Raw genomic sequence first — 57,671 nt, 5'->3', positions numbered from 1 at the left:
TACCTGGCATGATGTCGATCGTGTTTGTGCCGATCTTTCTGATACCAGCTAAAATTTGCTCCTGCGAGCCTTTTCCAAGGGCAACGACGCTAATAACCGCGGTGATGCCGATAATAATGCCAAGCATCGTTAAAAGCGATCTTAGTTTGTGCGCTAGCATCGCATTTACCGACATTTTAAAGCTCTCAATTAGCTGGTCTTTATAGTAGGTAAATTTGCTCTTTTCTGGCTGAGTTTGCTTTGTGGCTTCATAAATTTTGCTATTTTTGACATTGTCACTTACGATGTTGCCATCTTTTATCTCGATCACCCTACTCGCATACTCTGCGATCTTTGGGTCGTGCGTGACGATGATGATGGTGTGGCCTTTTTTGTAAAGATCAACTAAAATTTCCATCACCCTAAGCCCACTTTTGCTATCAAGCGCGCCAGTTGGCTCGTCTGCTAAAATGATCTCGCCGCCATTCATCAGCGCCCTTGCTATGGAGACCCTTTGCTGTTGTCCGCCTGAAAGTTTATTTGGTAAATTTTTCGCTTTTTCGCTAAGTCCAAGTGAGCCAAGAAGCTCATTAGCTCTTTTCTCTCGCTCGCTCTTGTTGGCACCTGCGTAGATGCTTGGTAGCGCTACGTTTTCAAGGGCGTTCATCGTGCTAAGCAGGTTATATCTTTGAAAGATAAAGCCAAATTTATCTCGCCTAAGTTTAGCAAGCGAGTCGCTATCAAATTTTGATATATCTTTGCCATCTAGCAGATACTGCCCACCACTTGGGCTATCTAAGCAGCCAAGGATGTTCATCAGGGTTGATTTGCCAGAGCCAGACTGACCGATGATGGCTATAAACTCGCCCTTTTTTATCTCTAAATTTATGCCATGCAAGATCTCTATCTCATTGTCACCTAGCTTAAAGCTTTTAGTGATGTTTTTTAGGCTTATCACTTAAAACTTCTTATGTTCTTTTGCGATCATCTTAGCGATCTCGCTTGATGAGCCTTGAGATGTGATGATCTCATCGCCCTCGTTTATACCGCTGATGATCTGCGTATCGAGATTGTCTTTTATGCCAGTTTTGACCGCTGTTTTTACTGGCTTGCCATCTTTTAGCACATAGACAAAAGTGCCGTTTTCATCTTTTTTGATGCCGATGCTTGGCACGATGATGGCGTCCTCAACATTTGCTATTAAAAGCTCATTTTGCGTGGTCATGCCTATCCTTAAAATTCCATCTTTGTTATCAACGATGCTTTGCGCGTAGTAATAGACCGCCGAGCTGCTGCTAGAGCTACTTGAGTATGAAGACTTACTGCTACTACTTGAGCCGTAGCTGCCATCACTTAGTGTGGTGAGCCCTGGGTCGATCGAGCTAACAGTCGTTTGAAATTTCTTTGTTGGCTCAGAGAGGATCGAGTATTCAACTGGCGTGCCGACTTTTATCTTGGTGATGTCGCCTTCTGCTATTTGCATCTTCATCTTTACATGACTAAGATCAGCGATATTTACGATAGTTGGCGTAGTTTGGTTGGCATTTACAGTCTGACCCTCCTCAACTTGCACGCTTACTACGGTGCCGTCCCTTGGTGCGGTGATCTTTGTATAGCCTAAATTTATCTTAGCAGTGCTTAGCTCGATATTTGTCTGCTTGATCTGCGCTTCAAGCTCCTTTATCTTGGCGCTGTTTGCGCTAAAAGTGTTTTTTGCGCTTTCAAATTCTTGCTTTGAAGTGGCGTTTTTGGCAAAAAGTGCATTTTCTCTATCAAACTGCGTTTTAGCGATATTTAGAGCTACTTTTGCGCTTTCAAGCTGGGCTTTGTAGATGGCAAGCTGTGCTTCTTTATTGTCTATGCTATTTTGCTGGGTCGAGCTATCGATACTTGCGATCATATCGCCTTTTTTTACCTGATCTCCAAGCTTAACATAGAGCTTTTTTATCTGGCCGCTCACCTGAGCTCCCACGTCGATTAGCTCGGTGGCGAAAATTTCTCCAGTCGCATCGACCTTTTTGCTAAATGAGCCCTTCTTTGCCTTTTTGGTGATAAACTCCACCTTTTCGTCTTTTACCTTAAAAAAATTATCGTAGATAAAATATCCACCGACGCCTAAAATAAGCAGGATTATTAAAATTTTAGTTTTTTTCATCGCTTCTCTTTGTAAAAAATTGGTAAATTCTACTTCACAAGAGTAAATACTCTTTAAGCTTCCTCTTTTGCCATGCCAGCCTCTATCAAAAACCTGCTTGGCTGATAGGTCACCTTCTTTATCTTGTCGTATTTTGCGTAGCTTAGATAAAGCTCGTCTTTTGCCCTTGTGACCGCGACGTAAAAGAGCCGTCTCTCCTCTTCTAGGCTGCCGCCCATGCTCATTAGCTTTAAATTTGGAAAGCGGTTTTGCGCGAGATCTACTATGAAAACTTGGTCAAACTCAAGCCCCTTGCTCGCATGCACGCTAAGCAAGCTAACGCCCTGCCCTTCGCTCATCTCGTTGCTTCCAAGGGCTAAGAAGTTGTAAAATTTACTGATATCTTGATACTTTTTAGCTAGCTCGCTTAGCACCACACTCTTTGCCATTATGCGCTCTTTGACCTCTTCTTTTAGCGCGAGATCGACGTTGCCATTTTTTAAAGTTGCCCTTTTTGTGCTGATGTTTTCGACGATTAACGAGTAAATTTTGCTAGTTTTTATCTCATTTATCATCGTGGCTGGCTTTGAGATATTTCTCATGCCTCTTAAAAAGTTGTAAATTTCATATAAAAACTGCGCCCCACTCTCGCTTAGCTTTTGTAGTTTTAGCACAGGGTGGCCTAGAAATTTATCGCTAAAGCCAAGCTTAGAAAACCTTGAAACCTCGGCAAATTCGTCAAGGTCGTCAAAAAGGCCTAGCTGGTAGTTTCGCCTTTTGTTTGATGAGATATTTACGCTCTCGTCTGGCTCAACTATCCCTTTTATCAAATTTCCATGCCCAAGCTTAAGAAGTGCATCAAAAATTTCCTTGCTAACTGCGCTGCCAACGCCCTTTGCGTATTCGCAGATGTGGATAAATGCCATTATATCTTTTGGATTGACATAAATTCCCATGATATCGATGAGTGCCTTGATCTCACGGCTCTCAAAAAAGCTCACCCCGCCCTTTCGCTTTGAGCCGATGCCTCGCTCTTTTAGCGCGACTTCGATGCCATCAGCTGAGGAGTTATTTCTAAAAATTATGGCGATATTTTCTCTATTAAATGGCGAGAGCGAGATGATATCGGCGATATTTTGATACTGATCAAAAAGCTCGTTATAGACGAGCAGCCTTGGAGGCTTGAAATTTCCCTCGCGGCTAACTGTGAGGTGCTTTTCATAAAGCCTTGGATTGTTGTTTATGACCTTATTTGCAAGGGCAAGTATGCTCGAGCTTGAGCGGTAATTTACATTTAAAGCGTAGATATTTGCGTTTGGGAAGCGATCTTTAAATGAGCCAATGATCTCGATATTTGCGCCGTTAAATGCGTAGATGCTCTGGTCAAAATCGCCCACGCAAAAGAGGCTCTTTGTCTTAAATGCGTCTATGAGACTGCCTTGAAGAGTGTTTGTATCTTGATACTCATCGATCAAAATTTCATCATAAGCTAAATTTGCTCCTTTTTTTAGCTCATCGCGCATTTTGATAAGAAGGTCGTTAAAATCAGCGTAAGAAAATTTAGCCTTTTCAGCCTCAAACTCCTCTAAAACATCTTCATAAATTTCAGCATAAACGCCCTGCTCTTCACTCTTATCACTTATCCATTTGCCAAAAGTTGTGCCTTGTTCGCTGTTTTGAAATAGTGAGTAAAGGTCGTATAGATATGCCCCGCCGTAAGGCTTGACGTCGCTTAAATGGTAAAATTTACGCCTCTCAACAAGACTTTTTAAAAGCGTCTTTAGCTCGCTTGGCTGCTTTAGCGTGACGCCTTTATCAAGGCTTTTTAAAAGCGAAAATGAGACCGAGTGAAAGGTGCCTGCGGTGATTTTGGAGGTGATTTGTTTGTCAAAATACCTATTTAAGCGCTCTATCATCTCGCTGGCTGCTTTGTTGGTGAAAGTTAGAAGCAAAATTTTCTCTGGCTTTACGCCTAAATTTAAAAGATGTGCGATGCGAGCGACAATCGTGCTAGTCTTGCCAGTGCCAGCTGAAGCGATGATGAGATTGTGTCCAAATGGCGCAGTTGCGGCGGTATATTGTTCTTTGTTTAACCTAGATAAGGGCATTGTTTCCTCTTTTTTAAAAAGGGCTAATTATAGCTACTTAAACTTTAACAGCTATAATCACGCCGATGAAAAAGTTTAAATTTTTAAAATTCCCTGCCCTATTTTTGGCTTTAGTGGTCGCTATTTTTTTGATACTTGATCAAATTTATCCACTAAATTTAGATGCGCTTAAAAAAGACGAAGCCAAAATTTTGCTTGATAAAAATGGCGAGATCATAAATATGAAGCTTAGTAGCGACGGAATTTGGAGATTTCACGAGCAAAGTTTTCCAAACTCGCTAAAACAATGCGTCATTCTCTTTGAAGATAGGTACTTTTACTACCATTTTGGCGTAAATTTTGCCTCCATTTTTAGAGCATTTTTTCACAACCTAAGAAGCGACAACCGCATAGGAGCTAGCACTATTACGATGCAAGTAGCAAGAATGCTTGAGCCAAGTGATAGAAGCTATAAAAATAAGATAAAAGAAATTTTTAGAGCATTTCAGCTCGAGCTTCACTTTAGCAAGGATGAAATTTTAAATTTATACCTAAATTTAGCTCCATATGGCGGCAATATCGAGGGTGCAAAGGCGGCAAGTTTCTTTTACTTTGGCAAGGAGCTAAACGAGCTTAGCTACGCTCAGGCTGCACTTTTAAGCACGATCCCTAAAAATCCAAATAAAAATAGACTTGACCGCGTCTCAAACATAAATGCCCTAAAAAACAGGGTCATAAAGATGCTTTATAAGGCAAATTTAATCGATCTTAGCGCCTTTAAAAGAGCACAAGCTGAGCCATTTAAAAATGTAAGGATAAGAGCCGTCGTAAATGCTAGCGACTACGCAAATGTCGCTTTTAAAAACCAAATTTCAAAGGCGAACTTGGATCTAAATTTACAAAAAGATATGCTTAAAATTTTAAAAGATGCGATGTTTTCGCTAAAGGCTAAAAACGCAAACAACGCAGCAGCCGTGGTTATCGATAATAAAAAAATGAGCGTTGTTGCATTTATAGGCTCTCACGATGAGCGCGCACGCGACGGCAAAAACTCAGCCCTAAATATGAAGCGAAACACCGGCAGCACGCTAAAGCCTTTTATCTACTCGCTAGCCCTTGATAGCGGGCTTATCACGCCAAATTCACAACTAATAGATACGCAAATTTATCTGAATGAATATGTGCCAAAGAACTTTAGTAACGACTTTTTGGGGCTTGTAAGCGCAAAGGACGCTCTAAATTTTAGCCTCAATATCCCAGTTATAAATTTAGACTTAAAGCTAAAAGACAACTCGCTTTATGAGCTGCTTGAAAAGGTAAATTTAGTTGATGAAAACAAGGAATTTTACGGCTCTTCGATAGTTTTAGGCAGCGCTGAGATGAGCCTGATTGATCTTGCGCATCTTTATACGATATACGCAAATGGCGGGGTTTATAGGCCGCTTGAGTTTGCGGGTAAAAGCTACAAAAATGAAGATAAAAACATAACCCTCATCTCGCCTCAAAGCGCCTATCTAACTGCTAAAATGATGAGCGAGGCCTCAAGGTCATATCTAAAAAATGCTTGGCAATATGCGCAAAATACGCCAAAGATCGCCTTTAAAACAGGCACAAGTGCAAACTCACGCGATCTTTACGCCATAGGAGTTGATGAGGACTACACAATAGCCGTCTGGGTGGGCAACTTTAACGCCGAAAAAACCGACAAACTAACTGGGCTAAATGATGTCTCAAAGATCGTTTTTGATATGTTTAAGCTTATCGCTCAAAAAAGAAATTTAAGCTTTATGAGCGAGCCAGAGGGCATTGAGAAAGTGCCAACCTGCCTTGATGCTTTTAGCTATGAAACGTGCAAAAAAACGGCGCTTGATGATAGGATAGTTGGAGTTAAGCTGCAAGATAAGTGCGAGAGTTTAAGAGGCGAGGAGCTTGAGTTTTTGATAAAAAATGGCTTTTTAGACAAAGACGAGGTCAAAAATAGCCCTTGCGCTGAAGTCTTTAAAGACAAAAAGCCGGTTTTTGCCTATCCATATAACGGCGAAGAGATCGTGACAGATGAAAATGTAACACAAATTGTGCTAAAATGCTACGCGTTTTTAGGTGATGAAATTTACCTGAAAGTGGATGATTTGAACTTTTCTAAGATAGAAAACGCGAGCGAAAAAAGGCTAGATCTAGCTCTTGGCGAGCACACTTTAAAATGCCTTGATCAAAACTCAAATCAAAGTGAAATAACAATAAAACTAAGGAGATAAAATGCAGCAAAAAGCGCTACTTCTAGCACTTTTAGGAGCAGTAAATTTATATGCTTTAAGCCTAGATGGCACCGCCGAGGTAAAGTCGCCTTTAAGCGTGGAATTTGGACTAGAAGATGATGTTAGCAAAAATCTCATAGGCACGCTAAGCGAGAAAAAGCTCATCTCATGCCAGCCAGCGCTAAGTGGCACGGTAAAATTTAATGCTCAAAGCCTTACGCTCTTTACAAAAGATATGCACGCAGGTGCTGAATACAGCTGTAAGTTAGAAAATGGCAGCAGCGCTAGCTTTGAGACGAAAGAATTTGCGCTTGAGAAGATAGAAAAGCTCTCTGATAGCAAATTTATCCTTAAATTTAATGACGAAGTTAGTGACGAGCTTGTGAAAAAAATAGCTGTAAAAGGTGCTAGTTTTAACGCCCTTCAGCTCTCTCAAAACAGCTTTGAGCTTGATCTTGATAAAAATATAAGTGAGCCTACTTTTGAGTTTGGAGAAAATTTTGAAAGTAAATTTGGCGCTAAGCTAGCAGGTGATGGCGTGGTGAAATTTAGTGAGCAAGCAAGCGATGAGAGCGCAAGCATAAACGCTGAGGCAAAGAGCTTTGAGATAGCTAAAATTTATCCGACAAGCCTTGATAACGGCATCTTAGCTTTTAGAATTTATCTAAAAGAGTGGCTAAGCGATGATAATAATCTAAAGAAATTTATAAAGATAAAAGGCGTAAAAAGCTTTGGTATAAGCGACGTGGCATATAAAAATGACGATGAAAATAGCGCGCCAAATTCTGAGCTTGAGGGGTATGATTATTACATCGATATCACAAGCGATGAGTTTAAGCCACAAAATAGCTATGAGATCACGATAAAACCGGGCTTTGGAGATGACAGAAATGTCGTAAGAGAGGCCAAAACCTACGAGGTGGTCGCTAGCAACTTCACTCCATTTGCAAATTTCACAAACGAAGAGCCTTACATCTCAAGCGTGGGCGAGATCGGCATTAGAAGTGCAAATTTACCTGAGCTAAATGTAAGCGTTGAAAAGTTAAGCGATCAAAATTTTAGATACTTTTTAAATTTCAACGACAATAGCGAAGATCTAAGCAATTTTAGCTCAAAAGTAGCAAGCAAAAGCTACAAGCTAGAGGGTGCATTAAACGAAATTTCACTAAACAAGATCAAGCTTGACTTTGCAGGAGCAGGAGATGGCGTTTATAAGATAAGCTTAAACTACGGCAAAGATAAGAGCGTCTCAAAGGTCGTCTATCTAAGCGATATCGCCATAAATGCAAAGCTTGGCAAGGATGAAATTTTCGTCTTTGCAAACCGCCTTGGCGAAAACACAATGCTACCAAACGCAAATGTAAAAATTTATGGCAAAAGAAACGAAGAGATCGCAGTTGGCGCTACAAATGACGTCGGCGTCTTTAAATTTAACAAAAAAGATATCTACAAAGAGATCTCATCGATCGTCGTCTCACTTGGCAAGGAGCAAAATTTTCTTATCATAAAAGATGGCGAAGCGCTAAATGAGGCAAAGCTCATCAGCCAAAATCCAAGCGAGAGCATCGATGCTTACACGCATTTTGCCTCAAATATTATAAGACCAAACGAGAGCTTAAAGGGAGCAATTTATCTAAGAGATAGGGACTTTAACCCGCTTAAAAATATGCCAGTTAAGATCAAATTTATCGATCCACAAGGCAAAAGTAGCGCCCAGATCACGCAAAATACAAATGATGTCGGCATGATAAATTTCGAAAAAGAAATTTTAAGCGATCTAAGCGGTAGATTTAACATGCAAATAATCTACGCTAGCAAGGTGATAGCAAGCGTGCCATTTTATGTCGAGAGCTTCGTGCCAAACAAGATAAAAAATGACATAGCCATAGACGCAGATAAATTCTTTTCAAATGAACTAGTAAAGGTAAATTTGACAAGCAGCTATCTCTTTGGCGGAGCAGCTAGCGACCTAGCTGGCAGTATGCAGGTTAGCTTCTTTGATGATGAGTATAAAAATAGCGAATTTAAAGAGTATAAATTTAAAAATGACACCCTAAAAGCGGCTGCTTATCCAAGCATAGAAAATGATCTAACTCTTTCAAAAGATGGCAAATCAAGCCAGATGATAGATCTTAGCTTTAACACCAAAAACGCACCATCAATAATAAAAGGTGTCATAAATTTCAATGTAAATGACGATGGCAAAAATGTAAGTGACGCAAAAAGCTTTACGCTCTATCCTTACAAGGATATGGTCGGTATCGCTGCTAGCACGACATTTGCTGAGCCAAACGAAGATGTAAAGATAAGAACAGTCGTTGTTGATATGCCAAGCCAAAAGGCAGTGAAATCAAATTTGAAATTTGATGTAAAACGTGTCTCATGGCAGTATCAAAGGGATGCAAACGGCTATATAAAATGGATCCAAACACTTGAAGATGTGGATAGTTTTTATAAAAATAGTGGCGAGTTTAGCTATAAATTTACGCAAAGTGGCTCATACGTCATCACTGCTACAAATTTAGTAAGTGGCGCGAGCACGAGCCTAGACATCGATGTAAGCGGCTACAACTACTCAACTCTAGCGCCTACAAAAGAGTTTAGCAAGTCTCAGATAAAGCTAAACAAAAGTGTCTATAAAAAAGGCGACGAACTAAGCGCAGACATAAGCTCAGCCATAAAAGAAGGCATCGCACTTGTCACGCTTGAAGACGCTGGCGTCAAAGCCTATAAAGTAGTCAAGATCAAAAACAACTCAGCAAACGTTAAATTTAAACTTGACTTTGACTTTAATGGCCTTTACGTGAGTGCAAATATCTACCGCATGACTGACGCTGGACTAACTCCGTTTAGAACCTACGGCAAGGTCTATGCAAATGGCGATAAATCTTCAAGAAAGATAGAGCTTAGCTTAGAAGCGCCAAAAAGCGCAAAAAGCGATGAAAATATCAAAATTTCACTAAAAACAAAGCCAAAAGCTTATCTGAATTTGTTTATCACAGATGTTGGCGTGCTTGATATCACTTCGCAAAAACCAGCCGATCCGCTTAAGTTTTTTGACAAAATTTTACCTGATGGCGTCTTTGACTACGACATTTATAATATGCTCACAAACTACAAGGTGGAGGGCAAAACGCTAAGCTTTGGCGGTGATGCTGCAGCGATGGCTGTGGCGGCAAAAATGGCAAAGCATGCAAGCCCAGTTGATAGCAAAAATGTAAAAACTTATGCAAATTTAGTGAGCCTTCAAGCAGACGACAAAGGCGAAATTTCATACGATTTTAAAACGCCAAATGGCTTTAACGGCGCCATTAGAGTAGATGCTGTGGCAAATGACGCAACTGCGATGAACGCCGTAAATAGCGAGATAAAAGTAAAAGATGATGTGATCATTAAGCCAAGCGCCTTGATCTATCTTTTAAAAGGCGATGAATTAAGCGCGAACTTAAGGCTTATAAATACGACAAATACGGACAAAAACCTTACTATAAACATCGCAACAAGTAAAAATTTAAACATCAAAACGCAAGAAAATGCCAACCTAAAGCCGTTTGAAAACAAGGCATTTGTGCTTAAAATTTCAGCCCTTGAAACAGGTGCTGGCGAATACAATGTCACAATAAGCGACAAAAATGGCTCAAAAACGCTTCAAAATTTACTTGACGTCGTTAGCCCTTATACGATCAGCACCTACGCAAAGAGCAGCGTCTTTGACAAAGAGAGCAAAATTTCACTACCAAAAGGCTATCACGATGTGAGCGTTGATGCCTCAAGCTCGGTCTCAAGCGTGCTTTTAGCAGCTTCTAAAAATTTAGTAGAGTATCCTTACGGATGTGCGGAGCAAAGAAGCTCAAGACTGCTTGCACTTTTAAATTTAAAACCAAAAGATGAGCTTGAAAAAAGCGATCAAAAGAGATTTATCGCAAGCGGCATAGATGAGCTAACTAAGATGCAAAAGCCAGACGGCAGTTTTGGCTACTGGAGCGATCTAGGCGAGACAAATGCATTTGCAAGCATCTTTGCAACAGACGTGCTTCTTGACCTTGAAGAGGCTGGATATGATGTAAGTAAAGGTGTCAAACAAAATGCTCTAAATTCGCTCTTAAAATACGCAAACAACGACCTTGAGGCGCTTTACGCACTTTATGTAAGCTCACGTGCAAATATGGCTGATAGATCGGTTTTAAATAAAATTTATGACGACAAAGCCTACAATAAAACAGCACTAAGTAAATACCTAATGGCAGCGGCTTTAAAGCTAAACGGCCTAAATGACGAGGCAAAGGTCGCACTAAAAGATATCAAAAATGCTAAATCAAGCGAAGAAAATGCATCTGATTTTAGCTCAAAAGTAAGAGATAACGCCTTTATCTTATACTTGCACGCAAAATACTTTGAGAAAAACGACTACTCAGACGACCTTGCAAATTTCTTGATAGTAAATTTAAATGAGCTAAGCTCAACGCAAGAGCGTGCTTTTGCGCTTAGAGCGCTAAACGCCTACTTTGGCAAAGATAGTGGCGAGAAAAATAATAAATTTAAGCTTAGCTACAACGGCGAAAGTAAAGAATTTGACGGCCTTTTAAGCACCTCATTTACGACAAAAAATGGCGAATTTAGCATCACTCCATTAGGCTCAAATAAGCTTTATGCGACTATCTTAAGCTACGCTTACGTGCCACTTGATATTAGGCATAAGATAGAGCCAAAAGAGCTTGACATCTACCGCACATTTGTCGATGAAAAAGGCAAAGAGCTAGGTCTTGACAGCCTAAAAGTAAATGACGTCATCTACTCAAAAGTAGTGATAAACTCAAAAACAATGGTTAGAAACGGCGTTATAAACGAGATAGTAAGCAGCTGCTTTGAGCCGATAAATGAAAATTTAAGCAACTTTACAAAGAGCTTAAAAAACAGCTTGCAAGTTGAGTATAAAAGCATAAAAGATGACCGCGTGCTAAGCTTTTACACGCTAAGTGGTGATGAAAAAGATGCCGTGCTTTACACACCTTATAGAGTAAGACTTGATGGCAAATGCTCGCTTGGTGCAGTCACAACTGAAAATATGTACAACGAAAGACAAAACGACTACGACCTAGCTCAGCGAAGCTTTACTGTCAAATAAGCCATATAAACTTTGGGGCGTTTAACCGCCCCAAGCCCATATTTCCCACTTTTGCAAAGATTTTTTTAAACAAATTTTAGATAACATTAAGCATTTTTTAAACGAAACTGAGGAGAGAAAAGTGGCAGAATTTTACAATGCAAAAGAGATAGAAGACAAATTTTATAAAATTTGGGAAGAACGCGGATATTTCGAGATAGACGCAAACAAAGATATCCAAAAAGATGGACGTAAATTTTCTATTATGATGCCACCTCCAAACGTGACTGGCTCGCTTCACATCGGACACGCCCTAACCTTCACACTTCAAGATATTATGACTCGCTACAAGAGGATGGACGGCTACAAGACACTTTGGCAACCAGGACTTGACCATGCTGGTATCGCTACTCAAAACGTCGTTGAAAAGCAGCTTTTAGCTCAAGGGATCAAAAAAGAAGAGCTTGGACGTGAGAAATTTGTAGAAAAAGTGTGGGAGTGGAAAGAAAAAAGTGGCGGTATGATCGTTCATCAGATGCGAAAGCTTGGCATCACTCCAGCTTGGTCACGCCAGAGATTTACTATGGATGAGGGCTTAAGAAAAGCTGTGAAAAAAGCCTTTGTAAATTTATACGACAAAGGGCTAATAGTCCAGAAAAACTACATGATAAACTGGTGTACGCACGATGGCGCACTCTCTGACATCGAGGTCGAGCACAAAGAAAATAAAGGCAAGCTTTATCATTTGAGATACTACTTTGCAGATAAGCCAAGCGAATTTGTTGTTGTTGCGACCACCAGACCTGAAACATATTTCGGTGATACGGCCGTAATGGTAAATCCAAACGACGAGCGCTATAAAAATTTAATCGGCAAAAAGGTAGTGCTGCCTATCATAAATAGAGAGATCGAGATCATCGCAGACGAACACGTTGATATGGAGTTTGGAACAGGCCTTGTTAAGGTCACGCCTGCGCACGATCAAAACGACTACGAAGTTGGCAAAAAACACAACCTTGAGTTTATCACTGTCTTTGACGAAAAGGGCATCTTAAACGACAAGTGCGATAAATTTGCAGGACTTGAGAGGCTTGAGGCTAGAGATATCGTAGTAGCAGAGCTTGAAAAACTTGGCAATATTGAAAAGATAGAGGACTACGAAAATCAAGTAGGTTACTGCTACCGCTGCAAAAACGTCGTCGAGCCATACATCTCAAAGCAATGGTTTGTCAAAAAAGAGATCGCAGACGAAGCTATACAAAAAGTCTCAGAGAGCCTTGCTAAATTTTACCCGCCGCACTGGATAAACAGCTTTAACGCGTGGATGAGAGAGCTAAGAGACTGGTGTATCTCACGCCAGCTTTGGTGGGGACACCAAATTCCAGTATTTTACTGCGATGATTGCGGTCACATGTGGGCTGACGAGGGAGAGCCGTGCGAGTGCAAAAAGTGCAAAAGTAAAAACATCCACCAAGACCCAGACGTGCTAGATACGTGGTTTAGCTCTGGTCTTTGGCCATTTAGCACGCTTGGCTGGGGCAATGAAAGTGAGCTAAAAAATGAAAAATGGTTTGAAGGCGATTTGGCTGAATTTTATCCAAACAACCTACTCATCACTGGCTTTGATATATTATTTTTCTGGGTTGCTAGGATGATGTTTCAGGGTGAAAATGCCCTTGGCAAGCTGCCATTTGACGACATCTACCTACACGCGCTTGTAAAAGATGAGTTTGGTAGAAAGATGAGTAAAAGCCTTGGCAACGTCATCGACCCGCTTGATAGCATAAATGAGTATAGCGCTGATATCTTGCGCTTTACGCTAACTCTTCTAGCCGTTCAAGGACGCGATATCAAGCTAAGCGACGCTAAGATGAAGCAGGTAAGAAATTTCACCAACAAACTTTATAACGCAAGCAAATATCTCATGCTAAATGAAAGCAAGTTTGAAAATTTAGAAGACATCAAGCTTCAAACAAAGCTTGGCATTTATATGAATAGTCGCTTTAACGAGTGCGTGAGAGAGGTGCGCGAAAACATCGACGCTTACCGCTTCAATGACGCAGCAAACACACTTTATAAATTCCTTTGGGATGAGTTTTGCGACTGGGGCATCGAGCTAAGCAAGGCTGATAAAGCGAGCGTAAAAGAGCTTGGAAGTATATTTAAAGAGGCGATGAAGCTGCTAAATCCTTTCATGCCATTTCTTTCAGAGTATCTATTTCAAGAGCTTAGCGGCACACAGCTTGAAAATGCAAAATCAATAATGGTGATGAGCTATCCAGAGGTAAAAGAGCGAAATTTAGAGGTTGAGAAGAAATTTGAGCTAGTTATCGAAGCGATCGTGGCTATTCGCCGTGCAAAAGCGACCATCGATCTTGGCAACTCAAAGATAACAAAAGCCTTTGTTAAATTTAATGACAAAATAGATCTTGACGAGGTAAAAGAGTATATCAAGCTGCTTGCAAAATGCGAAGAGATCGGCTTTGTAGATGAAAAGATCGAAAATTCAATAAGAGATGTGAGCGAAAATTTAGAGGCATTTGTCCCACTTGAAGGGCTTGATATGAGTGGTATCATTACAAGACTAAGATCTCAAAAGACAAAGCTTGAAAAAGAGATCGCCAAACTCTCAGGCATGCTAAATAACCAAAATTTCGTAGAAAACGCACCAAAAGAGGTCATAGAGACAAACAAAGAGGCTTTGCAAAGCGCTGAGGCTAAATTTAAAAAAGTATGCGAAGAGCTAGAAGCTCTTGGCGAGTAGGTTTTGCGGCAAAAGTTGAAGGGTGGCGTTTTTATCTTTGGCAGCTTGTAGTTGCCACGCTACCCTTGGCGCTAATACATTGTCTTGCTAAAGTGAAATTTATCGCCCTGCACTATCTTGCATGTAAATTTAAAGGATAAAAAATGAGTGAAAAAATAAAAATAGCAGTTTTAGGATATGGAAATTTAGGTCGCGGCGTCGAGCTTGCGGTGCGAAATAGCAAGGATTTAGAGCTAACAGCAGTCTTTAGCCGCAGAGATCCAAGCGAGGTAAAAACGTGCGGCACGCCAGTATTTAGCGTGAATGAAATTTTATCGCACAAGGGCAAATTTGATGTTTTGGTGCTTTGCGGTGGCAGCGCAACCGACCTTCCAACGCAGACGCCAGAGTTTGCAAAAGAGTTTAATGTCGTCGATAGCTTTGACACGCACGCTAAAATCCCAGAGCACTTTGCCGCAGTGGATGCTGCTGCTAAAAAAGGTGGCAATGTAGGCGTCATCGCTGTTGGCTGGGACCCGGGGCTATTTTCACTAAATAGACTATTTGGCGAGAGCGTGCTAGAAAACGGCAGCAGTTATACGTTTTGGGGTAAAGGCGTGAGCCAAGGTCACTCAGACGCCATCCGCAGGATCGAGGGCGTCGTGGACGCCCGCCAATACACCGTACCGATAGAAAGCGCCTTGGAGCGAGTCCGCGCAGGCGAAAATCCGAAACTTAACACGCGCGAAAAACACCTGCGCGAGTGCTACGTCGTAGCCGAAGAAGGTGCCGATAAGGCACGCATCGAGCATGAGATAAAAACGATGCCAAACTACTTTGCCGACTACGACACGAGCGTGCATTTTATAGATCTTGCGACGCTTAAAAAGGAGCACGGCGGTATACCTCACGGTGGTTTTGTTTTGCGAAGCGGAGCTACGGGCGAGCGCGGCGAAAATAAACACCTGATCGAGTTTTCGCTAAAGCTTGATTCAAATCCCGAATTTACCGCAAGCGTGCTCGTTGCCTACGCCCGCGCGGCATATCGCTTAGCAAAAAGAGGCGAAAGCGGCGCATTTAGCGTGTTTGACATCGCTCCGGCGCTTCTTTCGCCAAAGAGCGTTGAGGAGCTAAGGCGAGAAATTTTATAAGATGGCACAGTTTTAAAAATAAGGAAAATTTAGTGATAAAAATAGAAAATTTAACCAAATTCTATGGCGGTACGCAGATCCTTTATGATGTAAATCTAGAGGTTGCAAAGGGTGAAATTTTTGCTATTGTAGGACACAGCGGCGCTGGCAAGTCAACACTTTTAAGGTGCATAAACGGCCTAGAGAGCTATCAAGGCGGGAGCTTAAAAGTCTTTGATCAAGAGATAAAAAAATTAGATGAGATGCAGCAAAGAATTTTAAGGCGAGATGTCGGAATGATATTTCAGCATTTTGCCCTGATGGCTAGGAAAAATGTCTTTGAAAACGTGGCTACTCCGCTTAAATTTTGGGGATATAAAAGCGACAAGACCGAAAAAAGAGTAAGAGAACTTTTAAATTTAGTCGGTCTTGAAAACAAGGCAAATAGCTATCCAAGCGAGCTAAGTGGCGGACAAAAACAGCGCGTCGCTATCGCTAGAGCGCTTGCTTTAAATCCTAAAATTTTACTAAGCGACGAGGCGACTTCGGCTCTTGATCCAAACACGACAAATCAAATTTTAGAATTGCTTGAAAAGATAAACAAAGAGCTAGACATTAGCGTCGTCATCGTTACGCACGAGATGGAGGTAGTAAAATCGATCGCAAAATGCGCGATTTTGCTTGAAGGCGGTAAGATAATAGGCTCTGGAAGCATTGAAGAGCTATTTTTAAAGCCAGACGAGAAGATGAAAGAGTTTTTGGGTGAAGTCGAAATTTTGCCGAGTACTGGCACAAATATCAGGCTATTCTTTCCAAAAGAAGTGGCTCAAAACAGCGTGATAACACACATGGCTAGAAGCCTAAACATCGACTTTAACATAGTCTGGGGCAAGCTTGAAAAGCTAAATGACAATGTCCTTGGCTCGCTTGTCATAAACATAGATGAAAAAGATAAAGAAAACGTGCTTAACTATATCAAGCAAAGTGGCGTTTTGTGGGAGGTTGCTTGATGTTTGGTATTGACTTTTCTAAATTTCCAGATGTTTTTTCTAGGATACTTTTGCCAGCTATCGGCGAGACGCTATATATGAGCATAGTCTCCACACTGCTCGCCTTTGCTATAGGCCTCATACCTGCGGTTTTGCTCATACTTTCAGACAAAGACGGACTAAAGCCAAACAAGCAGCTTTATTTTGTGCTTGATATCGTTATAAACGTGCTTAGAAGCTTTCCGTTTATCATTTTGATCATTGTGCTCTTTCCGGTCACAAAAATGATCGTAGGCACAAGTATCGGCACCACAGCTGCGATCGTTCCACTAACTATCGGAGCTGCTCCGTTTGTGGCAAGGCTCATTGAAAATGCGCTAAAAGAGGTTGATAAGGGCATCATAGAAGCTGCTCAAAGCTTTGGTAGCTCGAAATTTCAGATCATATTTCGCGTGATGTTTGTAGAGGCACTCCCTGGCATCATCTCGGCATTTACACTAACGCTTATCGTAAATATCGGCTTTTCAGCGATGGCTGGTGCAGTTGGCGGTGGCGGACTAGGATCTGTTGCTATAAACTACGGATATCAGAGATTTCGCCCAGATATCATGCTCTACACCGTGGTTATTCTTATCATAATGGTTCAAATTTTTCAAGTTTTTGGCAACTATCTCTATAAAATTTCAAAAAAATAAGGCCACATTTTTTATCTGATTTTAAGCTTTTTTTCTTAAAATTGCAAAATTAATTTTAGCTGAAAGGACAAAAGATGAAATCAGATATGTGCCAGATGTGCCGCCTACTAAAAAATGCGTCGTCGAAAGACTAATCTCTAAGCACAGAATTTCTTTTTAAGTGCTTAGAACTAGCTTAAGCGCTTAAAAAGAAATTTAACCTTCTAGCTTAAATTTATCCTTTTTTGGTGCTTGGCAAATTTTAAAAAAGGATAACAAATGAAAAAACTACTTCTTACCTCTTTAGTTGCCCTAGGCCTTAGCGTTAGCGCAAATGCTGCTGACAAGTCAAAAACAATAATCGTCGGTGCTACACCTATCCCACATGCTGAAATTTTAGAGGTTGTAAAGCCTATTTTGGCAAAAGATGGCTACACACTCGAGATCAAAGAATTTAACGACTATACCACGCCAAACCTTGCGACAGAGGACGGCGACCTTGATGCAAACTTCTTTCAACACATCCCATATCTTGAAGAATTTAACAAAAACAAAGGCACTCACCTTGTAAAAACAGTTGGCGTACACCTCGAGCCAATGGGCGTTTATTCTAAAAAGATCAAAGACATAAAAGAGCTAAAAGATGGCGCAGTGGTCTCTATACCAAATGACCCAACAAACGAGAGCCGCGCACTTGACATCATAGCAAGTACTGGACTTATCAAGCTAAATGACAACCCACTAAAAACTCCACTTGATATAGTTGATAACCCTAAGAAGCTTAAATTTGAAGAGATCGAGACTGCTCAAGTACCAAGAACGCTTGATGACGTTACTATCGCAGTTATCAACACAAACTATGCGCTAAATGCAAATCTCAATCCAACAAAAGATGCGCTTGTGATCGAGAGCAAAGATAGCCCATACGTAAACTACGTAGTTGTTAAAGCTGGCAACGAGAATAGTCCTAAAACTAAGGCTCTTGATAAAGCGATCAACTCACCAGAAGTTAAGAAATTTATCGAGACAAAATATAACGGCGCTATCATCCCAGCGTTTTAATTAAATTTATAAAAAGCGACGTAAAAGCTTTTACCTTTTTAGCGTCGCTTCAAGTCAAATCAAAAAAGGAAAAACAATGAAATTTATCAAACTTTTAACCGCATCTTTAGTTGCTCTAAGCCTTCACGCAGCCGATAAGGACCACACTATCATTGTTGGCGTCTCACCAGTGCCACACGCTGAAATTTTAGAATTTGTAAAACCAAAGCTAAAAGATAAGGGCTACGACCTTGTCATCTCTGAAATTTCAGACTATTCGATCCCAAATGTCGCTACAGAAGATGGCAGCTTAGACGCAAATTTCTTTCAGCATTTACCATATCTTGAGGAGCAAAACAAGGCTAGAGGCTTGCATCTTGTAAGCGTTGCAAACGTCCATGTCGAGCCACTTGGCTTTTACTCTAAAAAGATAAAAAACATAAAAGATCTAAAAGATGGCTCAAAAGTGGCGATCGCTTACGATCCGTCAAATGGCAACAGAGCGCTTAGAATTTTAGAAAAAGCTGGTCTTATAGAGATCGATAAAAATGTAAAAGTTGCAACTGTAAATGACATAACTAAAAATCCTAAGAATTTACAATTTGTCGAGCTAGAAGGCGCTCAGATCCCAAGAACGCTTGACGATGTCGATATCGCTGCTATTAGCACAAATTTCGTCCTTGACCTTGGCATGAGCGTGGCAAAAGACGCACTTTTACTTGAAGATGCCAACAGCCCTTACGCCAATATCATCGTCACAAGAGCTGGCAACGAGAACAATCCTAAGATCAAAGCTTTAGTCGATGCGGTGCTTAGCCCTGATACTAAAAATTTCATCATCACTCGCTACAAAGGCGAGGTCATACCTGCATTTTAAAAACGGGGCGAGCTTTCGCCCTGCTTTTGCCTTTAAATTTAAACCTTATAGCTTTTCGTTTTAACTATCTTTTTTAAAATTTATCGCTTTTATTAGTTACTATTAGTAAATAAAGCTTTGCTACAATGCCTCACTTAAGATAAATTTCGGAGTAAAAATGCTACATGACATTATTGATTTTATCGTTTCAAGCGTGAGTAGCTGGGGCTATGCTGGCATATTTGTGATGATGTTTTTGGAGAGCTCGTTTTTTCCATTTCCAAGCGAAGTGGCAATGATACCAGCTGGATATCTAGCTCACAAAGGCGAGATGAGCCTAGTTCTTGCTTTTATCTCAGGCACGCTTGGCAGCTTGCTTGGTGCCATTTTTAACTACTATCTTTGCTACTTTTTTGGACGCGAGATCGTCTTAAAATACGGCAAATTTGTTGGCATCACTCACGAAAAGATGGATAAATTTGAAGCATTTTTCAATAAACACGGCGAAATTTCAACATTTAACTCACGCCTCATCCCAGGAATTCGTCAATATATCAGCCTGCCTGCTGGGCTTGCTAAGATGAACATTTTTAGATTTTGCCTATTTACCACACTTGGTGCTGGGATTTGGTGCGCGGTTTTGCTTGGAGTTGGCTACTTTCTAGGCTCAAATCCAGACAAACAGACGCTTCTAACGATCACGATTACTCTTTTGGCAGTGGTTGCGATAATAAGTGCGGTCTATATAATGAAGCAAAGAAAAGGCTAAATACATATAAAAATACATAAAATTTAATGTATTTTGCAAATTTGGCTCAAATTTTTAGCTAAATTTAGCCTAGCAGATCGCTCTCATTTTTTCTAGGCGAGCTAAATTTCTTGAAATTTTCACTAGCTCGTTTTGCTCGCAAACCTCCTCACCAGAGTAGAAAAATTTCACATTTGGAGTTAAATTTGAATTTGAAATTTTAAGCCCAAGCTCGCTTATAAGGCGGTTTACCGTCCCTTCGTTGCCGTCTATTATGCTTATATTTGGGGGCAAAATTTCTCTTAAGCTATCTTTAAAATAGTTAAAATGTGTGCAGCCAAGCACCAAAAAGTCAAATTTACTTAGATCAAATTTAGCTAGTTCTTCTTTTAGATATGACTTAACGTTTTCGCTCTCAAACTCAGCTTTTTCAGCAAAATTTACAAGGCGAGGCAAAGCAAGTAGTTCGGTTTTATCTTTTGCGTTTAAATTTGTGATTAGCTCTTTTAGTTTTGCGCCATTTACGGTGACTGGAGTGGCGATGACAAGCGTTTTTAGGGCATCATTATGGCTTAGATCGTGAGCTTTTTTTACAGCTGGCTCCATGCCGATGATCGGCACGCTTAAATTTGCTCTAAGCTCTTTTATCGCCACGCTTGTTGCAGTGTTACACGCCACCACGACAGCGTTTGCGCCATTTTCTATAAGAAATTTAACCGCGTCAAAGCTAAATTTTAAGATCTCATCCCTGCTCTTTTGTCCGTATGGGACATTTTTCACATCTGCGTAATATAAAAATTCATGCTCACTAAGCTTGCTTAAAGCTTCGTTTAAAACGCTAAGTCCGCCAAGCCCCGAGTCAAATATACCTATCCTCATGCCCATCCTTAAAGCCTGCAATTATAGCAAATAATATCTTTGTAAGCCGTTTTTTATTATACTTTGGCTCATTTTAAAGTTGGAGCTAAATTTGGCAGTTGATAAGGTTATTTTCTATCTTTGCGCGACTTTGATCGCCATAAGTATCATTTTTTCACTATCTTTGCCAGTTTTTACAGTTTTATTTTTTAACTACGACGAATTTCACTTTTTCATACGCCAGTTTGTAGTCGGCTGCATCGGCATCTTCATCATGTGGTGGCTCTCAAGGCTAAATCCAGACAAAGCGCTTAACTGGATAGGGTTTAGCCTTTTTGGCTTTTGCATCATCGCTATGATACTTATGCATGCCCTGCCAGCTTCTATGGTGACTGATGCTGGCGGTGCTAGACGCTGGATTAGATTGCCTGGCTTTTCGCTTGCGCCTGTTGAGTTTTTCAAAGTTGGTTTTGTCTTTTTTTTGGCATGGAGTTTTACTAGAAAATTTAGCGATGGCAAGAGAACTTTAATGGATGAGATCAAGATACTTTTTCCATATTTAATTCTTTTTTGTGTAGCCATTGTTTTGATCGCTATTTTACAAAATGACCTTGGACAGGTTGTGGTTTTGGCACTTACCTTTGTGACGATGGCTCTTTTTGCAGGGGCTAGCGTTAGGCTCTTTGGCATAGGCATTGTTGGCGCTGCCTTTGTTATGACGGTGGCGATAGTTAGCTCTGAGCACAGAATTTTACGTATAAAGTCATGGTGGGGCACGATACAAAACATGGTTCTCTCTTTCTTGCCAGATAGCGTGGCAAATGTGCTTAGAGTGGCAGACGCACCAGAGCCATATCAAATTTCTCACTCACTAAATGCGATCAAACACGGCGAGTTTTTTGGCGAGGGGCTTGGAGCTGGGATATTTAAGCTTGGCTTTTTAAGCGAGGTGCATACAGACTTCGTGCTAGCTGGCATAGCTGAAGAGGTCGGCGTTTTTGGCATTTTGTGCATCACAGCGATCTTTATCACGCTACTTTATAGGATATTTAGAATTTCAGCTAGGAGCGAAAACAAGGTCTATCACCTATTCTCGCTTGGTATCGGTCTTATCTTGTCATTTTCATTTTTGATGAATAGCTACGGCATCACATCGATCACGCCGATCAAGGGCATCGCGGTGCCATTTCTTAGCTACGGTGGCAGCTCCGTGCTTGCTATATGCATCGGCATCGGCATGGTCTTGATGGTTAGTAAAAAGGCAAAACTATGATAGTTATTTGTGGTGGCGGCACTGGCGGGCATTTGGCGATCGCTAGAAGCTTTTGCGAAGAGCTAAATAGACGAGGCATAAAGCCAATTTTTATCGGCTCAACTAGCGGTCAGGATAAATTTTGGTTTGAAAATGATGATAAATTTGCAAAGAAATTCTTCTTACCAAGCAGTGGCGTCGTAAATAAAAGAGGCCTTGCAAAGCTAAAATCACTAACAAACATCATAAGCCTAGCTCTAAAATGCAGGCAAATTTTTAAAGAAAATGGCATTAAAGCAGTCATCAGCGTGGGAGGCTACTCAGCAGCACCAGCAGCCATAGCGGCCATCATCTCAAAAACGCCACTTTTCATCCACGAGCAAAATGCCGTAACTGGCAAGCTAAATAAAATTTTAAAGCCATACGCAAAGGGCTTTTTTAGCTCTTATGATGAGCTCTCGCCCTGCCCTTATCCTGTGGCAAATAAATTTTTTCAAAGCCAAAGAACAAGAGATGAGCTAAAAACGATACTATTTTTAGGTGGCTCACAAGGTGCAAAAGCGATAAATGAGCTAGCTATAAATTTAGCCCCATATCTTAAAGAAAAAGGGATAAAAATCATTCATCAATGCGGCAAAAACGCCCTTGATGAGCTTAAAAAGAGATATGATGAGCTTGGCTTTAGCGAGGTAAATTTAGAAATTTTTGACTTTAGCAAAGAGATAGAAAAGAAGATGAGTGAGGCTGATCTTGCCATATCAAGAGCTGGGGCTAGCTCGCTTTGGGAGCTTTGCGCAAATGCCCTGCCATCTATCTTTGTGCCATTTCCTTATGCCGCTGGCAATCACCAGTTTTATAACGCTAAATTTCTAAAAGATAAAGGCATAGCCGAAATTTGCCTGCAAAATGGCGAAAATTTAGACAAAGACGAAGTCATAAAAATGATAGAGAGCTTTGATCTAAGCAAAAGCAGCAAAGCTCTAAAAGATATCCTTTTGCCAAATGGAGCAAAAGAGATAGTGGATAAAATTTTAAGCTAGATCTTCGCCTATAGCGTAAGCTTTTAGCTCTCGTAGCTCGTAAATAAGGTAGTGATAGATAAGCTCATTTGTCTTTAGGCTTTTGCCTGAAAGCACTGGTCTTATCATCTCGATGATCCTATCTGTGATACCTGCGATCTCAACCAAAAGTAGCTCATCGCCCCTTTGTTTGGCAACCCTTATGCAGTTATAAAAAAATGTGTAGATAGTTTTAAAATTTTCCAAAACTACGTTTGAGACGATTTGAGAGTCGAGATGTAAAATTTTATTCATCCTATTTTGTAGCTCCATTAGCTCTGCAAGTAGCCCTCTTATCATCGCTGTGTCGCCACTTCTTGAGAAGATGCTCTTTTTCTTTTTTTTATTTTGTATCTGATATTCAGCGACTAAAATTTGCATGATATTTGAGATGCTTGTCAGGCTCTCCTGCAAATTTTGATTAGTCTTTAGGCTCACGCCAGCCTTTTCTATCTTGTAGTATAGGCTTTTGTTTGTCTGCTCGAGGTATGAGCTAATGTTTTCGTAGTAATCTTCAGTGTTAAAGACATTTTTAAAAAAACTGCCCTCGTCTGTTGTGCTATAAAGTCTTTTTTTGATCTCTTCGACATTTTTATTAAAAGTGAGCGCATCGATCTTTGTTTCAGGCTCGACAACGCCGTTGTTTTCGATAACTTCCAAGTTTTTCTTAAGCGTGCTTGTCAGCTTTTCAATCTCATTAAAATCCATTTTGCCTCTTTGAAATTTTTGGCTATTTTACTATAAAAAGCTGAAGTTTTCGCTTGCAACCCTTAAAGAGATAAATTTATACTTCTTTTAATAAAATATCTCAAAAAAGGAGCAAAAATGAATGGTGAAGTTTTTAATGCTTGCATTATCGTAGCCTCCATAAAGCAAGCTCTAAAGTCAAATTTAGAGCTAGACTACAAAGGTGAAAAATATATAAAAAGCCTAGTTTTTGACTATATTTTGGAGGATGAGCAAGAAAAAAGAGAGCAAGCTAGTATAAATGAGTGGTTTAAGCATGCCAAAAAGCTTGGACTAAGCGACGTGAGATTTGCTACAAATTTAGCCGTCTCATCAGAGGAGCGCTCGCTACAAGGCTTTTCAAATGTAAGCTACAAGTCAATTCTTTGCATTTATAAAGATAAGATGAGCTACTTCGTGCCGCACTGGAGCTTTGAAGAAGATAAAAAGGGCTGGGATATAGTCTATAAAGAATTTATCCTAGATGGCACGCCAGAAATTCAAAAATTTAGCGATAACACTTTGGAGTTTAAAGATATCCTAACAAGGATCTCTAAATTTGCAGATGAGATAGAGTGTGAGAATTTTGGCGACTGCTTTAGAAAGGGGCTAAAAGCGCTAAATGAGCCAGAAAATATAGAGCAAAATATCCTAAATGCGCCACTTATGCCAAAGCTAAATTTAGCCCTTTTTACTGCGGCAAGTGTGGCAGATGTCTTTGGCGGCATGGGCTCATGGAATGACGACGCGGCAGGCTTGGCGCAGCATAAAAAACGCGGAAAAGAGTATGACGAGCTTAGCGGTGAGCTTTTTACGCAGATGCGCAAAGCCACGCTTTTTGCCATAAATGAGTGGTAGCTAGCCGTTTATCTGATAGATTTTTTTTCGCTGGCTTGAGCTGCCGATGTTTAGGATTTTGCGGTATTTGGTGATGGTTCGGCGAACGATTTGGATGTTAAATTTAGCTTGGATTAGCTCTTGGATTTTTAGATCAGAAAGTGGCTTTTTGCGGTCTTCGTTTTTTATAAGCTCTAGCAAAAATTCCTTTATCGCGGCGTTTGAAGTCTCCTCGTCAAAGCCAGTTGCGAAGAAATTTTTAAGTGCGACCGTGCCTCTTGGCGAGCTTAGATATTTGTTCGCGATCGCTCTTGAGATGGTTGAAGGGTTGCGTCCAAGCTCGTCAGCTAGGTCTTTTAGCTTCATAGGCTTTATCTCGCCACCCAAAAAGTAGTCATACTGATACTCAACTATCATGAGCCCTATCTTATAAAGTGTCGCCTTTCTCATCTCAAGGGCGTCTATGAGCTCGCTAGCCTCTTTTATGCGTGAGCTCACAAAGGCCTCTTTCTCGTCTAGTCCCTCGGTGTCGATAGAAATTTCAGGATAATAGTCGTCATTTATCTGCACGCTTATGCCACTACTTGTGCTTAGCACTAAGATGTCAGGCACCGCCTCTTTTTCATCTTCAAGATACTCAATGGCTGGGGGGTTTTTAAATTTCTTTATGATCTTTAGCGCGTCGTCATAAAATTTAAGCTTTCTAAGCTTCTCTATATTTTCAAAATTTAAGATGATCTTTTTCGCGCACTCTATGATCTCATCACTTGCCTCTGCCTCGCCAAGCTGAAACAAAAAGCTCTCTTTAACATCCTTTGCACCCACTCCACAGGGCTCAAGGTAGGCAAATCTCGCTCTAACTCGCTCTACTTCGCCCTCATTAAAGCCCGCAAAAATTTCATCATCATAAGAAAAATAGCCCTCATCATCTAAGCACTCAATGATCTTATATGCGATATCTTGGGACTTTTGTGTGGGGAAAAGTGGTGGATTTATCTGGCTAACGAGCTTTTCATAGAGGCTTTCTTTATAGATGCTTAAAGCCTCGATGCTCTCGCTAACCGAGTTTTTGCTAACCTGCTCGAAAAAATTTCGCTTTTTTTCGCTTTTTTCTAAATTTTTGTGTTCGATCGTGGCAAATGGATTATCTTTTATAAAAGGCTCAAGCGTCTCTTTTAGCTCATCAAGCCCGCTTTGAAGGATAGGAAGCCAGCTTCTTAGCGTTTGGTTTAGTTTGATCTTTGGTGCTAAAGTTTGCTTTTGCCTTAGCATCATCTACTCAAGCAGCTTAAATTCTTCGCCAAGATAGTGCGTTCTAACAAGCTTGTTGTTTGCCACTTCGCTAGCACTGCCACTTGCTAGCAGCGAGCCATCTTTGATGACGTAGGCTCTGTCGCAAATGGCTAGCGTCTCACGGACATTGTGGTCAGTTATCAAAACGCCGATGCCTAGCTTTTTAAGGTCTCTAACGATGCTTTGGATGTCGCTAACTGCGATAGGATCGACGCCTGCAAATGGCTCATCAAGTAGCAAAAATTTTGGCTTTATGATGAGGCTTCTAGCGATCTCACAGCGTCTGCGCTCGCCGCCACTTAGACTAACGCCCTTTCTTAGGCGGATAGGCTCGATGTTTAGCATATTTAGCATCTCATTTACTCTTTTAGAGATCTCTTCTTTGCTTTGATTTAAAATTTCAGCCCCAAGGAGCAAATTTTCTTCTACGCTTAGCTCTTTAAATATGCTTGATTCTTGCGGCAAATAGCCAATACCAAGGTGCGCTCTTTTGTGAAGCGGGACATTTGTGATCTTTTCGTCGTTTAAAAAGACATCTCCGCTAGTTGGCGAGATGAGCCCGCAGATCATATAAAAAGTGGTCGTCTTTCCAGCGCCATTTGGCCCAAGAAGCCCCACGACTTCGCCGCTATTTACCTCTAAAGATATACCTTTTATGATCTCACTTTTCTTAATCGTCTTTTTTAGATCTTTTACTTCTAGTTTATGCACTTATAACCTCGTATTTTCTGCCATTTTTGCTAGGAGAAATTTTTACTAATGTATAGCTCTCGCCGTTTTTCTTTAGAGCTTTTTCTAAATTTTCATCGCCCCACTCTACTAGATGAAGCCCCTCTTCAAATAAATTTTCAAAAAGGCCGTTTTTTGCCATCCCGTCAAATCCGATCTGGTAAATGTCGTAGTGGTAGATATCTTTACCATAAATTTGCATCAAAGAAAATGTCGGCGACGTCACGCTCTCGTCTATCCCGTGAGCCTTGATGATCGCCTTTACAAGCGTCGTTTTGCCACTTGCTAGATCGCCGCTTAGTAGCACCACGCCACTTTTTGGCAGCACCCGCACAAGCTGGTCTAGCTCATTTTCTAAAAGCTCAAAAACCATCAAAGCTCTTTTACATATTCGCTTTGAGCGCTTTTTGGTATGCTTTTTGTAGTCGGGATCGCTAGCACCTCGTATCTCGCCTCATGTGTTAGAAATTTGATAGTGATAACATCGCCGATCTTTACATCTTTTGCCGCTTTTGCCTGCACGCCGTTGATGCTCACAACGCCGCTTTTGCACATATCTTCGCTAACGGCACGTCTTTTGGTGATATTTACTACGTTTAAAAATTTATCTACTCTCATGCGGCGGATTTTAACAAAAATAGCCTTAAATTTTTAATCCTTCAGATATTTTAAAAGCTCTTTTAAATTTAGAGGTATGACGCTGCCATGGGTTTCATTTTTAAAAAGCTCAAAGTGAGAATTTACGCCGCTTTGCTTTAAAATTTGGGCTAGATCGCTCGCCTTTAAAATGCCAGCTTTGTCTGTTTTGCCCTTTCTCTTTTCAAGTTCGCCAACGCTGAGAAAGACAAATTTAGCTCTTATTTTCTCTTTAAATTTACCCTCGCTCACATTTTGCTTTAAAATTTCAGACTCACCCCACCAAAGAGATGGCGAAGCGATAAAGAAATTTGAAAATACGCCCTCATTTTTAAGCAAGGCATAGAGCGTAAAAAGCCCGCCAAAAGAGTGTCCATAAAGGCTTTTTTGGCTGCTTTGCACGTTAAATTTCTCATCAATTAGTGGCACTAAATTTTTAGTCAAAAAGTGGTAAAACGCATCTGCGCCCCCACCCTTGCTAAACTCCTCGCCCTCTGCCTTTGGCGTGAGATCTCTTGTGCGTTTTTTTACTTCGTAGCTTTTGTTGCTGTCATATCCTACGCCTATTATTAGTGGGGCAGCCTTGCTATCAAATTCATTTAAAAGCATGTTAAACTGGGCATTTGCGTCAAGCAAGAAAAGCACATTTTTAAACTCATTTTGCCCCTTTAGCTTGGCTGTGAAAATTTTATAAATTTCATCATTTGCGCTCATTTTAAAGGTTGAAATTTCAAATTTACTAGCAGCTTTTTGGCTAAGTGGCTCAGGCGTTTGGCTAGGTCCTGCGTGCAAAGTCTGCATCACACCAAGTGTAAAAAGCAAAAATTTAAAGGTTCTTACCATTTTGCAGCGACCTTAAACCAAAATCTCCTGCCCTCTTGCGGATACCAGTAGTAGTTGCCGTCGTCTGCTAGCGCCTCATCGTATCTTACTTTATCAAAGATGTTGTAGGCATTTAGGCTAAGAGTTAGGTGCTTGTTTGCGTCCCAGCTGATGCCTGTATCGAAGGTGAGTAGGTCTTTTGTGTTCTCTCTTACTCTGTTGCCAGCACCAAAATTTACGCTTGTTAGCTTGCTCTCATAGTTTGCGCCAAAAAATGTCTTGACGCTTTTTACAGGCTTATATGTAAGCGTGGCGTGAAGTGTGTGCTCTGGCGTTGCTGTTAGGCTTTTGCCATCAAGTCTAGCTAGATTTGTCTCGCTAAATTTCATAGGGCCATTTGGCGTATTTATCGTTGGGTTGCCAGTTTTTATCTTTGACTTATTATAGGTGTAGTTTGAGCTTAAATTTAGGTTTGAAAGGATGTCATAGTCGCCACTTAGCTCCACGCCCCAAACGGTCGCACTTTCTATGTTAAAGTAAGTTCCCCAACCAGGGCAATCCACTGTTCTTACCCTTGTGCCTGCTGGGCAAGTGCCAAAGGCTGGAATTTTATTTACATTACTGCCGTCAGTGTCTAGGATCTTATCTTTAAACTCATTTCTAAAAAGCGTCACCGAGCCCCTAAAGTCAGCCTGATTGTCATAATACGCCCCAACCTCATAAGTCGTGCTCTTTTCTGGTTTTAGGTCCTTGTTGCCAAAATCAACTATACTCCAAGCCTTTTGAATAGTGCCTACTTCTGGGGAGATTTGATTGACATCAGGGGTTTTATAGCCAGTTGCTACGCCACCTTTTAGGCTTAGCGTATCTGTGGCATTATAGACTAGGTAAGCTCTTGGCGAGAGGTGGTTGCCAAAAAATTCATTGTGCGTGAGCCTTGAGCCAAGCGTTAAAAAGAGCTTCTCATCTAAAATTTGCCACTCATCTTCGATAAATCCCGCATGCTCGCTCATCGAGTAGGTCTTTGGATCTTTTAAGCCGTTTCTTGAAGCGTTTGAGACAATGAAGGTCGTGCCGACATTTTGCTTGCTAAAGTCATAGCCAAAAGTTAGAGTGTGTGCGCCATTGTAAATTTAGAGTTGAAGTTGTGATTTTTGGCTTTTGCTGGTATAAATTTATCAAAAAGGCTCGTTCTTTGTGTCTGGTCATAAATGTAGCTGATATCGGCATTTAGACTATCAAATTCGCCAAGGTAGCCAACGCCATAGCTCTTTTTCTCGTAGTCATAGGCGTTTAAAACCTTATTTGTCTTTGTGGTGGCTGTTTTGCCGACGGTGCGCGAGTAGTCGTGTTTTTCACTTGAGCCAAGGATAAAAAATTTATTGTGTTCATCTGGAGTGATCCAAAGCTTTGCGCTTAAATTTCTCTTATCGCTCTTTTGATAGCCACCTTTGTAGTTATCCTCATCTCTTAGCTTTTTATATCCCCAAAGCTGAAGCGCAAAAAGCTCTTTATAAAGAGGTAAATTTAGATAAAAGTCGCCCTGTCTGCCGTCTCCTATGCCTTTGTGAGTGTTTATCGTGGTTGAGATGCCGACGTTACCACTAAATTTTGAAAAGTCCTTTTTGGTAATGATATTTATAACTCCTCCAACCGCGTCGCTACCATAAAGCGAACTCATAGGGCCACGGATGACCTCTATACGCTCGATCGCCTCAGCTGGTGGGATGAAATTTGAGTTCATATCCCCTGCTCCGCCCTTTGGATTTGCGCTGCTTGAATTTACTCTTTTGCCATCAATCAAAACTAGCGTTTGAGGCTTCTCCATGCCGCGTATCGAGATGCCACTAGCTGCCCCGTCCTCGCCGCCGACGACATTTACGCCTGGCACTTTTTGGGCGATTGAGTGAAGTGAGGTAAAGCTATCTTTTGTAAGCTCATCGCCACTTATCACACTGATGCTTGCAGGGGCTTCTTTTATCTGCTGCGAAAAGCCACTCGCACTTACTACGACGCCATCTAGCTTAGTTTCATTGTTCTCTTTCTCTACTGCATAGAGAGAATTTGCTACACAAGCGCTAAGGCAAATGGCGATAAATTTTGATCTATTCACGGATATCCTTTTGTTAAATTTAATCTTTGATAATGAAAGAGAAACGCAAATTTAACAAAGCAAGCATAAAAACAATATTAATTATCATAATTGTAAATGATAAATTTTTATAAAAATAGCTATGGAGTTTTTTTAAAATAATGCTTACATTATAATTTAGATTAATTTATTAAAGATTAATCAATTTAGGCTAAAATACGACCATTTCAACAAAAGGACAGCTATGAAAAAAGATGTAAAAAAAGTTGTTTTAGCATACTCAGGCGGACTTGACACAAGTATTATTTTAAAGTGGCTTCAAGACGAATACAAATGCGAAGTAGTCACATTTACAGCTGACATCGGACAAGGCGAAGAGCTAGAGCCTGCACGCAAAAAAGCCCTAGCACTTGGTGTAAAACCTGAAAATATTTTTATAGAAGACTTAAGAGAAGAATTTGTACGTGATTATGTATTTCCAATGTTTAGAGCAAACGCAGTCTATGATGGTGAATATCTACTTGGCACATCAATCGCGCGCCCACTAATCGCAAAACGCCAAAGCGAGATCGCAAGACTTGTTGGCGCTGATGGCGTGAGCCACGGAGCAACAGGCAAAGGCAACGACCAAGTTCGCTTTGAGCTTGGCTACTACGCACTTGGCGACAACCTAACTATCATCGCTCCATGGCGCGAGTGGGATCTAAACAGCCGTGAAAAGCTATTAGCATACGCTGAGAAAAACGGCATAGATATCACCAAAAAACCAGGCAAAAGCCCATACTCAATGGACGCAAATTTACTTCACATAAGCTACGAGGGCTTAGTACTTGAAGACCCAAGTCACGCACCAGAAGATGATATGTGGAGATGGACAGTAAGCCCAAAAGATGCTCCAGATAAGAGCGAGATCATCGAGATAGGCTATGAAAAAGGCGATCCAGTGAGTATAAACGGTAAAAAAATGAGCCCAGCTGAAATTTTAACCGAGCTAAACCGCCTTGGTGCAAAACACGGCATCGGCAGACTTGACATCGTAGAAAACCGCTCAGTTGGTATGAAGAGCCGCGGCTGCTACGAAACTCCTGGCGGCACGATAATGCTAAAAGCTCACAGAGCGATAGAGAGCATCACGCTTGACCGCGGTGCGGCTCACTTAAAAGATGAGATCATGCCAAAATACGCCGAGCTAATCTACAACGGCTACTGGTGGTCACCTGAGCGAAATATGCTTCAAGCTCTCATCGACAAGAGCCAAGAGCACGTAAATGGCTCTGTAAAAGTTGAGCTTTATAAAGGCAATGTGACTATCCTTGGTAGAAACAGCAAAGATGATAATCTATTTAGCGAGGCGTACTGCACGTTTGAAGAAGACAGCGTTTATGACCAAAAAGATGCAGCTGGATTTATCAAACTAAATGCGCTTCGTTTCATCATCGCACGCAAAAATGGGCGAAAATTTGACTAAAAATAAAATTTAAAAGGATAAAAATGAAAGTACTACTAATAAAAGATGTAAAGGCTCTTGGCAAAGCTGGCGAGATAAAAGAGGTAAAAGATGGCTATGGCAACAACTTTTTAATCGGCAAAGGCTTTGCAAAAGCAGCCACTCCAGATGTCCTTCGTCAATATGAAGCGGCTCAAAAAAGAAAGGCTGAAGAGCTAAAATATGAGATCGCAAATTTAGAAAAGCTTAAAGAAGAGCTTGCAAAAGTGACAGTCGTCGTCAAGAAAACTCTTGGTGCAAATGGCTCGCTTTTTGGCTCAGTTTCAAAAGAGGAGATCGCAGCAGAGCTTGAAAAGACACATCATTTGGTAGTTGAGAAAAAGGCTATCGACCTGGACACTCACCTAAAAGCAGTTGGTCTTTATGACGTCTCTATAAAGCTTGGACACTCGATAAATGCGACCTTAAAGGTTGATGTGCAAGGAGAGTAGATGTTTCATGCGACAACCATCTTAGCCTACAAAGGCAAAAATAAAGCGGTCATCGGTGGCGATGGACAGGTGAGCTTTGGCAACACCGTCTTAAAAGGCAATGCTGTAAAAATTCGCAAAATTCACAACGGCAAAGTCCTAGCTGGCTTTGCTGGCAGCACTGCTGACGCGTTTAATCTCTTTGACATGTTTGAGAAAAATTTAGAACATACAAAGGGGGACTTGCTAAAGGCGGTGATAGAATTTAGCAAAGAGTGGCGCAAAGACAAGTATCTAAGAAAGCTTGAAGCGATGATGCTTGTGCTTGATAGGGATAAAATTTTCTTACTTAGTGGCACTGGTGATGTAGTAGAACCAGAAGATGGCAAGATAGCAGCTATCGGAAGCGGCGGTAACTACGCCCTTTCAGCGGCCCGTGCCTTAGATAAATTTGCCGATATCGACGAAGAGGAGCTAGTCAAAGAGAGCCTCAAGATCGCCGGCGAAATTTGCATCTATACAAATACAAACATCAAAACTTATGTTTTAGAATAAGAGAGAAAATGAACTTAACACCAAGAGAAATTGTTAAATTTTTAGATGACTATGTGATCGGTCAAAAGGATGCCAAAAAGATCATAGCGATCGCACTTCGCAACCGCTATCGCCGCATGAAGCTTGAAAAGAGCTTGCAAGATGACATCATGCCAAAAAATATTTTGATGATCGGCTCAACTGGCGTTGGTAAAACTGAGATCGCAAGGCGTCTTTCAAAGATAATGGGACTGCCTTTTATCAAGGTCGAGGCTAGCAAATATACCGAGGTTGGCTTTGTTGGTCGTGACGTTGAGAGCATGGTAAGAGACCTTGCCATGGCATCATATAATCTCGTAAAAAACGAGCAAAGCGAGAAAAATCAAGACAAGATAAATGCCTACATCGAAGAAAAGATCGTCTCAAAGCTACTTCCACCACTGCCAAAAGGTGCAAGCGAAGAGAAGCAAGCAGAGTACGCAAAGAGCTATGAAAAAATGCTAAATAGGCTAAGAAACGGCGAGCTTGACGAGCTAAGCATTGAGATAGAGGTGCAACAAAACCCACTTGAAGCTGGCTCAAACGTGCCACCTGATATGGCGCAGATGCAAGAGAGCTTTATAAAGATAATTGGTATCGGCGGCAAAAACATCAAAAAAGAGATGAAGGTAAAAGACGCTAAAAAAGCCCTTCAAAGCGAAGCAAATGATAAAATTTTAGACCTTGAGAGCGTAAAAACTGAGGCTTTAAGAAGAGCTGAAAACGAAGGCATCATCTTTATAGACGAGATCGATAAGGTAGCCGTTGGCTCAGGTAGCTCAAACAGGCAAGACCCTAGCAAAGAAGGCGTGCAAAGAGACTTGCTACCTATCGTTGAGGGCTCAAATGTAAATACTAAATTTGGAAATTTAAAGACAGATCATATTTTATTTATCGCAGCTGGCGCCTTTCATATAAGCAAACCAAGCGATCTCATCCCAGAGCTTCAAGGCCGTTTTCCACTAAGGGTCGAGCTTGATAGCCTTGATGAGGACGCGCTTTATCAAATTTTAACCCAGCCAAAAAATTCGCTTTTAAAACAATACATCGCACTTCTTTCAACTGAAAATGTTGAGCTAGAATTTGACGATGAAGCGATAAAAGAGATAGCAAGGATCGCTCACGCGGCAAATGAAAAGATGGAAGACATCGGTGCTAGACGCCTTCACACGGTGATCGAGTGCGTGATAGAAGATATCAGCTTTGAGGCTAGCGAAAAGAGCGGCGAGAAGATAAACGTGACAAAAGAGCTTGTAAAAGAGCGCCTAAAAGACGTGGTTGAGGATCAAGATCTAGCGAGGTATATACTTTGAAATCGGGCTTTGTTAGCATCATAGGACGCACAAATGCTGGCAAAAGCTCGTTTTTAAATGCCTTATTGAACGAAAAGATCGCCATTGTCTCGCACAAGCAAAACGCAACTCGCAGAAAGATAAATGGCATCGTGATGAACGGTGAAGATCAGATCATCTTCACCGACACGCCAGGGCTTCACGAGAGCAACAAGGCGATAAATCAACTACTAATAAACCAAGCTATGAAATCGATGGGAGACTGCGATCTCATCGTATTTTTAGCGCCTATCCATGATGATACAAGCGACTATGAGAAATTTTTGGCTCTAAATCCTGAAAAACCACACATCTTAGTGCTAACAAAAGTCGATGAGAGCTCAAACGCAAAAGTGCTTGAAAAGATTACTCAGTATCAAAAATTTCAAGAAAAATTTGCAGCTTTGCTTACTTTTAGTACCAAGCAGCCTACCTATAAAAAACCGCTTCTTGATGAAATTTGCAAGCTTTTGCCAGAGCATGAGTACTTTTATGATCCAGAATTTCTCACGCCGACAAATGAGAAGGAAATTTTTAGAGAATTTATACTTGAAGCGATCTATGAAAATTTAAGCGATGAGATACCTTACCTTAGTGATGCGATCATAAAAAGTGTAAAAGAAAAAACTGGCATAACTGAAATTTATGCTAGCATCATCACAGAGCGTGACATCCATAAAAGCATGATCATCGGAAAAAATGGTGAAACCATTAAAAGAATAGGAATTTTTGCAAGAAAGTTAATACAAAATTTAACCAACACAAAGGTCTTTCTAAAGCTCGATGTAGTCGTTAAAAAAGGCTGGAGTAAAGAAGAAAAGAGCCTAAATCAGATAATCGGCTATTGATTTTTTATTTTGAAGATATTAAAATATTTTTTGCAATTTTGTAAGATGGTTTTAATATATGGCAAAAATTATAAAAAATGATAAAAATTCTGTTATCGTACTGGATCCGTATGATTACAAAGGATTTCGTTACCACAATAGTAAAGTAGAAGCTTTTAACTTTTTAAAAACAGTAAATAAGCATGATTTTTTTATTTCATATATCGAGTATGAAAGCCTAAAAACAGCGACACTTAAGATACCTAGAAGTATTGAAGATGAATATTTGGAAAACGAAATAGTTGAGAAATATTATGAGGAATTTCAACTTGATCCCACTATAGATTATAAAGTATGTTATATTGAAAATAGAGTTCTCCAAGGTGATAATAGATTTTTTAATGTTTTCATTGTAAAAAATGATGCTTTAAAACAAATTTTTAAAAATATAGCTAAAAAAATCCCATATATAGATTGCATGGTGCCAGAGCCATTACTCTATTCTGTTCTTTACAAAAAGGGTTTGCTTGTTAGTACTCAAGTTGATTGTTTTGTTACTTTAAAAGATAAAGAGTCTTTTTTAAGCGTCTATACAGATGGAGAATTTTTAACCTCAAAGAAAATTCGTTATACATTATCTTATTTAAATAATAGGTTTTTCGAACAAAGTGGTGAGCGTCTAGATAGCAAGAGATTTCAGGAGATATTATCTCAATGTGGTCTTATAAATAAAGATAGAAATGATTTTAATTATGATCTAAACGCCATTTTTGAAGATTGTGTTTTTTATATAAATGACATTATAAATATAATAAATAGAGACTATCAAATAACAATTAAAAATATTTACATAGATTGTGACTATGAGATCAAAAATTTTGCAAATTTCATCTCTACCAAACTTGGTTTGGATGCAGAGTATATAAATATAAAAGTTGCGATAAACAACAAAAACTATACCATAAACGAGCGTTATAACGTTATGGCTTTATTTGGTAGATTTTATACCAAAGAGCCATTTTATGAGAATTTTAACCTCTCAAATATGCTCCGTCCAGATCCATTTGTCAAAAGAAAAAGTGGCAAATTTTTGCTCACTTGCGCTGCGGCATTTGCGATAAGTATGTTATATCCAGCTTACAACTACATAGCTGGTCTTGTTTTAGAAAAAGACAGCGCAAGACTAAATGACGAATATAGCGTCCTAAACGCACAAGAGATGCAGATAAAAGAGACGCTAGCTAAAATTTCAAGAGAACAAGAGGCGGTAAAAGAACAAACTCAAAAAGAGAATGAAAAGCTAAATTTCAGAAAAGGTCTGCTTGCTGAGATCGAAAATAAAAAAGATAATTACGCTATGAAGGGTTTAAATCTTTTTAAAATTACCGATATTTTAAATATAAACGCAGTTCATATCACAAACATCGTAAATAACGATAGAAATTTGACTATAACTGCAGTTAGCGATAATGAAAAAAGGATAACCCAGTTGATCAAAGATATCAGCAAAGATGAAAAATACTTGGTAAATACTAAAAAAATTCGCTCAGATGACGCTAAACACGAGTATGAAAGTAATATAAGCATAGAGATTAGACAATGAGACAAGATATTTTAAGCAAAATGGATCAATACTTTGATAGCAAAAAGCCAAACGAAACAAACCTCATTTTTCTTGGCTCAGCGCTTATCATAGCTTATCTTGTTTATATGCTATGCTTTGATCCTGCGCAAAATTTCTTTGATGAAAAGCTTGATAAACATACGAGAATTTCTACAAAGCTAGAAAACACTAGAAACTATCTAGCTTCAGTGAGCTCCCCTGATGGCGATAGAAATTTTAAGATAAACGAAGAAAATAGAAATTTAAGCAATCTAAAACTACGCTACACGAATATTTTGAAATTTAATACCTATTTTGATTCAAAGCTTAAAGAGCTTTCATTTTTGCTCTTTGACAATCAAAACTGGGCAAACTATATAGATAGTATCGTGCTTTTGGCAAAACAAAATAATATAAAAATTTTAGAGCTTAAAAGCGATATAAAAGAGCCAAATTTCCAAAAGATAGAGCAAATTTTAAATATAGATGTCACTTGCCTTGGAAATTTTAAAGATATGCTTAGCTATATAAACGGACTTGAAGAGTCAAAACTCGTAGTAGATCTTCACAAAATGGATATAAATTCCACTCAAAAAGATCTAGGAGCTAAGCTCTCTATCTCTGTGTGGGGTATGAAGTACTGATGAAAAAATTTGGTTTATTTTTAATTTTGGCTCTAAGTCTATTTGGCAATGAGTTTGAAGGCGAGATGAAAAACTATGATGAAGTTTTTGTTAAGATAAAAGAGCAAAGAAAAGGGCTTAATAGCAGTGAAATTTCTAGCTTACAAGATCCTTTCAAGCTAAATTTACCAGTTGCTCCAAAAGGCGATCAAAACACTACAAAATACTCTTCTGCAAGGGGGTTTATGCTAAAGGCCATTTTGCTAAATAAAGCAAATATAAATGGCAAGTGGTATAAAGTGGGAGATATGGTTGATGATTACAACATCACAAGCGTTCAAAATAGCAAGGTTATCATCGTAAAAGATGATGAAAAACAAGAACTAACTCTTAAAAATGGAAGTAAAAATGTTGGTATCAAAATTAAGTAAATTTATTATAACTGCGGCGTTAGCTTCATTTTTAGCTACCCCTATAATGGCAAAACCAAGCACATGCTTGAGTAAAAATTTTAGTATGAAGATCACAGACGATATAAGCCTTGGAGATGTTTTAAATCAGCTCTCTGAAATGTGTGACTTTAGTATCGTTGCAAAAGATGCTTATAGTAAAAAAGAGCTTGATGATAAAGTCTTTGGCGTAAACATAAGAAATATGAGCCTAAGCGAGGTCTTTGATCTGCTTTTAAATGAAAAAAATTTAAGCTACGAGTTTTCAAATAATGTCTTAAAAATCTCATCGCTTCAAACAAAAATTTTTAAAATAGACTATATCACTTCTATCCGCGAAGGCACAGCCATTACAAAAGCTTCAGTCGATGCCTCTCCGTCAGAAGTAGGCAATAGCTCAAGCAGTGATACTAGCTCAAATGACATAAAAAATGAAAACAACTTGATAAGAACAACTGAGAAATTTGACTTCTGGGAGAAGCTTGATGCTGAGCTAAAAGCTATCTTGAATAATAGCAGCGAGCACATCACGGCGCCAGATCCTATCATAAACCAAAATGCTGGACTTATCACGGTTACAGCTACCCCGTCACAGCTAAAACGTGTTGAAAAATATATAGCTGAGATGCAAAGAAGACTTAAAAAACAAGTCATCATCGATGTTTCTATCATCGCAGTTGATCTAAATAATGAGTATAAGCAAGGTGTTGATTGGAGTAAATTTGAGCTTGGATTTAACTCATATATAGGTAACTCAGGCACAAATGCAAGCTCAAGTGCAAGCTGGACAAACAAGGGCAACAGCTTAAGCGATGGCTTTGGCCGCACACTAAATATCGCTGCAAATTTAAACTTTAGTCTTGATGGCATGATAAATTTCCTTGAAACAAATGGCAAAACAAAGGTCGTTTCAAGTCCAAAAGTAACCACTCTAAACAACCAACAAGCGCTAATCTCTGTGGGTGATAATATAAACTACCGCGTAATGGAAGAGACAGATAATGGTAGCAACAATAACAATAACAACAGGCTTACAACAACTTATAAACAATACTCTGTATTTATCGGTATCTTGTTAAATTTACTTCCAGAAGTTTCAGATAACAACAAGATCATGCTTCGCATCAACCCAAGCTTAAGCAGCTTTAAGTATGCAGAAGATGACATAAGATCACAAAATACAGCCATTAGAGAGATCGCCCCTGATACAGTTCAGAAAAAGCTCTCAACCGTCGTTCAGGTAAATAGTGGCGATACGATCATACTTGGCGGACTTATCGGACAGACTAAAAATAAGCAAAATACAGCCGTGCCACTTCTAGCTGATATACCTTTGATAGGAAGTGTCTTTAAAAGCACAAGAGATGGCGTAAAAACGACCGAGCTTATCTTTGTCATCACGCCAAGAGTTGTTGATCTTGAAGATCCAAAACCAGTTCAGCAGTCGCTAAAAGATCTAGGATTTTCTAAATCGATCTATGAGTAACGAAAATATTTATACACATATAAAAGATGTTTTCATAGATGAAGACGAGAGTTTAAATTTCGTAAATTTAGACAACTCTATAAGCTGCTACAACAAGATAGTCTTAGCTCTAAAAAAGCCACTTAAGCTCATCTTGTTTTATGGCAAGCCAGGTAGCGGCAAGACCTTTTTGCTAAACAAGATCGCAAATGATCTAAAAGAGGATAAAAGTCTCATCTTTTTCCCACATCCATTTTTTAGTGAGGCGACATTTATCGAGGCACTTTGTGAGCAAATTTATGGCAAAAAGCTTGAAGATATAAACAACTTCGAGAGCTTTATAAAATTTTATTCAAAAGACTTTAGCAGTAAAGATGAAATTTTAAAAAATCAAATGACGGTTATCCTAGATGAAGCGCAGCTCTATCCGACTGAGCTTATCGAGAAGATAAGGCTTATGGCTGATACTAGGATGTTTAAATTTCTCTTTACGATACACAAAACTGAAAACGAAGATATTTTGGCAAAAGATTATTTTCAGACTAGAATTTGGGAGAGCATTGAGCTAAGTAGCGCTGATGTAAATGAGATCATCATCTACTTGCAAAGAAAGCTTAGTCAAAAAAACTATGACAAATATCTTAAATTTGAGAAAAAAGACTATGAGTGCGCCTACTCATTTTGCGGTGGAAATTTAAGAACGCTAAACAAGATTATGTATAAATTCTATGAAATTTGCGAATACTACGAGCAGTATCAGCCTTCAAAGCTTAGCGGTGATAAGGCAAATACCATGATACTTACCATGGCTGCACTTGATGCGGGGCTAATCGATGCTTGAACCACAAGAAATTCAAAGACTAGAAAAGCTTTATGAAAGCTACAAGAAAAAAAATGGTGGCTTTTTTCATAAAATTTTTAATGTTAAAAACTCTAAAATTTTAATCATTGAGCTTTTGCTTATCATCATTTTGCTGGCTGCATTGATAGCGCTAAGCATAGAAAAAACCCCAAGTCTTGCTAGTAAAAGCGATAAAGTTTTAGCCAAAAATGCAACCGCAGTAAAAATGGTAGAAAAAAATGAGACAAATGCAAGCATGCTTAGCGAGCTAAAGCAAAAGAGTGAGGTTGCTAAGGCTAAATTTGAAGAGGGCAAGAAGCAAGATGAGCTAGCTGACAAGATAGCTAAAAAGCTCGAAGAGGTTGTAAAGATAAACGAAACAAACGATACTTCAAAAAATGACCCAAAAAGGCAAAGAAGCTCACAAGGTTGGCTTAAGCTAAATATCCCTGATGAAGAGCCACTTAGCGAACAAAATGGCATAAACGGCATGAGCGTGCCACAAGATGAAGTGATAGATCTTGAGTCAAAACCAGCTAGAAAGCGTGTAAATATACAAGTGACTTCAGCATCAAATGAAGAGAGCGTGCTAAGGGAGCAGTTTTTAAAAACAAACAATCCAACTATCGCACTCGAGCTTGCTAGATTAAATTTTAGAAATAATAATTTCAAAGAAGCTATAAAGTGGTCGCTTGCTGCAAACGATATAGATAATAGCCTAGAGGAGTCGTGGATCATCTTTGCAAAGTCAAAATATAAGCTAAAACAAAGCGATGATGCCGTCAAAGCTCTAAGGGAGTATAATAAAAACTTAAACAAAGCTTCGATAAATGAGCTTATAAATAAGATAAAAAGTGGAACATTATGAAATTTTTTGCTATTTTTTTGGTTTTTGTTTGTGAAGTTTTTGCTGTTAGCCTGACTGAGATAAGGGATGACTTTAATAGCGCAAACTATGCAAAAGTCTGCAATCAAAAGGTTGAGGAATTTTTAAAAACACAAAATAACGAAGAGCAAATTTCTATGTTTGGCATCGCTTGCATAAAGATGAACGATCTAAACAGGCTAGCAACTCCGATCGATAAGCTAGTAAAGAGCGAAAAATCAAGAGAAAATGCTGCCTATTTTGCTGACATCTTGTTTAAGAAAAAGCTCTTATTTCACGCTATGATAGATGGCGTTGATATAAGCTATATCAGGCTTCCGAAGAGTGATTATATACTTTCATTTTTGTTTGATAAATTTGTAAAAAAAGAGTATGTCGAAGAGCTTGGCACATTTATCTTTGAAGAGCCAAATTCTGACACAAGATATGAGATAAGCCCAACAAATGGACAAATACCAAAGCTAGTGCTTAAAATTTTTAAAAATAACGACCTGAAATCACAAATAGAGTATAGATAATGAAAAATGTAGAAAATGTAATCTTAAAAAATATAGAACAAAACGGCAAACTAAGCACATCAGATATAGAAAAGATAAAACAGATAAGCGAACAAGAAGGCAAAGGTCTTGTTAAAATTTTAAGAGATGAAAATTTACTAAATGATGAAGATTTTATGGAAATTTTGTCTGATATTTACAGAAGAGGACATGTAAATATCGATGAAATTTCAAACGATCTTGAGCTTGATATAAAGGCTTTTGTTAAATTTATAAGCGAGAAATTTAAGGTTTTATACTTTGACCTTGATGATATCGATATCGACTACCGCATCAGTGAAAAGCTAAGCACTGCTCAGCTAAAGACATATAGCGCGATCCCAGTAAAAGAAGATGAGATAAGCGTATATGTCGCTTTTAAAAATCCATTTGACGTTATGGCTCAAGATAAGGTGCAAAATTTATTTAATAGAAAACTACTAAAAGTTGCCATCGCTCAGCCAACTCAGATAGAAAAATATATAAGCAAGCTAGCGCTAAATGAGAGCATAAAAGATGTGATAACAGAGATCAGAAGAGAGCTTTCAAGCTCAGCTAGTCAAGGTCAAAACAGTGAAAACTCTGGAATTTTAAAGCTAATAGAGATCATTTTAAAAACATCTATCCAAAGTAGAGCCAGCGACATCCACATCGAGCCGACCGAGACAAACTGCATCGTAAGAAGCAGGATCGATGGCATGCTAAGCGAGACATTTATATTTGATAAAGATATCTATCCGCCGATGGTTAGCCGTATGAAGCTACTTTCAAACATGGACATCGCAGAGCGCCGCCGACCACAAGATGGTAGATTTTCAGCTCAAATTTTAGACAAAGAGTATGATTTTCGTATCTCGACGCTGCCTATCTTAAATGGCGAAAGTATAGTTTTAAGGATTTTGGATAAGTCAAAGGTCATTATAAATTTAGAAGATCTAGGCATGCATCCTGATAACTTCGCTAAATTTAAAAAGAGCATGAAAGCGCCTTATGGCATCATCCTTGTTACTGGACCAACAGGCTCAGGTAAGACTACGACACTTTACGGCGCACTAAATGATATAAAAAGCGTAAAAACTAAGATCATCACAGTTGAAGACCCGGTCGAATACCAGCTAAATATGATCCAACAAGTGCATGTCAATGAAAAGGCTGGACTTACCTTTGTTTCAGCCCTTCGCTCTATCTTGAGGCAAGATCCAGACGTCATAATGATAGGCGAGATCAGGGATCAAGAGACGCTTCGCATAGCGATACAAGCAGCACTTACTGGTCACCTTGTCTTTTCTACGCTTCACACAAATGATGCCATTAGCGCACTTCCACGTATGATAGATATGGGCATCGAGCCATATTTAGTAAGTGGCGCGCTCGTTTGCATAGAGGCTCAAAGGCTTGTTAGAAAGCTCTGCCCACACTGCAAACAAAAGATCACTCTATCTCAAAAGGCATTTGATGAGGTTAAGAAATTTGTCCCTGAAAACTACCAGTTTTATAAAAGTGTCGGATGCCCACAATGCTCACAAACAGGATACTTGGGACGTGAGATGATAAGTGAAATTTTACCTATTAGTGACCATATAGCAAGCATGGTTGCAAATGGTGCTTCTAAAGATGAGCTTAAAAGCGTAGCTTACGAAGAGGGCTTTATAGATATGTTTCATGATGGTGTCATAAGGGCAGCAAATGGCATAACCACGCTTGAAGAAGTTTATAGAGTTGCTAAGATATGAAATACTTTGAGGTTGAGTACATCCAAAACGGCAAACGCCATAAGATGAGCCTAAGAGCGAACAATAAAAGCGAGATCAAAGATAAAGCAAATGTCACTGGTATGATCGTCAAGATCAAAGAGACACAAACTTCTAGCATAAATAACTTTGAAAATTTACAAAATGTAATCGCAAAGGCTTTTACTAATCCAAAGGTGAAAATCCCAAATTTAGTTGCCACCATAAGGCAGCTTAGCGTTATGACAAATGCTGGAATTTCTATCCACGATAGCATTAAAGAGGTTGCAAACTCCACCGAGGATAAGCGCCTGAAATTTATATTTCAGACCATAGATGAGGAGCTAAATCAAGGCTCAAGCCTCACAAATAGTATAGAAAATTTTAAAGAAGAGCTTGGCGACGTGACGCTTGCTATGATAAGACTAGGGGAAAGCACTGGTAATATGGCTGACGCGCTTGCAAAACTCGCCTCTATCTTGCAAGAGGTCTGGGACAATCAGCAAAAATTTAAAAAAGCTATCCGCTATCCGATAACCGTCATCTGCGCGATCATCATCGCCTTTGTCATCCTTATGATACTTGTTGTGCCACAGTTTAGAGAAATTTTCGAGCAGTTGAATGCAGAGCTACCACTGCCAACTAAAATTTTGCTAAATATCGAATACGTCATGACAAACTACGGCTTTTATATCCTTGGAGCACTTGCGTTTATCGGATATTTGCTTAGAAAATACTACCTTGAGAGTGAAGAATTTCAAGATAAGGTCGATAAATACCTTTTGAAAGTCTATCTCATCGGCAAGATCATATTTTATTCGAATATGAGCAGGTTTAACCTCATCTTTACAGAGCTTGTTCGAACTGGTTTACCTATAGCAGATGCCCTTGATACGGCTGTGATAACGGTCTCAAACAAGGATATCAAAAAGAAGCTAAGCGGCGTTAAGATACTTGTTGGTAGGGGCGTTAGCCTAACGGAGGCTTTTAGAGATACAAATTTATATGAAAATATGCTCATACAGATGATAAGCGCTGGCGAGCAAAGCGGTAGCTTGGATGATATGACCGGAAAAGTAACTGACTATTACAGGATGAAATTTAACGATATTATTGATAACATCTCAAACTATATCGAGCCTATCTTACTTGTTTTTATAGCAGGTATGGTGCTTTTACTAGCTCTTGGTATATTTTTGCCGATGTGGGATCTATCAAAAGCCGTTAAAAACTAAAATAATTAAAATCTGAAAGGAGAGAAGATGTCTGAAAACAAAGAACACATGGTCGAAGAGAGCGCCTTTTTGGTCTCAAAGACCGACTTAAAAGGACGTATTACGTATTGTAATGAGCCATTTTTAAAGATAGTTGGAGCTAAACAAGCTGAAGTCTTGGGTAAGCCTCACAACATCATAAGACACCCAGATATGCCAAGAGCTGTTTTTAAGCTACTTTGGGAGCGCATAAAAAATAAAGAAGAAATTTTTGCTTATGTTAAAAACAAAAGCTTTGATGGTGGGTTTTACTGGGTCTTTGCAAATATCACAACTTCGCTTGATGTGCAAAACAACCCAGTTGGCTACTACTCAGTTAGACGCAAGCCAAATCCAAAGGCGATTGAGATAATAGAGCCTATATATCAAAAGTTGTTATCGGTAGAAAAGAGCGGTGGCATGGATGCTTCGATGAAATTTTTAACTGATTTTTTAAAAGAAAAAAATATAAGTTATGATGAATTTATAAATAACCTACAAAGGCTATAATGATGTTTGGAAAAAAACTTGACTCTATAAATGAAATTTTAAGCGTAGTAGGCTCAGCTAGAAACGGCATATTAGAGCCTAGGATAGTAAATGTAAAAGAAAATGACCCTCTTTATGAAGTAGCACTTGGTATAAATGACTTGCTTGATCAAGTTGAGGCGCTCCAAAGAGAAATTTCAACCTCAATAGACGCTGCTCAAAGCGGACTAACATATAGAAATATCTTTACAGAGGGATTTCGCGGTATATTTAAACAAAATGCCATCTCTATGAGTAACGGCGTAACTGGTATAAAAGACAGTCACAAAAGTAAAGTAAGAGGCCTACTTTCAAAAGAGCTCGACACACTTGGCAATGGCAATGACGGCATAGAAGATGTTAGAAACGATCTAAATGAGAGCATCAAAAACCTAAGCCAAATGGCGCACATGGCACAAGATACGGCTAGGATCGCTGAGGATACGACGCAAAGCATCAATGAGCTAAGCGTAAATATGAGCTCGCTTGAAGAGCTGATAGAGGGCTCAAGCCACGCTATAAGCACGCTAAATAGCAGAACAGACGACATCACTTCGGTTGTAAATTTGATAAAAGATATAGCAGAGCAGACAAATTTATTAGCTCTAAACGCAGCTATCGAAGCAGCACGTGCAGGTGAGCATGGACGCGGCTTTGCAGTTGTCGCTGATGAGGTTAGAAAACTAGCTGAAAATACCCAAAAAGCGACACATGAGATCGGCGTAAATATCCAAACACTTCAGCAAGAAGCTAAAGATATAGATGAAAATTCTAAAAAGATAGATGAAATTTCAAAGATCGCCACAGCAAATGTCGAAAATTTCAAACAAACTTTAGCTAGCTTTAACCAAAATGCAAAAGAGACAGCCCAAAGATCAAAATATGTAGAAGACAAGACCTTTGGCATCATCGCAAAGATAGCTATCATCGTCTATAAAGTAGGCGTTTATTCAGACACTGTAAATGAGCAGGGCTACGGCGATGATATAGCAAAAGACGCAGACGATCTTGTAGCGTGGTATGAAAACGAGTGCGCAAAGAGCTTTAGCCACACTAAAACATACGAGAAATCACGCCATTTAGTGGATGAATTTAACAAAAACATCAAAGCCATCTTGACAGAAGCTGGCAAGGGCTATAACGAGAAAAATTTAAAACATTTTGTCACTGAGTTTAGAAAGCTCGAAGATCTTAGTAGAGAGATATTTAACTCATACAACGAAATGGTCGCTTCAAAATAACTTCAAATTTGCTAGACTCGCTTTGGGTCTAGCTTTTTTAATCTATATACCAAATTTTTTTATTGTGCTTATAATGGTATTTTGTAAAATTAGTGATTTTTAAAATTTGCCTCTTTTAGCAAGAATGCCGCCATAAAACAAGGATAAAAATTTATCTAGATTTGTTTTTATAAAAGTCTGTAAATTTAAGAGATTTTGTTTTTAAATTTAGGAGTTCTTCACTGTAAAATAAGGTTAAAATTTAGTTAGGCTCTGCTTATGTATATCAAATTCTGCTTTTTAAACTATTCATTTCTCGCAATAGAGCTTTCTGCCTTTTATCATCCAAGTTATGACAGCCTCGAGAAATTTAAGGCTTGTGAGAGAATTTTAGATTTATTTCTTAGTACGAGATAATTACAGCAAAACAAAGCCTAAATTTAGCAACCTACCACTTTAAATTTTTACTTCCTTGGCACAACCAGCAAAACTAAAGCTGGTTTCAAAGTAAAGGCGTTAAATTTAACTCCATATTTAAAAGTATAAATTTAATTTGGTAATCGCTTAGTCAAATTTATAAACGCTTCTTTGTTACTGCCAAATCTAAATGATTGTAAATTTGAAGCCTTAAAAAAGTCAAATTTAAATCCCTGCTCAAAAACATAAATTTAAATTTAGCAAACCGCCCTAGCCTAAATTTAGAAATTTATCTCTCTCAAAATTAATATTTGATGTAAGACAAAGTAGTTTTAAAGCCTGCACATTAAATTTAAAATACAGGCTTTAAGAAAAATGTATATTAAATTTAAGCCAAAAGCTCTTTTGCGATCATGCTTATGCGTTTTGCTTCAGCGCTCGCTCCGATCTCATCTTTTGCCATTTTCATCACAGCGCCTAAATTTTTACCAACCTTTTCAATTATGCTTTTTATCTTCTCTTTTAACTCATCATCACTTAGCTGAGCTGGCAGATATGCCTTGATTAGCTCGATCTCGCTCTGCTCTTTTTTGGCGAGATCCTCTCTTGCTCCCTTTAGATAGAGCTCAACCGAGTCGGCTCTCTTTTTGATCTCTTTTTGAAGTAGCGGGAGCACGACCTCGTCGGTCATCTCGATCCTTTGATCGACTTCAACCTGCTTAAGTGCTGCATTTAGTGTCCTTAAGGTATCCCTTTTAAACTCATCTTTTGCTTTCATAGCCTCTTTTATGTCGGCTAAAATTTGCTCTCTTATGCTCATTTTTTCTCCTTTAAATTTTTGAAATAATAACTAAAATTTCGTGATAATTTCTTGAAATATGCCTTTTAAATAAGCCGCCCCAACGCCCTCTCTAAGCCCATCGTCTATTACTATAAATTTCGCTTCTTGCCCGTTTAGTAGCTCCTCTAAAAGCAGCGTTCCAGCGATGAGCGGATACTTTCTACTTCTTCCAACCGCCACGTCAGCGCTTTTGTCATCCATCTTTAAAAGCTCATTTACAAACCAAACAAGATCGTCATTTTTAAGCTCATATCCACTCACTTTTTTTGGATCATAGCTTTCGTAGTTTAGCCCAAACTTTAGTGCTGCGATGGTGGTTGGCACGCCAGAAGTTAGCACGATTAGCTTGTTATCAAGACTTGTTAAAAATTCCCTTGCCTCTTTTGTATAAATTTTTGCATTTTTTTGCATCAGATCAAGCGTTTTAAATCTCTCATAAAAGGTGATGATGCCAAATTTAAAGCTTATAAATTTCCCCTCTTCGCCTATCTCTGAGCTTGCACCGCCGATGTCGATGATGCTAAATTTATCATTTATGTCAAGTTTTCTTAATGCATTTTGCACGCCTAAAAATGTAAGTTTTGCTTCAGCTTGCCCGTCAATGATATGAAAATTTATGCCAAATTTCTCTCTTATCTCGCTAAAAATTTCTTCGCTATTTGACGCCACTCTAAAAGCCTCGGTCGCGACTGCCACGCATTTAAATTTAGTAAAGTCAAATTTGCTTTTAGCCTCCGCTATCGCTTCAAAAAGCCTATTTTTAGCCTCCAAGCCTATCTTGCCACTTTCGTTTAAGCCCCTTGCAGCTCCAACTATTTTTTCATAAATTTGCTCGTTAGTAAAGCCATTTTGCTCTTTTTTTATAAGCGCCACGCGAAAGGTGTTTGAGCCAAGATCGATTGATATAACCAAAATTTATCCTTAATATTTTTGCCAAATTCTAACATATGATAATTTAGTATCATTTAAAGTGAGAAAATTCTAAAAACTTTAATAATTTTCAAGATATAATTTTGCCAAAAACTTTTACAAGGGGGCTTGATTGCTTCGAGATAACTTCTTGGCGTTAGTTATTTTTGCGATTTGCAGCGTTGGATTTTTCGTTTGGGGCTATCAATACATCCCGACAAATAACTACTTTTTATTCTTGATCGCCGGTATGTTTGGTCTTTTTATGGCGTTTAATATCGGCGGAAATGACGTTGCAAACAGCTTTGGCACAAGCGTCGGCGCAAAAACACTCACACTAAAACAAGCTCTTGTCATCGCAGCCATTTTTGAACTTAGCGGCGCGATATTTGCAGGATCTGAGGTTACAAATACGATTAGAAACGAGATCGTGAAATTTCCAAGCGATCTAAACCCGATGAAATTTGTCATCATCATGATCTCAGCCCTTCTAAGCTCAGGCCTTTGGCTATTTTACGCGTCCAAAAAAGGTCTGCCAGTCTCGACCACTCACTCGATAGTTGGTGGCATCGTTGGCGCAGGACTTGCTATGGGATTTATGATAAAAGATCCTGAGCCGCTTAATATGGTCTCTTGGGGCGAGATCGGCAGGATCGCCGTTAGCTGGGTCATTTCACCACTGCTTGGCGGCGTGATGTCTTACGTTATATTTGGCTATGTAAAGAGCAAAATAATCGAGCCAACGCACGAGCTAAAGACAAATTTAAAAGCGCTAAAAGCTGAGAGAAAAGCCTATAAAGAAAGCTTCATAAAAGCGCTTAAAACAAAGCCAGCTGAGGAGCAGATAGCCACTCTTTCAAAGATCGCAGTTATCGATGAGGACGAGATCGAAACCACTGAATACAGCGAGTACCGCTCAAAAATTCGCATCATGAAAGATAGCGAAAAAGAGATAGATACCTTTAAGGCGATGAAAAAGCACATCCCGATCATCGCTGGATTTGCCGCGATGGTCATCTCATCGATGATGCTTTTTAAAGGGCTTGAGCATATAAATTTAGCCTTTAGCATCATCCAAACAGTCTGGATCATCTTTGTCATCGGTGCTCTAGCATATCTTGCGAGCCTTGCTATCATAAACGTCATGAGCAAAAACGATAGTGAAAAGAGCATCAATAGAATTTTCTCATGGTTTCAAATTTTTACCGCTTCATCTTTTGCATTTTCACATGGCGCAAACGACATTGCAAATGCAGTTGGACCTTTTGCTGCTGTGCTTGACGTGCTAAAAACTGGCTCTATAAACGAAAGCTCGCCGATCCCAAGCATTGCAATGGTAACATTTGGCATCTCGCTTGTCGTTGGACTTTGGTTTTTAGGCAAAGAGGTGATCACTACTATCGGCTCAAAACTAGCTGAAATTTTGCCGACGACTGGCTTTAGCGCGGAGCTTGCCTCAAGTATCGTCATACTTCTAGCTACAAAGCTTGGTATACCAGTTAGCTCGACGCATATCCTAATAGGCGCGGTTTTGGGCATAGGCATCGTAAATAAAAACGCAAACTGGAAAATGGTAAGACCTATCATCCTAGCTTGGCTCATCACACTGCCTGCAGCTGCGATATCATCGGCTATATTTTATTTTGCTCTTGCTAAATTTCTAGGCGTTTAGTAATATTTTTAAATAGCAAAATCACCCTATTCTTTTGATGTTTTTTGTATAAATTTTATATGAAAGCTTGGCAAGTTGATCCAACCTGCCAAGTAAATTTGAAGTTATTTTTTCTTAATGATGATCTTCTCGCCATCGCTATCAATGGTGATCTCATCGCCACTTTCAAGCTCATCTTTTAAGATCAAATCAGCGATCTTATCTTCAACTAGCTCATAAAGCGCTCTTCTAAGAGGTCTTGCGCCATAAACTATGTCAAAGCCAGCTTTTGCGATAAATTTCTTAGCCTCTTCGCTTAAAACTGCCTTTATGCCGCGGTTGTGAAGAGTTTTTTCAAGCTCTTTAAACATGATCTCAACGATAGATATCAAGCCTTGCTCATTTAGAGGATTAAAGATGATAGTATCATCAAGCCTATTTAAAAACTCAGGCTTAAAGTAGTTTTTAAGCTCGTTTTTAACAGCTACATCGCGGTCTTCGCCCTTTAACTCCATTATGAAATTTGAAGCGATGTTTGAAGTTAAAATAATGATCGTGTTTTTAAAATCAACCGTTACGCCTTTGTTATCAGTCGCGCGTCCATCATCTAAAATGCCCAAAAGTATGTTAAATACATCCTTGTGAGCTTTTTCAACCTCGTCAAAAAGTATGACTGAGTATGGTCTTCTGCGAACCGCCTCTGTTAGCTGACCGCCCTCATCGTAGCCTACATATCCTGGAGGCGCACCAAGAAGCCTGCTCACGCTATGTTTTTCCATATATTCGCTCATATCAAAGCGGATAAGCGCCTTCTCATCGTCAAACAAGAACTTAGCCAAAGCCTTAGCTGACTGAGTTTTACCAATACCTGTTGGTCCAAGAAATAAAAATGAACCAATCGGCCTTTGACCCTCATTTAGCCCAGCTTTGTTTCTCTTAACAGCACGTGCAAGTGCGTGTAGTGCGTCATCTTGACCGACAACGCTCTCTCTTAGATGCTCTTCGATGCGCAGATATTTCTCTTTTTCGCTTGTTAGCATCTTTTTAACTGAAATTCCGGTCCATTTGCTCAAAATTTCAGCCACAAGCTCTTCATCTACTTGATTTTTAAGAAGCACACCCTCTTTTTTCATGTGATCCCATTTTTCTTCAAGCTCGTGTTTTTGCTTCTTAGCTTCTGCTATCTTGCCGTATTCTATCTCGGCAGCTTTTTGAAGATCGCCATTTCTTTTTGCTATCTCGGCTTGTGATTTTAAGCTATCGATCTCTTTTGTTGCTTTTGAAATTCCGCCAAAAACGGCCTTTTCGTTTTCAAATTTAGTATCAAGTGCTAGCTTTTTCTCATTTAGGTCAGCTATCTCTTTTTCGATCTCGCCAAGTCTCTCTTTATTTTTATCTGCATCCTCCATCTTTAGCGCTTCTTTTTCTACTTGAAGCGTTACGATCTCGCGTTTTATCTTTGAAAGCTCGTATGGCTCGCTCTCTATTTGCATCTTAAGCTCAGCTGCTGCCTCGTCGATAAGGTCTATCGCCTTATCTGGCAAGAAGCGGTTTGCGATATATCGGTCGCTTAGCCTTGCAGCGGCAACTAGCGCGCTATCTGTTATCGTGATGCCGTGGTGAACTTCAAGGCGCTCTTTTATACCACGTAAAATTTGAAGTGCCTCATTTACGCTTGGCTCTTTTACGTCTATAGGCTGAAAACGTCTTTGAAGCGCTGCATCTTTTTCAAAGTATTTTCTATACTCTTTTAATGTCGTAGCACCAACAGCGTGAAGCTCGCCACGTGCAAGAGCTGGTTTTAGGATATTTGCAGCGTCCATTCCGCCCTCGCTCGCACCAGCTCCAACTATGGTGTGAATTTCATCTATAAAAAGTATGATATTGCCAGCTTTTTTAACCTCGTCAATGACTGCTTTTAGTCTATCTTCAAACTCACCTCTATACTTTGCGCCAGCCACAACTGCACTCATATCAAGCGCTATGACACGCTTGTTTGCAAGGCTTGTTGGCACATCGCGAGCCACTATCTTTTGAGCTAGCCCCTCAACGATGGCTGTTTTACCAACACCTGGCTCACCAAGCAAGATAGGGTTGTTTTTGCTCTTTCTTATTAAAATTTGCATCATTCTAGTGATCTCTTCGTCACGTCCTATGACTGGATCAAGCTCTTTATTTAGCGCTTTTTGCGTTAGATCGATACCAAATTTCTCTAAACTATCAAGGGTATCATCGCCAGTTTGGCTATCTATCTTTTTACCACCTCTTATGCTCTCAAGATTCTTTTTGATCTCTAAGATATCGCAAAATTTGCTTAAAATTTGTTTGATCTCACTAAGCTCAAGAGCCGAGATGATCCATGTATCAACAGCTATGTAGCTATCACCCATACTTACCATTAAAGCTTTTGCGTTTTCAAGCGAATTTATAAGCTCTCTTGAAACTGAAACGTTATCTTTTGTGACGTTTGAGCTGCTTGGGAGTGACGAGATCTTGCTTTTTATCTCAAGCTCGACAGCATCTTTGCTTATGTTCATCTTATTAAATACTTGATTTAAAATAGAATTACTATCAGCGAGCAAAGCCCAAAAGACGTGAAGTGGCACAACTTGTGGATTTTTAGAAAAGATCGCTAAACTAACGCCTTTTTCAAGTGTCTCTTGCATCTGCGCTGTTAAATTTTCTGTTATGTCAGCCATTAAAGCTCCTTAAGTTATTTTATAATGGCGGCATTATATAACTTTAGTCTTATATTGTCAAGTATATTTATAACATTTATCACTCTTTTTATTTAATTGCTAAAATTTGCTGTTATAAATTTGTGTTAAAAATAGACAAAAGCTAAAAATATAAGGCTAAATTTATGCTTTTTTTAGCCAAATGTTAATAAAATTGAGCCAAAAAATATAGGAGATATTTTGAACAAATTTACTAGATCTTTCGCGCTAAAAATAACTGGCGCCCTACTCATCTCAAGTGTAGCAGTAAATGCACTTTTTGCTAAAACTGAAGATGAGGCGAGTGCGAAACTTGAAGCACTTTCAAAACTTACAAAAACCATCTCAACCGTTGAAAAATACTACGTTGATGACATTAAATTTAAAGAGATAATCGACAAAGCCATCGCTGGCTTGATGCAAAATTTAGACGCTCACTCAAGCTTTTTAAATGAAAAAGCATATAAAGATATGCAGGTGCAAACAAGTGGCGAATTTGGCGGACTTGGCATAACAGTTGGCATGAAAGATAGCGCACTAACCGTTATCTCGCCTATCGAGGACACTCCAGCTGATAAAGCAGGTATAAAAGCAGGCGATATCATTTTAAGGATCGATGGCAACTCAACTATCGGCACAACGATAGATGAAGCTGTAAATAAGATGCGCGGCAAGCCAAAAACTCCGATAACAATTACGATTTTGCGAAAAGGCGAGCAAAAGCCATTTGACGTAAAGATCATAAGAGATATCATAAAAGTCGAGTCTGTCTATGCAAAAATGATAGAAAATGAAAACATCCTTTATATACGCGTCACAAATTTTGACAAAAATGTCGTCACGAAGGTAAAAGAGGCGATCAAAGAGCATCCTAAAGCAAATGGCATCATACTTGATCTTAGAAACAACCCTGGCGGTCTTTTAAATCAAGCTGTTGATCTAGTGGATCTTTTCGTAGATAACGGCGTCATCGTCTCTCAAAAAGGTCGTGATGCATCTGAAAATGTAGAGTATAAAGCAAGCGCTAGCAAAACCTTATCAAAACTCCCACTAGTTGTCCTTGTAAATGGCGGAAGTGCAAGTGCGAGCGAGATCGTAAGCGGTTCATTACAAGATCATAAGCGTGCGGTGATAATCGGCGAAAACACATTTGGTAAAGGCAGCGTTCAGGTGATCTTACCAATAGACGATACAGAAGCGCTAAGGCTAACCATCGCAAGATACTACTTACCAAGTGGCAGAACTATCCAAGCAGTTGGCGTAACGCCTGATGTAGTAGTGCATCCTGGCAAAGTGCCACAAAGTGATGATAGCGCATTTAGCATCAAAGAGAGCGAACTAAAAGCGCACCTAAAAAGCGAGCTAAACAAGATAAATCCAACAAGTGAAGGCAATAAAACTGAAGCAAAAGATGATAAAAATATAATCACACAGAAAAAAGTTGATGAAGATATTCAGTTAAAAACAGCGATTGATACGATCAAAATTTTAAAGATAAAACAACAATAATCTAAAGGAGAACAACATGCAAAAAAGAGAGCTTATCTACGAGGGAAAAGGCAAGAAAATGTACGCCACAGACGATCCAAATCTACTTGTGGCTGAATTTAAAGACGATTTAACAGCATTTGACGCTCAAAAAAGAGGCAACGAAGCTGGCAAAGGCGCACTAAATAACAAAATCTCTACTCAGCTTTTTAAACTGCTAGAGAGCAAAGGTATCGTGACTGACCTTGTTGAGACCATCAGCGACACTGAGCAAGTGGTCAAAAAATGCGAGATCATACCTCTTGAAGTTGTTGTGAGAAATATCGCAACTGGCTCACTTAGCAAAAGACTTGGCATAAAAGAAGGCACAGTTTTACCTTTTACACTTGTTGAGTTCTACTACAAAAACGACGATTTACACGATCCACTAGTTACTGACGAGCACTGCATCATCATGGGTCTAGTAAAGAGCGAAAAAGATCTTCAAACACTAAGACACACAGCAAGAGAGATCAACTCTATATTATTTAAATTCTTTGCAGAGAGAAATTTAAAACTAGTTGATTTCAAAGTCGAATTTGGTATCGACAAAGATGGCAACATCATCTTAGCTGACGAGATAAGCCCTGATAGCTGCAGATTTTGGGATGCAACAACAAACGAAAAACTTGACAAAGATAGATTTAGACAAGACCTTGGTAGCGTAAAAGTAGCTTACGAAGAAGTTTTAAGAAGAATTCTTTCTTAAGGACAAAGATGAAAGCTGTTGTAAATATAGCATTAAGAAGTGGGGTCTTAGACCCTGCTGGTAAGGCAGTAGAGCACGCGCTAAATTCACTTGGATTTAGCGGTGTTTCAAATGTCAGGATAGGCAAACAAATCGTTTTAGATATCGACGAGAGTGATAAAAACAAAGCAAAAGAGCAGCTAAAAGTTATGTGTGAAGAGCTTCTAGCAAACACCGTCATCGAAGACTACGAGATCGTGCTATGAAAGTAGCCATCATACTTTTTCCTGGCACAAACTGCGAAGAAGACACAGCTCACGCCTTTAAACTACTTGGATGCCAAACACAGATCATCTGGCACAAAGAAGATAAGATCGATGCTGATCTAGTCGTTTTGCCTGGTGGTTTTAGCTATGGCGACTACCTAAGAACGGCTGCGATAGCTAAATTTAGCCCAGCTATGCAGGCTGTAAAAGAGCATGCAAAAAAAGGCGGCTACATTTTAGGAATTTGCAATGGCTTTCAGATGCTTCTTGAGCTTGGACTTTTAAAAGGTGCGATGAGAAGAAATGAAAATTTAAATTTTGTCTCAAAATATCACCATCTAAAAGTGATCTCAAATAACAATAAATTCCTATCAAATTTAGCTAAAAACGAAGTGGTAAATATCCCTATCGCTCATGGCGAGGGCAACTACTACACTGATGAATATACGCTAAAAAGTCTATATGATAACGAGCAAGTCCTGCTAAAGTACTGCGACAGCCACGGCAATGAGATAAATCCAAATGGCTCAGTTGATAGCATAGCTGGGATTTGCGATGAGAGCAAGAGGATCTTTGGTCTTATGCCCCACCCAGAGCGCGCTTGCGAGAAAATTTTAGGCACAGATGATGGCATGAAGATGTTAAAAGGGCTAGTTTGGTAAAACGAACACTTTTTATCGCCCTACTCGCGCTAAATTTATTTGCTGCAAACACTGATGAAGTCAGCGTTTTTGACATGATGGATGAGGCAAGAGAGGATAAATTTGTAAATAGCCCAAGTTCAAAGCCACAAACAAAGACTCCAAGCGAAGAAGAAATATCAAGAAAGCTCGTATCTCCACGCTCTATCGCCCCACAGCCAGAGCGTATCACTCCAGAGCAGATGCGAAATATCGTGCCGACAAACGAACCAGACATCAGCGTCCCTGATAATCAAGTCTATGACAAGATAAAAATAAAAGACCTCCTTTTAAAAGCGACAAATATCCCTAAAAATGTCGTCGTAGGAGAAATTTTTAGTGTTGAGATCGTAGCTGATACGCAAAGTGACCTTGAGTTTGAGTTTGAGACACAGCTTGATGAGACAAATATCAAATGGCTAAATAAGAAGAATTTTCAATGGGTAAAAGGCGATGAAAACAAATATATCGGCACTTTCTACCTTGAAGCAACGAGCATTGATGCAAAGACTTTACGAGTTAGCTTGGATCTAAAAAGAAATGGCGAGAACTATCAAAACTCAAACATAAATATCTTTTTACCAAAGCTAAAAGAGCTTAGAAGTGACGAAAACTACAACCACATCGTCGCTGATAACCTTGAGGTTAAGAAATTTAAAACGACTAAATTTGATGATATAAACAACATCATGGTCGTGGAAATTTACGGCAACAATGTCGATCTAAGTGCCTTTAATATCGAAAACAAAACTATCCTAAAGCAAGGCGTAGATACGATAAACGGCGACTTTAACTCGCAAAGTGCATATTATTTTGCAGTGTTTAAGCCAAACAAAAAGACACTTGACTTTAACTACTACAACCTAAAAAAAGCTAAATTTGAGAGCTTTTCGCTGCCGGTGAGCGTCGAAGAGGACGAAGTTAGCACGCAAATCGGTCTAAATCCAAAACAAAGCGAATTTAGCACTTACAAAGATATCACGATCTACTCTTTGGTCGCTATCTTTATCTTGCTAGCGATCTGGCGAAGAAAGCTAAGCTACTTCTTTGTGGCAGCTGTTTTTATCGCACTAGGGATTTACACTTACAATCCTTTTGGCAAAGCAGTACTTAAGCCAGATGTGAGCGTCACTATCTTGCCAACTAAAAATTCAACCGTTTTTTATACATCTCGTAAAAACGAAAATGTTGAAATTTTAGACACAAAAGATGACTACTCAAAAATTTTATTCGCAGATGGCAAAATCGGCTGGGTAAGAAAGGGTGATCTTGTCAAAAATTAGAGCTTTTTTCTTTTCTATTGAATTTGTTATAAGCGTCGTTATCGTCGTATTTTTTATGTGGCTCTTTAACTCTAAAAATAGAGCCATAAGAAAATTTTGGGGCAGATCACAGAGATTTTTTGGCGGGTATAAGCTAGAAGTTATCGGTAAATTTAGCGACGAAGCAAATATCTTGCTGATAAATCACCAAAGTATGCTTGACATCATCGTACTTGAAGAGATCCATCCTAAAAATATCTGCTGGATCGCAAAGGCGCAAATAGGCAAGATCCCGATCATCGGTAAAATTTTGAGCCTTCCAAAGATGATAGCGGTCGAGCGAGAAAACAAGCACTCGCTAATAAAGCTTTTAAGCGAAGCAAAAGACAGAGTAGAAAACGGCCGTGTTTTAGCGATATTTCCAGAAGGCACAAGGTCTCAAACTAAAGAGCTACTACCATTTAAAGGTGGCGCAAAGCTGCTAGTTGAAAAGCTAAATTTAAAGGTTCAGCCTATCGTAATCGTCGGAAGCGATGCGATGAAGGTGAAAGAATTTAGCTTTGAAAAAGCTGACATTAAGCTCTTTTGTCTTGATCTAGTCGATACCTCGAAAGAAAACTGGCTAGAGGCGACTAGGGAGAGCATGCAAAAAGTCCTAGACGAAAATAGAAAATAAAATTAGCTTTGTAAATTTACAAAGCCCTACTCTATTATTATTTATAAAATTTTTGTTTTATATACGAGAAATTTTTATCTATAATTTTAAAAAGGTCTAGCCAAAGCTAGACCTAAAACATTAATTTTAAGAGGTAAAAACTTAAGTTCTAAAGACGCTAAGTTTAGTATTTAGCGCATCTGTCATCTTATTTAGATGTTCAGCTGCAGAAG

At 39.3% G+C, this 57,671-nt stretch carries 49 protein-coding genes and 1 pseudogene (1 of these 50 running past the window's edge); 35 read left to right on the top strand and 15 right to left on the bottom strand.

Annotated elements, in window-relative coordinates:
* The 3 genes in view from CYP05_RS03980 to CYP05_RS03970 are tightly spaced (at most 53 nt apart) and all read right to left on the bottom strand, a layout consistent with a single transcriptional unit that may run on beyond the window.
* On the bottom strand, window positions 1-937 hold the 5' end (the start) of the coding sequence (locus tag CYP05_RS03980; RefSeq protein ID WP_103642055.1) for a MacB family efflux pump subunit. It extends 992 nt beyond the left edge of the window; 937 of the gene's 1,929 nt are visible here — the first part of the coding sequence; it begins with the start codon at window positions 935-937; its stop codon lies off the left edge, out of view.
* Entirely contained in the window at window positions 938-2,134 is a 1,197-nt protein-coding gene (locus tag CYP05_RS03975) for an efflux RND transporter periplasmic adaptor subunit (RefSeq protein ID WP_103642054.1), read from the bottom strand. It abuts the gene before it with no gap.
* Window positions 2,135-2,187: 53 nt separating this feature from the next.
* On the bottom strand, window positions 2,188-4,221 hold the full coding sequence (locus CYP05_RS03970; RefSeq protein WP_103605671.1) for an ATP-dependent helicase: 2,034 nt from the start codon (window positions 4,219-4,221) through the stop codon (window positions 2,188-2,190).
* A 65-nt stretch (window positions 4,222-4,286) separates the two neighbouring features.
* Here CYP05_RS03970 and pbpC point away from each other — a divergent pair, with 65 nt between their 5' ends.
* The 9 genes from pbpC (at window position 4,287) to CYP05_RS03925 (ending at window position 19,761) form a co-directional block, all read left to right on the top strand.
* Window positions 4,287-6,455 carry a penicillin-binding protein 1C gene (pbpC, locus tag CYP05_RS03965; RefSeq protein WP_103642053.1) on the top strand — a complete coding sequence of 723 codons (2,169 nt, stop codon included), beginning with the start codon at window positions 4,287-4,289 and terminating at the stop codon, window positions 6,453-6,455.
* Between the two features lies 1 nt (window position 6,456).
* Window positions 6,457-11,580 (top strand): alpha-2-macroglobulin family protein, encoded by a 5,124-nt coding sequence (locus CYP05_RS03960; RefSeq protein WP_103642052.1) that lies wholly within the window; start codon window positions 6,457-6,459, stop codon window positions 11,578-11,580.
* 121 nt (window positions 11,581-11,701) lie between these two features.
* Window positions 11,702-14,323, top strand: coding sequence for a valine--tRNA ligase (locus CYP05_RS03955; RefSeq protein ID WP_103642051.1), 2,622 nt, complete (start codon window positions 11,702-11,704; stop codon window positions 14,321-14,323).
* Window positions 14,324-14,466: 143 nt separating this feature from the next.
* Window positions 14,467-15,453: a diaminopimelate dehydrogenase gene (locus CYP05_RS03950; protein ID WP_103642050.1), complete on the top strand. Its 987-nt coding sequence runs from the start codon at window positions 14,467-14,469 to the stop codon at window positions 15,451-15,453.
* A gap of 32 nt (window positions 15,454-15,485) precedes the next feature.
* The gene (locus tag CYP05_RS03945) at window positions 15,486-16,442 is read left to right on the top strand and encodes a methionine ABC transporter ATP-binding protein (RefSeq protein WP_103642049.1); all 957 of its coding nucleotides are present in this window, start codon (window positions 15,486-15,488) and stop codon (window positions 16,440-16,442) included.
* Entirely contained in the window at window positions 16,442-17,116 is a 675-nt protein-coding gene (locus tag CYP05_RS03940; RefSeq protein ID WP_103642048.1) for a methionine ABC transporter permease, read from the top strand. The genes CYP05_RS03945 and CYP05_RS03940 overlap by 1 nt, the downstream gene beginning before the upstream one ends.
* Window positions 17,117-17,374: 258 nt before the next feature.
* On the top strand, window positions 17,375-18,157 hold the full coding sequence (locus CYP05_RS03935; RefSeq protein WP_103642047.1) for a MetQ/NlpA family ABC transporter substrate-binding protein: 783 nt from the start codon (window positions 17,375-17,377) through the stop codon (window positions 18,155-18,157).
* A 76-nt stretch (window positions 18,158-18,233) separates the two neighbouring features.
* Window positions 18,234-19,013 (top strand): MetQ/NlpA family ABC transporter substrate-binding protein, encoded by a 780-nt coding sequence (locus CYP05_RS03930; protein ID WP_103569624.1) that lies wholly within the window; start codon window positions 18,234-18,236, stop codon window positions 19,011-19,013.
* Between the two features lie 157 nt (window positions 19,014-19,170).
* Window positions 19,171-19,761, top strand: coding sequence for a DedA family protein (locus tag CYP05_RS03925; protein WP_103642046.1), 591 nt, complete (start codon window positions 19,171-19,173; stop codon window positions 19,759-19,761).
* Window positions 19,762-19,830: 69 nt separating this feature from the next.
* Here the strand turns inward: CYP05_RS03925 and murI are convergent, their stop codons facing one another.
* Complete coding sequence (gene murI, locus CYP05_RS03920; protein ID WP_103642045.1) at window positions 19,831-20,619, bottom strand: glutamate racemase; 789 nt, start codon at window positions 20,617-20,619, stop codon at window positions 19,831-19,833.
* Window positions 20,620-20,710: 91 nt separating this feature from the next.
* Here murI and CYP05_RS03915 point away from each other — a divergent pair, with 91 nt between their 5' ends.
* Complete coding sequence (locus CYP05_RS03915) at window positions 20,711-21,871, top strand: peptidoglycan glycosyltransferase FtsW (RefSeq protein ID WP_103586109.1); 1,161 nt, start codon at window positions 20,711-20,713, stop codon at window positions 21,869-21,871.
* Entirely contained in the window at window positions 21,868-22,890 is a 1,023-nt protein-coding gene (gene murG, locus CYP05_RS03910; RefSeq protein ID WP_103642044.1) for an undecaprenyldiphospho-muramoylpentapeptide beta-N-acetylglucosaminyltransferase, read from the top strand. The genes CYP05_RS03915 and murG overlap by 4 nt, the downstream gene beginning before the upstream one ends.
* Here murG and CYP05_RS03905 read toward each other — a convergent pair.
* Window positions 22,882-23,616: an imidazole glycerol phosphate synthase gene (locus tag CYP05_RS03905; protein WP_103642043.1), complete on the bottom strand. Its 735-nt coding sequence runs from the start codon at window positions 23,614-23,616 to the stop codon at window positions 22,882-22,884. The genes murG and CYP05_RS03905 overlap by 9 nt on opposite strands.
* 117 nt (window positions 23,617-23,733) lie before the next feature.
* Between CYP05_RS03905 and CYP05_RS03900 the strand changes: the two genes are divergently transcribed.
* A complete protein-coding gene (locus CYP05_RS03900; protein ID WP_103642042.1) occupies window positions 23,734-24,492 on the top strand; it encodes a hypothetical protein in 759 nt (252 codons plus the stop codon).
* Here CYP05_RS03900 and CYP05_RS03895 read toward each other — a convergent pair whose 3' ends face one another.
* From CYP05_RS03895 to CYP05_RS10115, 7 genes are read right to left on the bottom strand one after another with little or no spacing between them, the layout of a single operon-like run.
* A complete protein-coding gene (locus CYP05_RS03895) occupies window positions 24,493-25,743 on the bottom strand; it encodes an RNA polymerase factor sigma-54 (RefSeq protein WP_258031511.1) in 1,251 nt (416 codons plus the stop codon).
* Between the two features lie 3 nt (window positions 25,744-25,746).
* Window positions 25,747-26,475, bottom strand: a complete 729-nt coding sequence (gene lptB / locus CYP05_RS03890) for an LPS export ABC transporter ATP-binding protein (RefSeq protein WP_009293825.1) — start codon at window positions 26,473-26,475, stop codon at window positions 25,747-25,749.
* Window positions 26,468-26,866 (bottom strand): tRNA (adenosine(37)-N6)-threonylcarbamoyltransferase complex ATPase subunit type 1 TsaE, encoded by a 399-nt coding sequence (gene tsaE / locus CYP05_RS03885; protein ID WP_103642040.1) that lies wholly within the window; start codon window positions 26,864-26,866, stop codon window positions 26,468-26,470. Before tsaE ends, lptB begins: the two co-directional genes overlap by 8 nt.
* Window positions 26,866-27,111, bottom strand: a complete 246-nt coding sequence (locus CYP05_RS03880; protein ID WP_103642039.1) for an RNA-binding S4 domain-containing protein — start codon at window positions 27,109-27,111, stop codon at window positions 26,866-26,868. Before CYP05_RS03880 ends, tsaE begins: the two co-directional genes overlap by 1 nt.
* A gap of 33 nt (window positions 27,112-27,144) precedes the next feature.
* Window positions 27,145-27,972 carry an alpha/beta hydrolase gene (locus CYP05_RS03875; protein ID WP_103642038.1) on the bottom strand — a complete coding sequence of 276 codons (828 nt, stop codon included), beginning with the start codon at window positions 27,970-27,972 and terminating at the stop codon, window positions 27,145-27,147.
* A complete protein-coding gene (locus CYP05_RS10120; RefSeq protein WP_258031510.1) occupies window positions 27,966-29,015 on the bottom strand; it encodes a TonB-dependent receptor domain-containing protein in 1,050 nt (349 codons plus the stop codon). The genes CYP05_RS03875 and CYP05_RS10120 overlap by 7 nt, the downstream gene beginning before the upstream one ends.
* A gap of 44 nt (window positions 29,016-29,059) precedes the next feature.
* The gene (locus CYP05_RS10115; protein ID WP_103642036.1) at window positions 29,060-30,064 is read right to left on the bottom strand and encodes a TonB-dependent receptor plug domain-containing protein; all 1,005 of its coding nucleotides are present in this window, start codon (window positions 30,062-30,064) and stop codon (window positions 29,060-29,062) included.
* Between the two features lie 223 nt (window positions 30,065-30,287).
* On the opposite strand from CYP05_RS10115, the gene CYP05_RS03860 reads away from it, so the two are divergent.
* From CYP05_RS03860 to CYP05_RS10345, 16 genes and pseudogenes are all read left to right on the top strand, one after another.
* Window positions 30,288-31,511 (top strand): argininosuccinate synthase, encoded by a 1,224-nt coding sequence (locus CYP05_RS03860; protein WP_103642035.1) that lies wholly within the window; start codon window positions 30,288-30,290, stop codon window positions 31,509-31,511.
* Between the two features lie 23 nt (window positions 31,512-31,534).
* Window positions 31,535-31,981 carry a 50S ribosomal protein L9 gene (gene rplI, locus CYP05_RS03855; protein ID WP_021086217.1) on the top strand — a complete coding sequence of 149 codons (447 nt, stop codon included), beginning with the start codon at window positions 31,535-31,537 and terminating at the stop codon, window positions 31,979-31,981.
* On the top strand, window positions 31,982-32,515 hold the full coding sequence (gene hslV, locus CYP05_RS03850; RefSeq protein ID WP_002940451.1) for an ATP-dependent protease subunit HslV: 534 nt from the start codon (window positions 31,982-31,984) through the stop codon (window positions 32,513-32,515).
* An 8-nt stretch (window positions 32,516-32,523) separates the two neighbouring features.
* A complete protein-coding gene (hslU, locus tag CYP05_RS03845; RefSeq protein ID WP_103642034.1) occupies window positions 32,524-33,846 on the top strand; it encodes an HslU--HslV peptidase ATPase subunit in 1,323 nt (440 codons plus the stop codon).
* The gene (gene era, locus CYP05_RS03840; RefSeq protein ID WP_103642033.1) at window positions 33,843-34,712 is read left to right on the top strand and encodes a GTPase Era; all 870 of its coding nucleotides are present in this window, start codon (window positions 33,843-33,845) and stop codon (window positions 34,710-34,712) included. Before hslU ends, era begins: the two co-directional genes overlap by 4 nt.
* A 502-nt stretch (window positions 34,713-35,214) precedes the next feature.
* Window positions 35,215-36,294, top strand: a complete 1,080-nt coding sequence (locus tag CYP05_RS03835; RefSeq protein ID WP_258031508.1) for a C4-dicarboxylate ABC transporter — start codon at window positions 35,215-35,217, stop codon at window positions 36,292-36,294.
* Entirely contained in the window at window positions 36,291-36,938 is a 648-nt protein-coding gene (locus CYP05_RS03830) for a hypothetical protein (RefSeq protein WP_009293841.1), read from the top strand. Before CYP05_RS03835 ends, CYP05_RS03830 begins: the two co-directional genes overlap by 4 nt.
* Window positions 36,938-37,348: a hypothetical protein gene (locus CYP05_RS03825; protein WP_103642031.1), complete on the top strand. Its 411-nt coding sequence runs from the start codon at window positions 36,938-36,940 to the stop codon at window positions 37,346-37,348. The genes CYP05_RS03830 and CYP05_RS03825 overlap by 1 nt, the downstream gene beginning before the upstream one ends.
* Entirely contained in the window at window positions 37,326-38,852 is a 1,527-nt protein-coding gene (gene mshL / locus CYP05_RS03820) for a pilus (MSHA type) biogenesis protein MshL (RefSeq protein WP_103595346.1), read from the top strand. The genes CYP05_RS03825 and mshL overlap by 23 nt, the downstream gene beginning before the upstream one ends.
* Window positions 38,845-39,672: an ATP-binding protein gene (locus CYP05_RS03815; protein WP_002940497.1), complete on the top strand. Its 828-nt coding sequence runs from the start codon at window positions 38,845-38,847 to the stop codon at window positions 39,670-39,672. The genes mshL and CYP05_RS03815 overlap by 8 nt, the downstream gene beginning before the upstream one ends.
* Window positions 39,665-40,540: a CDC27 family protein gene (locus CYP05_RS03810; RefSeq protein WP_103642030.1), complete on the top strand. Its 876-nt coding sequence runs from the start codon at window positions 39,665-39,667 to the stop codon at window positions 40,538-40,540. The genes CYP05_RS03815 and CYP05_RS03810 overlap by 8 nt, the downstream gene beginning before the upstream one ends.
* A complete protein-coding gene (locus CYP05_RS03805; protein WP_103595343.1) occupies window positions 40,537-41,076 on the top strand; it encodes a hypothetical protein in 540 nt (179 codons plus the stop codon). The genes CYP05_RS03810 and CYP05_RS03805 overlap by 4 nt, the downstream gene beginning before the upstream one ends.
* The gene (locus CYP05_RS03800) at window positions 41,076-42,827 is read left to right on the top strand and encodes a GspE/PulE family protein (RefSeq protein ID WP_103630676.1); all 1,752 of its coding nucleotides are present in this window, start codon (window positions 41,076-41,078) and stop codon (window positions 42,825-42,827) included. Before CYP05_RS03805 ends, CYP05_RS03800 begins: the two co-directional genes overlap by 1 nt.
* Complete coding sequence (locus CYP05_RS03795; protein WP_103642029.1) at window positions 42,824-44,059, top strand: type II secretion system F family protein; 1,236 nt, start codon at window positions 42,824-42,826, stop codon at window positions 44,057-44,059. Before CYP05_RS03800 ends, CYP05_RS03795 begins: the two co-directional genes overlap by 4 nt.
* A gap of 27 nt (window positions 44,060-44,086) precedes the next feature.
* The gene (locus tag CYP05_RS03790) at window positions 44,087-44,587 is read left to right on the top strand and encodes a PAS domain-containing protein (RefSeq protein ID WP_087581682.1); all 501 of its coding nucleotides are present in this window, start codon (window positions 44,087-44,089) and stop codon (window positions 44,585-44,587) included.
* 551 nt (window positions 44,588-45,138) lie between these two features.
* Window positions 45,139-45,846, top strand: a pseudogene (locus tag CYP05_RS10345) (methyl-accepting chemotaxis protein); the annotation flags it as partial.
* A 784-nt stretch (window positions 45,847-46,630) separates the two neighbouring features.
* Here the strand turns inward: CYP05_RS10345 and CYP05_RS03780 are convergent.
* On the bottom strand, window positions 46,631-47,062 hold the full coding sequence (locus tag CYP05_RS03780) for a GatB/YqeY domain-containing protein (RefSeq protein WP_009293851.1): 432 nt from the start codon (window positions 47,060-47,062) through the stop codon (window positions 46,631-46,633).
* A gap of 30 nt (window positions 47,063-47,092) precedes the next feature.
* A complete protein-coding gene (locus CYP05_RS03775) occupies window positions 47,093-47,995 on the bottom strand; it encodes a disulfide bond formation protein DsbA (protein ID WP_103642028.1) in 903 nt (300 codons plus the stop codon).
* A gap of 130 nt (window positions 47,996-48,125) precedes the next feature.
* On the opposite strand from CYP05_RS03775, the gene CYP05_RS03770 reads away from it, so the two are divergent.
* Window positions 48,126-49,664, top strand: coding sequence for an inorganic phosphate transporter (locus CYP05_RS03770; protein WP_103642027.1), 1,539 nt, complete (start codon window positions 48,126-48,128; stop codon window positions 49,662-49,664).
* A 104-nt stretch (window positions 49,665-49,768) separates the two neighbouring features.
* On the opposite strand, the gene CYP05_RS03765 is transcribed toward CYP05_RS03770, so the two are convergent.
* On the bottom strand, window positions 49,769-52,342 hold the full coding sequence (locus CYP05_RS03765) for an ATP-dependent Clp protease ATP-binding subunit (RefSeq protein WP_103642026.1): 2,574 nt from the start codon (window positions 52,340-52,342) through the stop codon (window positions 49,769-49,771).
* Window positions 52,343-52,594: 252 nt separating this feature from the next.
* Here CYP05_RS03765 and CYP05_RS03760 point away from each other — a divergent pair, with 252 nt between their 5' ends.
* From CYP05_RS03760 to CYP05_RS03735, 6 genes are read left to right on the top strand one after another with little or no spacing between them, the layout of a single operon-like run.
* A complete protein-coding gene (locus tag CYP05_RS03760) occupies window positions 52,595-53,869 on the top strand; it encodes a S41 family peptidase (RefSeq protein WP_258031509.1) in 1,275 nt (424 codons plus the stop codon).
* Window positions 53,870-53,885: 16 nt separating this feature from the next.
* Window positions 53,886-54,596, top strand: coding sequence for a phosphoribosylaminoimidazolesuccinocarboxamide synthase (gene purC, locus CYP05_RS03755; RefSeq protein ID WP_009293856.1), 711 nt, complete (start codon window positions 53,886-53,888; stop codon window positions 54,594-54,596).
* Window positions 54,597-54,604: 8 nt separating this feature from the next.
* The gene (gene purS / locus CYP05_RS03750) at window positions 54,605-54,841 is read left to right on the top strand and encodes a phosphoribosylformylglycinamidine synthase subunit PurS (RefSeq protein ID WP_009293857.1); all 237 of its coding nucleotides are present in this window, start codon (window positions 54,605-54,607) and stop codon (window positions 54,839-54,841) included.
* Window positions 54,838-55,503, top strand: coding sequence for a phosphoribosylformylglycinamidine synthase I (gene purQ, locus CYP05_RS03745; protein ID WP_103642024.1), 666 nt, complete (start codon window positions 54,838-54,840; stop codon window positions 55,501-55,503). Before purS ends, purQ begins: the two co-directional genes overlap by 4 nt.
* Window positions 55,497-56,804 carry an SH3 domain-containing protein gene (locus CYP05_RS03740; protein ID WP_103642023.1) on the top strand — a complete coding sequence of 436 codons (1,308 nt, stop codon included), beginning with the start codon at window positions 55,497-55,499 and terminating at the stop codon, window positions 56,802-56,804. Before purQ ends, CYP05_RS03740 begins: the two co-directional genes overlap by 7 nt.
* A complete protein-coding gene (locus tag CYP05_RS03735) occupies window positions 56,791-57,459 on the top strand; it encodes a lysophospholipid acyltransferase family protein (RefSeq protein WP_103642022.1) in 669 nt (222 codons plus the stop codon). The genes CYP05_RS03740 and CYP05_RS03735 overlap by 14 nt, the downstream gene beginning before the upstream one ends.
* The last annotated feature ends 212 nt before the right edge of the window (window positions 57,460-57,671 follow it).

Origin of the sequence: Campylobacter concisus, from assembly GCF_002913545.1 — a bacterium.
Classification (GTDB): Bacteria; Campylobacterota; Campylobacteria; order Campylobacterales; family Campylobacteraceae; genus Campylobacter_A; species Campylobacter_A concisus_AV.
Note: the sequence above shows the minus strand (reverse complement) of the source record. Positions and strands in the feature narration are given on the sequence as shown.

What these genes read in the sequence shown, in the direction of transcription:
- CYP05_RS03825 (WP_103642031.1), top strand. Translation starts at nt 36,938, where the DNA reads ATGAAAAAATTTGGTTTATTTTTAATTTTGGCTCTAAGTCTATTTGGC.
- purS (WP_009293857.1), top strand. Translation starts at nt 54,605, where the DNA reads ATGAAAGCTGTTGTAAATATAGCATTAAGAAGTGGGGTCTTAGACCCT.
- purC (WP_009293856.1), top strand. Translation starts at nt 53,886, where the DNA reads ATGCAAAAAAGAGAGCTTATCTACGAGGGAAAAGGCAAGAAAATGTAC.
- CYP05_RS03900 (WP_103642042.1), top strand. Translation starts at nt 23,734, where the DNA reads ATGAATGGTGAAGTTTTTAATGCTTGCATTATCGTAGCCTCCATAAAG.
- CYP05_RS03875 (WP_103642038.1), bottom strand. Translation starts at nt 27,972, where the DNA reads ATGGTAAGAACCTTTAAATTTTTGCTTTTTACACTTGGTGTGATGCAG.
- tsaE (WP_103642040.1), bottom strand. Translation starts at nt 26,866, where the DNA reads ATGGTTTTTGAGCTTTTAGAAAATGAGCTAGACCAGCTTGTGCGGGTG.
- CYP05_RS03765 (WP_103642026.1), bottom strand. Translation starts at nt 52,342, where the DNA reads ATGGCTGACATAACAGAAAATTTAACAGCGCAGATGCAAGAGACACTT.
- rplI (WP_021086217.1), top strand. Translation starts at nt 31,535, where the DNA reads ATGAAAGTACTACTAATAAAAGATGTAAAGGCTCTTGGCAAAGCTGGC.
- CYP05_RS03975 (WP_103642054.1), bottom strand. Translation starts at nt 2,134, where the DNA reads ATGAAAAAAACTAAAATTTTAATAATCCTGCTTATTTTAGGCGTCGGT.
- CYP05_RS03970 (WP_103605671.1), bottom strand. Translation starts at nt 4,221, where the DNA reads ATGCCCTTATCTAGGTTAAACAAAGAACAATATACCGCCGCAACTGCG.
- CYP05_RS03810 (WP_103642030.1), top strand. Translation starts at nt 39,665, where the DNA reads ATGCTTGAACCACAAGAAATTCAAAGACTAGAAAAGCTTTATGAAAGC.
- hslU (WP_103642034.1), top strand. Translation starts at nt 32,524, where the DNA reads ATGAACTTAACACCAAGAGAAATTGTTAAATTTTTAGATGACTATGTG.
- murG (WP_103642044.1), top strand. Translation starts at nt 21,868, where the DNA reads ATGATAGTTATTTGTGGTGGCGGCACTGGCGGGCATTTGGCGATCGCT.
- CYP05_RS03860 (WP_103642035.1), top strand. Translation starts at nt 30,288, where the DNA reads ATGAAAAAAGATGTAAAAAAAGTTGTTTTAGCATACTCAGGCGGACTT.
- CYP05_RS03800 (WP_103630676.1), top strand. Translation starts at nt 41,076, where the DNA reads ATGAAAAATGTAGAAAATGTAATCTTAAAAAATATAGAACAAAACGGC.
- CYP05_RS03895 (WP_258031511.1), bottom strand. Translation starts at nt 25,743, where the DNA reads ATGCTAAGGCAAAAGCAAACTTTAGCACCAAAGATCAAACTAAACCAA.
- CYP05_RS03830 (WP_009293841.1), top strand. Translation starts at nt 36,291, where the DNA reads ATGAGACAAGATATTTTAAGCAAAATGGATCAATACTTTGATAGCAAA.
- CYP05_RS03790 (WP_087581682.1), top strand. Translation starts at nt 44,087, where the DNA reads ATGTCTGAAAACAAAGAACACATGGTCGAAGAGAGCGCCTTTTTGGTC.
- purQ (WP_103642024.1), top strand. Translation starts at nt 54,838, where the DNA reads ATGAAAGTAGCCATCATACTTTTTCCTGGCACAAACTGCGAAGAAGAC.
- pbpC (WP_103642053.1), top strand. Translation starts at nt 4,287, where the DNA reads ATGAAAAAGTTTAAATTTTTAAAATTCCCTGCCCTATTTTTGGCTTTA.
- CYP05_RS03805 (WP_103595343.1), top strand. Translation starts at nt 40,537, where the DNA reads ATGAAATTTTTTGCTATTTTTTTGGTTTTTGTTTGTGAAGTTTTTGCT.
- CYP05_RS03925 (WP_103642046.1), top strand. Translation starts at nt 19,171, where the DNA reads ATGCTACATGACATTATTGATTTTATCGTTTCAAGCGTGAGTAGCTGG.
- hslV (WP_002940451.1), top strand. Translation starts at nt 31,982, where the DNA reads ATGTTTCATGCGACAACCATCTTAGCCTACAAAGGCAAAAATAAAGCG.
- CYP05_RS03950 (WP_103642050.1), top strand. Translation starts at nt 14,467, where the DNA reads ATGAGTGAAAAAATAAAAATAGCAGTTTTAGGATATGGAAATTTAGGT.
- CYP05_RS03795 (WP_103642029.1), top strand. Translation starts at nt 42,824, where the DNA reads ATGAAATACTTTGAGGTTGAGTACATCCAAAACGGCAAACGCCATAAG.
- mshL (WP_103595346.1), top strand. Translation starts at nt 37,326, where the DNA reads ATGTTGGTATCAAAATTAAGTAAATTTATTATAACTGCGGCGTTAGCT.
- CYP05_RS03935 (WP_103642047.1), top strand. Translation starts at nt 17,375, where the DNA reads ATGAAAAAACTACTTCTTACCTCTTTAGTTGCCCTAGGCCTTAGCGTT.
- CYP05_RS03815 (WP_002940497.1), top strand. Translation starts at nt 38,845, where the DNA reads ATGAGTAACGAAAATATTTATACACATATAAAAGATGTTTTCATAGAT.
- CYP05_RS03780 (WP_009293851.1), bottom strand. Translation starts at nt 47,062, where the DNA reads ATGAGCATAAGAGAGCAAATTTTAGCCGACATAAAAGAGGCTATGAAA.
- CYP05_RS03930 (WP_103569624.1), top strand. Translation starts at nt 18,234, where the DNA reads ATGAAATTTATCAAACTTTTAACCGCATCTTTAGTTGCTCTAAGCCTT.
- CYP05_RS03960 (WP_103642052.1), top strand. Translation starts at nt 6,457, where the DNA reads ATGCAGCAAAAAGCGCTACTTCTAGCACTTTTAGGAGCAGTAAATTTA.
- murI (WP_103642045.1), bottom strand. Translation starts at nt 20,619, where the DNA reads ATGAGGATAGGTATATTTGACTCGGGGCTTGGCGGACTTAGCGTTTTA.
- CYP05_RS03905 (WP_103642043.1), bottom strand. Translation starts at nt 23,616, where the DNA reads ATGGATTTTAATGAGATTGAAAAGCTGACAAGCACGCTTAAGAAAAAC.
- CYP05_RS03880 (WP_103642039.1), bottom strand. Translation starts at nt 27,111, where the DNA reads ATGAGAGTAGATAAATTTTTAAACGTAGTAAATATCACCAAAAGACGT.
- CYP05_RS03940 (WP_103642048.1), top strand. Translation starts at nt 16,442, where the DNA reads ATGTTTGGTATTGACTTTTCTAAATTTCCAGATGTTTTTTCTAGGATA.